This window comes from Nonomuraea sp. PA05 (genome assembly GCF_008086045.1).
Classification (GTDB): Bacteria; Actinomycetota; Actinomycetes; order Streptosporangiales; family Streptosporangiaceae; genus Nonomuraea; species Nonomuraea monospora.
In genome coordinates, this window is record NZ_VSEY01000009.1 from 230,687 (window position 1) to 285,976 (window position 55,290).

Sequence of the window (55,290 nt, forward strand, 5' to 3'; positions counted from 1 at the left end):
CTGATCGGCTCCACGACGGCCCCCGCCCCGCGCAGCCGCTCTGCGGTGGCCGTGAAGGCGTCGGCCCATCCGGGGTCCATGGCCGTCAGGTCGTCGGGGACGGCCACGCGCGGGGCGGCGGGTGCGGCCAGGGGCGCGTCCGGCGGCCAGGGGCGGGTGCCGGGGCCGCCCGCCATCGCGGCCATGGCGGCGTCGGCGGTGTCCAGGTCCCTGGCCATGATCGTGACCGCGTCGTACGAGCGGCACGCCGGGACGACGCCGTTCACGGAGACCGTGCCGAGGGTCGGCTTGATGCCGGTGATGCCCTGGAACGCGGCCGGCACCCGTCCGGAGCCCGCCGTGTCGGTGCCGATCGCGAGGTCGGCCAGGCCGAGTGCGACCGCGACCGCGGAGCCCGAGCTCGAGCCGCCGGACACGAACTCCGGGCGGCGCGCGTCACGCACGCCGCCGTACGGGGTGCGCTGGCCGACCAGGCCGGTCGCGAACTGGTCGAGGTTCGTCACGCCGACGACGGTCGCGCCGGCCGCTCGCAGGCGTGCCACGGCCTGCGCGTCGGCCTGCGCCGGTTCCGTGGCGTAGGCGGGGCAGGCGGCGGTCGTGGGGAAGCCCGCCACGTCCACGTTGTTCTTCACGGCCAGCCTGAGCCCGGCCAGCGGCCCGGTGGCCGCCGCCAGGCCGGCCGCGACGTCGGCCTCGTCACTACGGGAGATGAACACCTCCGGCCGCCCGTCCGCCGGAACGGGCGCCGTCTCACGGTGGCTCATGCGAGCGGCCCCATCACGACCAGGCAGTCCCCCGGCGCGACCTGGGTCCCCGCCGCCGCACGCACCTCGACCACCACCCCAGCCGCCGGCGCCGCCAGGTACGTCTCCATCTTCATGGCCTCCAACGCCACCACCGTCTGCCCCTCCCCGACCACGTCACCCACGGCGACCTCCACCTTCCACACGTTCGCCACGAACGGCGCGTCCACCCGCGCACCGCCCTCCGGCACCACGACCTCGGCGGGCGCGGCGATCTCGACGGCCGCCGCCTGCTCGGCGCGGGTGAACTCGCCCGCCTCCTCCCAGGCCCGCCGCTCCGCCTCGAACGCCGCCGCCTGCGTGGCCCGGAACGCGGCGATGGACGCGGCGTTCGCGGCGAGGAAGCGTTCGTGCTCGGCCAGCGAGAAGGATCCGTCGGCGGCGTCGATGGAGGTCCGCCCCGCGGCCAGGTCGGCCCGCAGGTCGAGCAGTTCCTCGGGCGAGACCGGGTACCAGCGGATCCGGTCGAAGAAGCGCAGCAGCCACGGGTCCTCGCCGGGCGCCGGGTGGGTGCGCCACACCTGCGTGGTGCGCCCCACGAACTGGTAGCCGCCGGGCCCTTCCATGCCGTAGACGCACAGGTACGCGCCGCCGATGCCGACGGAGTTCTCCGCCGTCCAGGTGCGGGCGGGGTTGTACTTCGTGGTGACCAGCCGGTGCCGCGGGTCGAGCGGCGTCGCCACGGGGGCACCGAGGTAGACGTCGCCCAGGCCGAGCACGAGATACTCGGCGTCGAACACGGTGCGGTAGACGTCGTCCACGCTGTCGAGCCCGTTGACGCGGCGGATGAACTCGATGTTCCACGGGCACCAGGGGGCGTCGTCGCGCACGCCGGCCATGTACCGCTCGATGGCCTCACGGGTGGCCGGGTCGTCCCAGCTCAGCGGCAGTCTCACGGTGCGGCTGGGGACGATCAGCTCGGCGGTGGGCGGCAGGGTGGTCTCCAGCTCGGCGAGCAGGCCGAGCAGGCGGGGCACCGGCAGGACCTGCGGGTCGACGTGCACCTGGAGGGAGCGGATGCCGGGGGTCAGGTCGAGCACGCCGGCGGGGGCGAGGCCGGCCAGCGCGGTGTGCAGGGCGTGGACGCGGGCGCGGAGCGCGAGGTCGAGCACGAGGTCGCCGTACTCGACGAGGACGCTGTCGTCGCCCTGCCGCCGGTACGTCACCCCCGGCCCGACGCCACCCTCCACCCTGCCCAGCACGCCGTCGTCGCCGTCGCCGCCCGCCACCAGCGCGGGCAGGTCGAGCGAGCGCGCAGGAACGGCTTCGGCGGCGCGGACCGGGACGAACGACACCGTGTCACCGGGCCGGAGCTGCCCCAGCTTCCACCGCTCCCCCGACACCACCGTGACGGGGCAGACGAACCCGCCGAGGCTGGGCCCGTCGGGTCCGAGCAGGATCGGGGTGTCGCCGGTGAAGTCGAGTGCGCCCACCGAGTAGGGCGTGTCGTGGATGTTGGACGGATGCAGCCCGGCCTCGCCCCCGTCACGCCTGGCCCAGGCGGGTTTGGGCCCGACCAGGCGGACGCCCGTGCGCGCGGAGTTGAAGTGCACCTCGTAGCGGGTGGCGTAGAGCTGGTCGATGTCGGCGCGGGTGAAGAACTCGGGCGCGGCGTGCGGCCCCTCGGTGACGCCGAGCTCCCAGTGCCGCTCGAAGCGGGGACGCCGCCCGGCGGGGACGGGACCGGTCGGGGCCGAGGACGGGGGCAAGGTGCGCAGGACGTCGCCGGGCCGCAGGGCGCGCCCGCCGTGGCCGCCGAACCGCCCCAGCGTGAAGGTGGCCGCACTGCCCAGATACAGGGGCACGTCCAGCCCTCCGGCGAAGGCGACGTACGTACGCAAGCCTGAGGCGCAGTCACCGACGTGCAGGGTGGACCCGGCGGGCACCCGCACCGGCTCCCACATCGGCACGGCCGCCCCGTCCACGGTGACGGGCGCGGGCGCGCCGGTGACGCAGACCAGCGTGTCGTGGCTGACCACGAGGGTGGGTCCGCCGGCGGTGCACTCCAGGCCCGGCGCGTTCTCGTCGTTGCCGAGCGCCAGGTTGGCCAGCCGCAGCGAGCGGTCGTCCATCGCCCCGCTGGGCGGCACGCCGACCTGCCAGTAGCCGACGCGCCCCTCGGCGTCCTGGACGGTGGTCATCATGCCGGAGCGCACGACGGTGACGCGCGGCTCCGGGTCGCCCACGCCGGCGAGGGTGCCGGTGCTGTGGGTGGCGGCCCTGAAGGCGGGGATCTCGACGGCGGCGCGCAGCAGGCCCAGGTTGACCTCGATGCCGTCGATCCGGGTCGTGGCGAGGGCCTGACCGAGGCGGTCGAGTGCCTCGTCCCGGCCGCCGCCGGTGGCGATCACCTTGGCGAGCATCGGGTCGTAGGCGGTGGACACCTCGGTGCCGGTCTCGGCCCAGCCGTCGATCCTGATGCCGTCCCCGGACGGGAGTTCCACCCGGGTGAGCACACCGGCGCTGGGGCGGAAGCCGGCGGCCGGGTCCTCGGCGTACACGCGGGCCTCGACGGCGTGCCCGGTCACCGGCACGTCGCCGGTGGCGAGGTACGGCGCGAGGAAGGAGGCGTCGCCGCCGGCCAGCCGCAGCATCCAGGCGACCAGGTCGACGCCGGTGACCTGCTCGGTAACCGGGTGTTCCACCTGGAGGCGGGCGTTGACCTCCAGGAAGGAGAGCTCCTCGCGTTCGGCGTCGTAGACGAACTCGACCGTGCCGGCCGAGCGGTAGCGGATGGACGCGGCCAGGTCGCGCGAGGTGCGGTGGAGCCGTTCGCGCACGTGGTCCGGCAGGGCGGGGGCGGGCGCCTCCTCGACGACCTTCTGGTTGCGCCGCTGCAGCGAGCAGTCGCGGTCGCCGAGGGTGACGACGCCGCCCATGCCGTCGCCGAAGAGCTGCACCTCGACGTGGCGGGCGCGCTCGACGTACCGCTCGGCGAAGACGCCGGCGGAGCCGAAGCTGCGCAGCGCGAGGCCGGTCACCCGGTCGTAGGCGGCGCGCAGCTCCTGCGGGGTGCGGCACACGGTCATGCCGATGCCGCCGCCACCGCCGGTGGCCTTGAGCATGACGGGGTAGCCGATGGCGGCCACCTCGGCGACGGCATGGCCGGCGTCGGTGAGCAGGCCCGTGCCGGGGAAGACCGGCACGCCGGCCGCCACCGCGACGGCGCGGGCGGTGTGCTTGTCGCCGAAGGTCCGCAGGTGGGCGGGCGTCGGGCCGACGAACGCCAGCCCGGCGCCCTCGACCTGCTCGGCGAAGCGGGCGTCCTCGGCCAGGAACCCGTAGCCCGGGTGGATGGCGTCGGCGCCGCTCTCCTTGGCGGCGCGCAGGACCGCCTCGGCGTTGAGGTAGGACTCGGCGGGCGCGGCGGGCCCCAGCAGGACGGCCTCGTCGGCGAGCCGGACGTGCGCGGCGGCCCGGTCGATCTCGGAGAACACCGCCACCGTACGCAGGCCCAGCTCGCGCGCGGTGCGGATGATCCGGCAGGCGATCTCGCCCCGATTGGCGATCAGTAGCGTGCCGGGCGAAGGCTCACGCACCGGCGTACACCGCCATCTGGGCGCGGCTGGGGTCGAAGCCGTTGCAGGGGTTGTTGATCTGGGGGCAGTTGGAGACGACGACGAGGGTGTCCTTCTCCGCGCGCAGCGCGACGGACAGGCCGGGTGCCGAGATGCCGTCCACGATGCCGAGCGCGCCGTCGGGGTCCACGGGCACGTTCATGAACCAGTTGACGTTGGAGACCTGGTCGCGTTTGCCCATGCCGTACTTCGACAGCTCGGCCAGGAAGTTGTCGGCGCAGGCGTGCTGGGCGTAGGTGTGGTGGCCGTAGCGCAGCGTGTTCGACTCGCGGGAGCAGGCGCCGCCGAGGGTGTCGTGCCGGCCGACCTCGTCGGCGACCACGGTCAGGAGCGGCTCGGACTCGTTGTCGCGCAGCACGCTGCCCGTCGTCAGGAAGATCGTCTCCTGCTCCTGCAGGGTCGCCTGGGCGCTGTAGGCGCGCCAGGAGCGGTGGGCGTCGTAGGCGAGGAAGTCGACGGCCTGGTTGCCGTCGAGGTCGGCGATGACGAGCACCTGCCCGCGCCGCAGCACCCACGACCAGGGGGCGCGGGGCGGGACGGTCTCCCGGTGCAGCTCGGCCCCGAACGCGTCGGTCATCACAGCGCCCTGCCCTTCCGGTGGTCGGCGGTGTTCTCGAAGGCGCGCCGGCCCTCGGGCGTGGCGCTCCACTGGGGGTCCTCCGGTGTCGTCACGCGGTCCCGCCAGGCGAGGATCTCCAGCGGGGTGACGGTGTAGCCGGGGCGCGGGTCGAGCGGGTGGGCCGCGTTCGCGAGGAGCACGACGACCGGCAGCTCGGTGCGCAGGGTGACGCCGGCGCCCGGGCCTGCCGAGCCCTGCCACTCGGGCCGCCCATCGGCGTCGATGCGGACGCCCTGGAAGAAGGAGATGGACGGGGGCAGGTCGCGCCGCTCCAGGCCGTTCTTCGCGCCGGCGAGGGCGAGCAGCTCCCGTCCGGCCGGGCTGGGGCCCTGGGGGGAGCCGTCGCCGTAGCGCCGCTCGTTCCTGGCTCTGGTGGAGGCGCCGTAGAGGGTGTCGTGCCGTCCCGAGCCGTCGTGCAGCACGGTGGCCAGGACCCTGGCCTGGTCGCTGAGCAGCAGGTACGACGCTCCCGCGTACACCTGCCACTGCACCTTGACCGTGTCGGCGACGTTGAGCCGCTCCCACGGCAGGCCCGCGTGGTGCAGCAGCAGCGACGCGCAGGCGTCGCCGTCGGGGTCGGTGAGCCGGATCGCGGTGCCGGGCGCGAGCACGCGGTGGGCGTAGCCGCCCGCGGGGATGCGGTCCGCCCAGACGACGTCGCCGGCGGCGACCCCCTCGGGCAGATCGGTCCAGCGCGAGGCCGGGACGGTCGGCGCGGTGTGGACCGCGGTGCCCTCCTGGGCGCGGGCATGGGCGCGCGCACCTGCGGTGGTGGCGGTCCCGTTCTGGAGTGTGGTCACGCGACGCTCCTCGTAATTTCTGTCGCTTGACAGAAATGCTGGGCGGCCTCGCGAACACCCATGGGTCGGGCCGGTAAATCCCGTGTTAAGCGGTGCTCACGGCGCTGATGCGGCTCAAGTGATCAGGCCGCGCGGTGAGTTTTGCGTTACGGCAGATGAACGCCGGCGTCACGAGGCGGAAACGCCGGGCCCGTACATATCGGTCAACCGACAGAAATTCGACCGCCCGGAGACCCGATGGACGTCACCGCCACTCCCCCGCCACCCACCGACGAATCCTCGCTGCGGACCTTCGGCTACCGCCAGGAGCTGCACCGCAGCATGGGCAGGTACGCCTCCTTCGCCGCGGGCTTCTCCTTCATCTCCGTCCTGACCACGGTCTTCCAGTTCTTCGCCATCGGCTACTCCTTCGGCGGCCCCGCGTTCTTCTGGACCTGGCCCGTCGTGCTGGGCGGGCAGCTCCTGGTCGCGCTCTGCTTCGCCGAGCTGGCCGCCCGCTACCCGATCTCCGGCTCCATCTACCAGTGGTCCACCCGGCTCAGCACGCCGACGTTCGGCTGGTTCGCGGGCTGGATCATGATCCTCGGGCAGATCGTGGTCATCGCCGCCGCGGCGCTCGCGCTGCAGGTGGTGCTGCCGTCCATCTGGCCGGGCTTCCAGCTCGTCGGCGGCGACCCCGCGCCGACCACCGCCACGGGCGCGGCCAACGCCGCGATACTCGGCCTGGTCCTGCTCGCGCTCACCACGGCCGTGAACGTCATCGACAACCGCGTCCTGGCCCGGATCAACAGCGTCGGCGTCACCACGGAGATCATCGGCGCGGTGCTCATCATCGTGCTGCTGTTCACCCACGCCGAGAACGGGCCCGGCATCACGTTCAGCACCGGCGGGCAGGGCGGGGCCATCGGCGCGCTGCTGGTCGGCTCGTTCACCGCCGCGTACGTGCTCATCGGCTTCGACAGCGCCGGCGAGCTGAGCGAGGAGACCCGCAACCCGCGCCGGGTCGCGCCCCGCACCATCCTGACCGCGCTCACGGCGGCCGGGCTGCTCGGCGGCCTCATCATCTTCGCCGGCCTGCTCGCCGCCCCCAGCCTGACCGACGGGCGGCTGGCCACCGAGGGCCTGTCCTACGTGCTCACCAGCAGCCTGGGAGACTGGGTGGGCAAGCTGCTGCTGGCCGACGTGGTGGTGGCGATCGCCGTGGCGACCATGGCCATCCAGACCGCCGCCACCAGGATGTTGTTCTCCATGGCGCGCGACGGCGTGGTGCCCTTCTCCGGCGCGCTGTCCCGGGTCTCCCCCCGCACCGGCATGCCGACCGGGCCCGCGCTGGTCACCGGGGCGCTCGCGGCGGCGATCCTGCTGCTCAACTTCGCCTCCCCCGAGGCGTTCCTGGCCATCGGCACCACCTGCATCGTGCTGCTCTACCTGGCGTACGCGATGGTGACCGGCCCGCTGCTGTGGCAGCGGCTGCGCGGCGGCTGGCGCGGCGGCGCGCCCGGCGGCGTCGCCGAGGACGGGACGCCGCTGTTCAGCATGGGACGGTGGGGGCTGCCGGTCAACGCGCTGGCCTTCTGCTACGGCATCGCGATGACGGTGAACCTGGCCTGGCCGAGGGCCGAGGTGTACGCCCCGATCACCGGCCACTGGTTCTTCCAGTGGTTCACCATCGTCTTCCTCGCGGCCGTGGTCGCCCTCGGCCTGGCCTACCGGCGGCTACGCCTCACCGGCGTCGCCGCCGGGCAGGTGCCGGTCGCGAACACCGGCCAGGCGTAGCGCCGCGTCGGCGGTGGCCGCCGCCAGCGTCTCGACGGCGGTGGCGGCCATCTCTCCCGGCGTGTCCCTGCGGATCAGGATGACACCCTCGATCAGCGCGAACAGCAGGTCGGTGCGCAGCGCCCCGTCCTCGGGGGACAGCGCCGCCCCGGCCGAGGTGGCCGCCAGCAGCTCGCCGTACACGGCCTTCAGCTCCTCGCGCATCCGCCGGAACCCGGCGAACCGCTCCGTGCGCACCTCGGGCAGCAGGTAGAGGGCGCCCAGGTTGTACGGCCCCGCGCACAGCAGCCTGGCGTCACGGTGGCACAGCTCCCGCAGCCGCTCCTCCGCCGTCGCGCCGGCCAGGGCGCGCGCCGCCTCCAGCGAGGGCCGCACCGTGCTCTCCAGCAGCTCGGCGAGGATGTCCTCCTTGCCGTCGAAGTAGTGGTAGATCGACGCCTGCCTGATCCCGGCCCGCCCGGCCAGCGCCCTCGTCGTGGTGGCGGCATAGCCGTGCACGGTGAACAGCTCCGCCGCCGCCGCCAGGATCTCCTCCCTCGGGCTCAGCTCGCTGCGCGGTCGCGCCACTGCTCGCGGCCTGCCTACTTTTCGCACGGTGGAAGAGGCACTCACCGCACGATCGTCGCACACCCCGGGTTCCGGGCCTGACGCCTCAGCGGCGTCCCGCCCGGTGCAAGGCCTCCTCAGCCTGTACGGCCATCGCGGCGACCAGGTCCTGCGCCGAGGGCAGGTCGTTGATCAGGTCCACGGCCTCGCCCGCCCACACCGGCAGCGGCGGGATCGCGCCACTCGCCACGTCGTCCTGGTACTCCCGCAGCGCCCGGTCGTCGGCGGCGAGCTCCGCCTCCCGTCCCCGCCAGCGATCCAGATAGGGGTGCCCGAGAGTGCGGGCCGGATACCTGGCAGGCCAGGCCGAGCCCCGCGCCACGTCCAGCACGGTGCTCCGCTCGGTGTCCTGGCCACGCCCCTCGACGATCGCCTTCGTGATCGAGGGATCGGCCAGGGCCTCGGTGGTGGCCTGGAAGCGGGTGCCGACGAGCGCCCCTGCGGCGCCCAGCACGAGGGCCGCCGCCACCCCACGCCCGTCGGCGATCCCGCCCGCCGCCAGCACCGGGACCGGCGCCACGAGGTCCACCACGGCGGGCACGAACGGCAGGGTGGAGCGCCCATGCGCGGCCCCGTGCCCGCCGCTCTCGGTGCCCTGGGCCACGATCACGTCGGCGCCCGTGTCCACGGCCTGCCTGGCCTCCTCCAGGTCGGTGACCTGAAGGATCAGCAGCGCCCCTGCCTGTCGGACCAGCTCGGCGTACGGTGCGGGGTCGCCGAACGACAACATCACGGCCTTCGGGCCGAGGCTCAGCCCCAGCTCCACAGCCGCACGATCGATCCCCCAGGTCAGGAACCCGACACCCCACGGCAGGCCGGTGGCCGCGACGATCGGCGCCTCGCGCGCCAGCCACTGCGGGTCGCCGAACGCGCCGCCCAGCAGGCCGAGCCCGCCGCCCCGGCAGACGGCCGCGGCCAGCGCGCCTCCGGCCGACCCGCCCATCGGGGCCAGCGCGATCGGGTGCCGTACGCCGAACATCTCGGTGAACGCCGTCGACAACGTCATACCCGCATCCTGCCGCCTCGTCCGGCAGGCCCGGTCACGCACCTCCGCCGCCTCGTCCGGCAGGCCCGGTCACGCACCTCCGCCGCCTCGTCCGATGGGCCCGGTCACGCGCCTCCGGCGCCGAACCAGCGCGGCAGCCGGTCGAGCAGCTCCCCCTGATCGTCGCCGGCCCACGCGACGTGACCGTCCGGCCGCAGCAGCACGGCGGGCACGTCCAGCTCCTCGGCGGCGTCCACGACGTGATCGACCCGATCCGCCCAGCCCGCGACCGACAGCCCGCCCGTCCGGTCGAGCAGCAGCCCACGCCCAGAACGCATCAGCTCGTACAGCCGCCGCCCCTGCTTGAGCCGCACGTCCCGCAGGCGCCGCCCGACCAGATCGGGCTCGTCGCCGCCGAAGTCGTACCGGACGCCGATCGCGGTGACCTTCCCGATGAGCAGCCTGCGCACCTCCTCGAAGTCCATCAGCTCGGCCACCAGCCGGCGCACGGCCTGCGGCCCCGGCTCGGGGGACATCAGCTCCATCTGCGCCCGGCTGTTGTCCAGCACGTCCGCGGCCACCGGGCGGCGCTCGGCGGCGTAGGTGTCCAGCAGCCCCTCCGGCGCCCACCCGGCCAGCTCGGCGGCCAGCTTCCAGCCGAGGTTGAACGCGTCCTGGACGCCCAGGTTGAGCCCCTGCCCGCCGGCCGGCGGATGCACGTGCGCCGCGTCCCCCGCCAGCAGCACCCGCCCGTCGCGGTAGCGTTCGGCCAGCCGGGTGGCGTCGCCGAAGCGGGACAGCCAGCGCGGCGAGCGCGCGCCCCAGTCGGTGCCGACGTAGGCCCGCAGCCGCCGCTGGAACTCCTCGATGGTCGGCGGGACGGCGCGGTCCTCGGCGACCTCCCCGGCCGGCACGAGGACGCGGTACACGCCGTCCCCGAGCGGCATGGCGCCGAACGTGAACAGCGTCTTGCGCACCTCGGCCCCCGCGGCGGCGATCGCCGCCGGGTCGTCGGTCAGCTCCATCTCGCCGAGCAGCATCTCGGTCCTGGCGGGCTCGCCGGGGAAGGCGACGCCGAGCGCCTTGCGCACCGTGCTGCGCCCGCCGTCGCAGCCGACGAGGTAGCGGGCGCGCAGCCGGGTGCCGTCGGCCAGCTCGGCGCTCACCCCGTCCTCGTCCTGGCTCACCCCCACCACCTCGCAGCCGCGCCGGATCTCGGCGCCCAGCTCCGCGGCGCGCTCGGCCAGCAGGCGGTCGGTGACGGGCTGCGGGATGCCGAGGGTGTAGGGGTGGGAGGTGTCCAGGTGGTCGAGCGGGGGCTTGTCGATGCCGGCGAAGTGACCGCGGATGGGGTATTTCGTGCCGTGCTCCAGGAACCGCTCCAGCACGCCCCGCTGGTCCATCACCTCGATGGTGCGGATGTGCAGGCCGAGCGAGCGGACGTGCTTGGCCGGCTCCGCGTCCTTCTCCAGCACGAGTACGCGCACGTCGCGCAGCCGCAGCTCGGCGGCCAGCATCGAGCCGGTCGGCCCGCCGCCGGCGATGATCACATCGAACATGGAATCGCCCGTCCAGTGAGGTTGCTGTTTCGGCCGGCCGCGCAGCCGCGTGCTTTCGTGCCCGCGAATCCGCAGGTCCTGGCCCCAGCCGTAGATTGTGCGGCACGACCCCGGTCTTGCCGCAAGACCCCCTGTGCGCTATAGCTTGAAAGTGACGGGGAATGCTGTCACGCCTTGCCCCGGCTGCCCGGTCAACGTCTCCAGAGCCCCGCTTGCTGACGCGGATTGCAAGGAGACGACACGTGTCCCAGCCCCTTCCCTTCGTCATCGATCCCGCCGGCGCCGACCGGCACGCCGAGTACCGGGCCCTGCGGGCGCGCGGCCCGGCCACGCCGGTGGACGTCCTCGGCCTGCGCGCCTGGGCGGTCTCCGACCCGGCCCTGCTCAAGACCCTGCTCACCAGCCCGGACGTGTCCAAGAACGGCCGCGTCCACTACCCGGACTTCCAGGAGACGATCCGCACGTGGCCGCTCGCCCTGTGGATCGAGGTGCAGAGCATGCTCACCGCGTACGGCGCCGACCATCGCAGGCTGCGGCGGATGATCGCCCCCGCGTTCAGCGCGCGCCGCATCGCCGAGCTGAAGCCGACCGTCCAGGCGCTGGTCGCCGAGCTGATGGACGAGCTGGCCGCGGTGCCCGGCGGTCAGGTGGTGGACCTGCGCGAGCGGCTGGCGTACCCGCTGCCCATCGCGGTGATCGGCCACCTGATGGGCGTGCCACGGGAGCAGCGCGACGACTTCCGGCAGATCGTCGACAACGTCTTCGACAGCACGCTCACCCCCCTGCAGGCCCAGGCGAACAACCTGCGCCTGTTCGAGCACATCGAGCAGCTGATCGCCACCAAGCGCGCCGAGCCGGGCGACGACATGACGTCCCTGCTCATCGCGGCCCGCGACGAGGAGTCCGGCGGCGCCGGCCTCTCCGGCGTCGAGCTGCGCGACACGATGATCCTGATGATCAGCGCCGGGTACGAGACCACCGTCAACGTCATCGACCAGGCCGTCTTCACGATGCTGTCCTCCCCGGGCCAGCTCGGCCTGGTCCGCGCCGGCAAGGCGAGCTGGGCGGACGTCGTGGAGGAGACGCTGCGCGCCGAGCCCGCCATCAAGTACCTGCCGCTGCGCTTCGCCGTCACCGACCTCAAGCTGCCCGACGGGCAGGTCATCACGGCGGGAGAGCCCATCCTGGCCGCCTACGGCGCCGCCAACCGCCACCCGGACTGGCACGGCGCGGACGCCGACACCTTCGACGTCACCCGCCAGGTGAAGGACCACCTGGCGTTCGGCTACGGCGTGCACTTCTGCCTCGGCGCCCCCCTGGCCCGCCTGGAGGTGGCCGAGGCCCTGCGCCAGCTCTTCGACCGCTTCCCCGATCTGTCCCTCGCGGCGCCCGCCGACACGCTGCGCCCCATACCCACCCTTATCAGCAACGGTCACCAGAAACTGCCCGTGCGGCTGCATCCCGCCGGATGACACGCCGCCAGGAGAGTTGTCACGCGCCGGGGGCGCTGTCTTGTCTGAGCTGTACACGGCCGGACCGAACCGGCCACCGATTCGCGGAGGACCGCTGATGAGCACCGATCACGCGCACGGCCACCACCTGGACAATCCCGACAAGAGCGGCCCGCCGCCCAAACTTGACGTGGTCGCCACCGTGCCGGGCGCACCGCCCGCACCGGCGGGCGCAGAGGCGATGACGATCCTGGTCACGCTGCCGCCCAACAGCCCCGGCGCGCCGCCGCACCGGCACTCGGGGCCCGCCTTCGGCTACGTGCTCAAGGGCGCGATCAACTTCGAGCTCGAAGGGGACCCGGTGCGGGTCCTGCGGGCCGGCGAGGCGTTCTGGGAGCCCGGCGGGGACGTCATCCACTACCAGGACGGGAACCATCTGGAGGATGAGGAGTCGGCGTTCGTGGTGACCATGTTCTGCGCGCCGGGGCAGCCGATGCTGGTGCCGGTCAGCGCGGAGGAGCTGGAAGCCCGCCGGGATCGGCGCGCGCCCGCGTCATGACCAAGGTGACGCTGACCGCGCTCGTCCGCGACCTGGTCGAGCGGGCCCGCCAAGCCGACAGCGGCCGCAGCGCCACCACCGTCCACGGCGGGCACGACCGCTCGCTGCGGCAGACCGTGATGGCGTTGCGGCAGGGCGAGCACATCCACGAGAGCGAGCATCCCGGCGAGGTGACGGTGCACGTCCTGCACGGGCGGGTCCGGCTGGTCGCCGGGGGCGACTCCTGGGACGCGCTGCCGGGTGATCTGCTGGTGATGCCCGATCGGCGGCATCGGGTGGAGGCTGTGCGGGATTGCGCGTTTCTGTTCAGCACGGCGCGCTGCAGGTGAGACAAGGCCACCGGCCACCCTCGGAGACGGGGGTGGCCGGTGGCCTTTTAATGTCTGGATGGAAGCAGACGAAGCGCAGATTCAGGATGCGGAACAGCGGTTGGGCGTCCGTTGCGGCCGGAGAGATTCAGACGCGGTTTCCCGGTGCGGTGGCGATCGCCGGGGGCCGTCACTCGATGAGCACAGGCCGCAACCGGGCCGAGACCGCGAACGCCGCAGCCAGCACCACCATCCCGATCCCCGCCCAAAGGTTGGCGTTGACGTCCCCGGTCTTGGCCCGATCCGCGGCCGTCTCCGCGAAGAGACCCATCACGATCAGCACAACGCCGTAGAACCCGATCAGCCCCCCGATGACGACGCGAATGTCGAACGCACGAGCCTTGTCGCCGTTCATGTGCCGGCTCCTCTCATCGGAAGATCACGTTCAGGGCGGTGACGAGCACCAGCGAGATGCCCGCCAGCTTGACCGGCGCCCGATACCAAGGCAGCCGGGCGGCGGCGGGGTCGGTGCGCTGAGACCTGGGCGTCTCGGAGTAGACGAGCCCGCCCAGCTCCGCCGCCGGCTTGGGCCGGGAGACGAGGCTGACCAGGACGCTCACGACGATGTCCACGGTGAATGCCACCCCCGCCGAGACGAAGGCCGCGCCCTGGCCGGGCAGGGTGATGGCGCCGGTCTCGTTGGCCAGCCAGACGGCGATCGCGCCGAGCGTGCCGGACACCAGCCCGATCCAGCCGGCCGCCGGGGTCATGCGTTTCCAGAAGATGCCGAGGATGAAGGTGGCGAACAGCGGCGCGTTGAAGAAGCCGAACAGCGTCTGCAGGTAGGTCATCAGGTTGCCGTAGCCGGCGGCGATGAACGCGGTGCCGATGGCCAGCAGGGTGGCGCCGACGGTGGCCCAGCGGCCGACCTTGAGGTAGTAGCCGTCGGAGCGGCCCTTGACCACGTACTGCTGCCACAGGTCGTAGCTGAAGACGGTGTTGAAGGCGGAGATGTTGGCCGCCATGCCGGCCATGAACGCGGCCAGCAGGCCCGTCAGGGCGATGCCGAGCAGGCCGGTGGGCAGGGTGTCGCGGATGAGCAGCAGGATCGCGTCGTTGTAGGTGACGCCGGCGGCCGGGTCGCCGGCCTTCAACCGGGCCACCTCGGGCACCAGCACGCCGGCGATCATGCCGGGGACGACGACGATGAACGGGATGAACATCTTCGGGAACGAGGCGATGATCGGGGTGCTGCGCGCGGCCGTCATCGAGCTGGTCGCCATGGCGCGCTGGACCTCGACGAAGTTGGTGGTCCAGTAGCCGAAGGAGAGCACGAAGCCCAGGCCGAAGACGATGCCGACGACGGACAGGATGGAGCTGTCGAACCCGGCCAGCGCGTTGCCCGGCCACGAGCGCAGCTCCTCGCTGTTCTGGATCCGGTCGATCAGCCCGCCGACGCCGCCGACGCGGTGCAGCCCGATGAGGGTGAGCGGCAGCAGCGCGGCGACGATGACGAAGAACTGCAGCACCTCGTTGTAGATGGCGGCCGACAGCCCGCCCAGGGTGATGTAGCTGAGCACGATCGCGGCGGCCAGGATCAGCGCCACCCACAGCGGCCAGCCGAGCAGGCTGTTGACCACGGTGGCCAGCAGGAACAGGTTGATCCCCGCGATCAGCACCTGGGCCAGGGCGAAGGTGATCGCGTTGACCAGGTGCGCGCCGGGGCCGAAGCGGCGGCGCATGAACTCCGGCACGCTGCGCACCTTGGAGCCGTAGTAGAACGGCATCATCACGACGCCCAGGAACAACATCGCGGGGACGGCGCCGATCCAGTAGTAGTGCATCGTCGGCATGCCGTACTCGGCGCCGTTGGCCGACATGCCGATCACCTCGACGGCGCCGAGGTTGGCCGAGATGAACGCCAGCCCGGTGATCCAGGCCGGCAGCGACCGTCCCGACAGCAGGAAGTCCAGGCTGCTGGAGATCCTGCGGCGGGCGGCGAACCCGACCAGCAGGACGACGGCGAAGTAGACGAGGATCAGCGCGTAGTCGACTGGTTCGGCGCCGATCCTCAGCGGGTTGTCCACGGAAAATCCTTCCTTCTCCGGACGCGGGACCGGGGCGCTACGCGCGTGACTGCGGCGGCACGTAGTCGAAGGTCGGCCCGGCCACGGTGCCGTCCTCGCCGGGCATCGCCATCAGGGCGACGGCCTGGCCCTTGAGCGCGTACATGGTGCCGACGGCGGCGCCGAGCAGCTTGGGGTCGCCGTCGAAGGCCTGTTCGAGCTGTTTGAGCAGGTTGCAGTAGGTGCGGTTGAACTCCTCCTGCGCGGTGCGGACGGCGCTGCCCGGCTCGTGGTCGGACAGCCGCGGGTCGGGCCGCATCGGCCGCACGGCGGCCAGGTCGACGAAGATCGGCTCGCCGGTGGGGCCGGAGCGCGGAGTGTCGCCGCGCTGGTAGCGCCGGCCGAGCTTGAGCTCCATGAGGCGGTAGTAGTGGGCGACCTCGTCCCGTTCCGGGTGGAAGACGTCCTGGTCGCCGTCCCAGACCTCGCCGCCGTCCCTTCCCTCGCCCTGCTCGACGATCTCCTCCAGCGCCCCCAGCGCCGACTCCAGGTCCCGCACCGCGAACAGCCAGCCCGAGGTGTGCCGGAAGTGGGTGCCCTCGACCTGGCGGGCGGGGTCGCCGGTGAAGACGGCCTGCTCGCCGAGCTGCTCGCACAGGTGGCGCAGCCCCTGCTCGACGGCGGTGTAGAACTGGCCGATCGTCTCGTAGCCGTCGCCTTCCGCCGGGGCGCCGGGCGGCGCCGGCCGTTCCAGGCGCAGGAACATCTCCAGCGCCTGCGGGCCGAACGGGAGCAGCGACAGCTCCAGGGAGCTGTGCGGCAGCCGCCTGGGGTAGGGCGGCAGCATCCCGGGCGTGTCGAGGCGGGGCCTGCCGCCGACGGCGTTGAGCAGGTTGGCGGCGAGCGCCAGGTGCAGCATCTCCTCGGCGAAGACGCTGCCGATCACCGCCACGGCCTCGGGGTTGCGCTCCGGGTCCAGGGAGTACAGGGCGCACAGGTACGGCGGCAGCGTCGCCTGCTCCAGCTCGATCGCCCACTGCAGGTGCTCGCGCAGGCTGTCGAGGGTGCCGATCGGCACGGGCACGGGAGCAGCGGTGAGGTTCTTCATCAACATCGTCTTTCTGAAGGTGTCGTAAGGGTCAGGCCGTGGCCATCCAGCGGAGGCGGCGGCGTTCCGCGGGCGTGGTGCCGCCCCACATGCCGTCCGGCTCGCCGGTGCGCAGGGCCCAGTCGAGGCAGATCGCCTTGACGGGGCAGCTCTGGCAGATGCGCCGGGCCGGCGCCTCGCTCTGGCCGGGGTGCTCGTCCCAGGTGATCGGGAAGAACAGGCCGGGGTCGGCGTCCTGGCAGGCGGCGTGCGCGGTCCAGCGCAGCGGGGATCGGGGCTTACGAGACGGCTGCGCGGTCATGGTCTCCGCCTCGTAAGGGTGAGTGACGCCGCCAGTGCTCCTCGAGGGCCGCCGCGACCTGCCCTGGACGCTGCAGCAGCGGCCAGTGGTTGCAGTCGGCGAGCTTGAGGACGCGTTCGGCCCCGATGGCCCGGCCCAGCTCGCCGGCGAACTCGACCGGGCAGGCCGGGTCGCGCGAGCCCCAGATGACCAGGGCGGGCGCGGTCAGCCCGGCCAGCTCCGGCTCCCACTCCGCGCCCATCCGCAGCGCGGAGCGGTAGAGCTTGAGAATGCTGTCCCGCATCGGCGCGTCCACGTGCCGGGCCATCTCCGCGGCCAGGTCCGCGGGCACTTCGAACCCCTTGACCAGGTCTTCCGCGAAGCCTTCCGGCTTCAGCTCGGCCATGAAGCGGTCGCCCTCGACCGGGTCCTGCCAGATCCTGGCCAGCGGGTGCCAGGCGTAGCGGGCGCTGATGGGGCCGTTGCCGCCCGCCCAGGTGCGTACCAGATCGGGGCGCAGCGACGCGACCCGCGCGGTGAGGATGCAGCCCCAGTCGTGGCCGACCAGGTCGACTGGCTGATCGACCTGCTCCAGCCGGTCGATCAGCCAGTCGGCGTACTCCTCCTTGGTGCTGCCGAAGCCGAGCGGGCGCGGGGTGCCGAAGCCCGGCAGGTCCCAGGCCTCCACGTCCGTACGCGTCAGGTGCCGGCGGACGCCCGCCCACACGCGGTGGGTGTCGGGGACGCCGTGGATGAGGATCGCGGGCACGGCCGCCTCACACCCGCGCGCCGTCGGCCGGGCGCAGCGCGGCCTTGAGCACCTCGATGGCCTGCGCGGTGGCGGCGCGCGCGGCCCGGGTGTCGCGCACCGGGTCGAGCATCATGAAGTCGTGCAGCGTGCCGTTGTAGCGGACGCTGGTGGTCGGCACGCCCGCCGCCGTGAGCTTGCGGGCGTAGGCCTCGCCCTCGTCGCGCAGCACGTCGTTCTCGTCCACGATGACGAACGCGGGCGGCAGCCCCGCCAGCTCCTCCGGGGTGGCACGCAGCGGGGAGGCGGTGATCTCGGCGCGCTGGGCGGGGTCGGTGGTGTAGGCGTCCCAGAACCAGGCCATCGCCTTGGCGGTCAGGTGGGGGCCGTCGGCGAACTCGCGGTAGCTGGCGGTGTCCTGGCCCGCGTCGGTGACCGGGTAGTACAGCGACTGGTGCACGAACCGCACGTCGCCGCGCTGCTTGGCCATGATGGTCAGGGCCGCGGTCATGTTCCCGCCGACGGAGTCGCCCGCCACGGCCAGCCTGCCGGCGTCCAGGTTCTCGGCCGCGCCGTCCTTGACGATCCACTGGGCGGTGGCGTACGCCTGCTCGATCGCCACCGGGTAGCGCGCCTCCGGCGAGCGGTCGTACTCCACGAACACCAGGGCGGCGCCCGCCCCGACGGACAGCTCCCGCACCAGCCGGTCGTGGGTGCCCGCGTTGCCCAGCACCCAGCCGCCGCCGTGCACGTACAGCACTACCGGCAGCACCCCCGTGGCGCCGGCGGGCCTGACGATCCGCACCCGCACGTCGCCGGCCCCGGCGGGCACGACGATCCACTTCTCGTCCACGCCGGGCTTGGCGACGGGGCCGGACTGCACGTCGTCCAGCAGCTTTCGGGCGCCTTCCGTGCCCAGCTCGTACAGGAGCGGGGGCTTGGCCGTCGCCTCGGCGAACTCCTGAGCCGCAGGCTCCAGAACGATGTCGTTCATTCATTTCCCTCTCACTCGCGCCTTCGCCCCTTGGACCGGGCGGCGCGCCCGGTTCGTGACACCGGGGAGGCGAGAGGGGGTGGAGCCGTCAGGCGGTGGCGGCTCCGGGCGGCGTGCTGCGCAGCTCCTTGCGGGAGGCGACGCCGAGCTTGACGAAGATCTTGCGCAGGTGCCATTCGACGGTGTGCGGGCTGATGTAGAGCTGCGCGCCGATCTCGGAGTTCGTCAGCCCGCCGGCGGCCAGGCGGGCGATCCGCGCCTCCTGCGAGGTCAGCCCGGTGGGCGTCTCGGCCGGGCGCCTGCGCACGCTCTCGCCGGTGGCCCGCAGCTCCCGCCCGGCGCGTTCGGCGAACGCCCCGGCCCCCATCAGTCCGAACAGGTCGTGGGCGAGGGTCAGCTGCTCGCGCGCGTCCACCCTGCGGTTCTCGCGGCGCAGCCACTCGCCGTAGAGCAGGCGGGCGCGGGCGAGCGCCATCCTGACCTTGGTACGGCCGAGCCGCTCGATCGCCTCCCGGTAGAGCGCGTCGGCGGCCGGGCCCGCGCTGACCTGGGCGCGGGCGCTCGCCGAGGTGCCGAGCGCCCAGTCGGTGCCGCTGGCCCGGGCCATCTCGTCGAGCCGGCGGGCGGCCTCGGCGGCGCGGGCCGGCCTGCCGCTCCTGGCCGCCGCCTCGACCAGCTCGATCGTGGACCAGGTGGACAGCCCGAGCTCCTGCGGGTGCTCGGCGCCCCGCTCCGCCGCGACGTACGCCTCCTCGTAGCGGCCGTGGCCGTTGTGCAGCACCGCGGCGGCCCACTGGGTGGCGGTGGTCACCTTGCCCTCCCCTTGCAACGCCACGTCGCGGGTGATCGCCTTGATGACCTGGCGGGTCGCGCTCTCCTGACCTCGCCACGGCTCCAGCACCAGGGCTCCGTACTGGGCCATGAAGCGGCTGCCCGTCACCTCGCCGATCGTCGTCGACTCGGCGACCAGCGCCTCGGCCTCGGCCAGCTCGCCGGCCAGCACCCGGGCCGACAGGAGCAGCAGCAGCGCCGGCGGCAGCACCGACAGCGCGCCCGTCTCGCGGGCCAGGCCGACCAGGCGGGCCGAGAGGGCCGCGTAGCTGTCGAAGTCCCACACGTTGTGGGCCATGCGGCAGGCGAGCGGCAGCCAGCCGAGGCCCTCCTCCCTGGACACCTCTCCGGTGCGGAACGCCTCCAGGGCCCGCAGCACCATCGGCGTGCCCGCCGCGTAGCCGTCGATGATCGCCGTCGCCGCGCCGTTCAGCAGCAGGTCGTGGCGTTCCGGGGGCGGTCCTGGCGGTGCGGCGAGTGCCGCCCTGGCGACGTCCGCCATCTGGGCTCCGCTCGCCAGGCGGCCGGCGGTGAGCGCCGCGTACAGGGCGTCGCGGTAGGTCTCGCGGGCCAGCCCGGAGTCCAGCGGCTCAAGGCGTCTGCCCGCCGTGAGCAGCAGCGGCAGGGCGGCGCCCGCGCTGGTGGAGGCGAACATGATCTGGCCGCGCAGCAGGCTGGCCTGGGCGAGCCTGCGGTCGTCCAGGGGGCTCAGCTCGGCGGCGTCGAGCAGTTCGAGCGCGGCGTCGTAGCCGCCGGCCCGGTACTTGTCGCGGGCCGCCGCGAGGGCCCGCGCGCCGCGCCGGGCCGCGTCGGGGGTCAGCTCGGCCGCCCTTTCGAGGAACGCGGCCGCCGCCGCGACGCCGCCACGGGCCTGGGCGCGGCTCGCTGAGCGCTCCAGCTCGGCGGCGACCGCCTCGTCCGGGCCGGGGGCGGCGTTGGCCAGGTGCCAGGCCCGCCGATCGGGGTCCGTCCCCGCGTCGGTGGCGTCGGCCAGGGCGCGGTGCACGGCCTGCCGTTCCTGCGGGGTGGCCACCCGGTAGGCCGCGGAACGCACCAGGGGATGGCGGAACCGCACCCGGGTGCCGATCGTGATCAGGCCCTCCACCTCGGCGGGCGCCGCGGCGGCCGCCTCGATGCCGAGCAGGTCCGCCGCCCGCGCCAGCAGGGTCACGTCACCCACCGGCTCGGCCGCCGCGACCAGCAGCAGCCGCTGCGTCCCGGCCGGGAGGGCTTGGACCCGCCGCAGGAAGCTCTGCTCGATCTGACTCGTCAGCAGCCGCGCGTCCGGACGGCCGAAACCGCCCGCCAGCTCGGCCGGGGTCAGCCCGCGGGGCAGCTCCAGCAGGGCCAGGGGGTTGCCCTGCGTCTCGGCCACGATCCTGTCCCTGACCCGCTCGTCCAGCCGTCCGGGGGTCGCCGAGTCGAGCAGGGCGCGGGCGTCGCCGTCGCTCAGCCGTCCCACGTCGAGCCGCGGCAGGCCCGCCAGCTCGGGGCCGAGGTGGTGGTCGCGGACCGCGATCACCAGCGCGATCCGTTCGGCCAGCAGGCGACGCGCGACGAACGCGAGCGTCTGCGCCGAGACCTGATCCAGCCACTGGGCGTCATCGATCAGGCAGACCAGCGGCTCCTGCCCGGCCGCGTCGGCCAGCAGGCTCAGCACCGCCAGCCCCACCAGGAACCGGTCCGGCGGCGTGCCCGCGCTCAGCCCGAACGCCGTCCCCAGCGCCGCACGCTGCGGCTCGGGCAGCTTCGCGAGATGATCGAGGAACGGCGCGCACAACTGGTGCAGGCCGCCGAACGCCAGCTCCATCTCGGACTCGACGCCCGCGGCCCTGGTCACCCGGCATCCCTGAGCGCCTTCCCGCGCGTACTCCAGCAGCGCCGTCTTGCCGATCCCCGCCGCACCGCGCAAGATGAGCACCGAGCTGTGGCCGCCCCGCACCGTGGCCACGAGCCGATCCAGCCGCTCGCACTCGATCCGCCGGCCCCGCAGCCTGCTTCCCACCCAGCCTCCGTCCTGCCGTCCCGGGGGTACCCCCTGGGGCCCTAGGGGACGCCCGGGGGCCCTGGCCAGGGTATCGACCACGGTGTCTCAGGGGCGCGACGGAGGGGCTCCAGCAACGACCGTGATCACAGCGGCATCCGCCGGATGCCGGCTGTGAACGGGGAGTTGAGACCGTGGGCATGAGTTTGCTGGAGTCGTACAGAGACAGCGCCACGCAGGTGGACGACCGGACGATCAGCGGCTGGGACGGGGCCGCCGCCACCTTCGTCGGCGCCGCCCCGCGCCTGTACGCCATCGGGCTGCGCGTCCTTCAGGACACGGGCGAGGCGGAGGACGTCGTGCAGGAGACGTGGCTGCGGTGGGCCCGCGCCAACCGGTCCGTCGTCGTCAGCCCGGCCGCGTTCCTGGCGCTGACCACCACGCGGCTGGCCATCAACGTCACCCAGTCGGCGCGCAAGCGGCGCGAGACCTCTGCCGGGCCGTGGCTGCCTGACACGCCTGATCAATCGGCCGGGCCTGAGGTGGCGGCTGAGCGGCATGAGGCGGTCGACGGGGCCGTTCGGATGTTGCTGGAGCGGCTGACCGCTGCTGAGCGGGGGGTTTATCTGCTGCGGATGGCTTTCGACTATCCGTACCGGCAGATCGGGGAGGTGCTCGGGTTGAGTGAGGAGCACACCCGGCAGCTTCTGCGGCGGGCGCGGCATCATCTGGCGGAGGGACGGGTTCGTCCGGTCAGCGGGGGCGCGCATCGGCGGCTGGTGCGGGCCTTTCTGGCTGCTGCCCGGAGTGGGGAGCTGGGCGGGCTGGAGAGCTTGCTCGCCGCCGAGGTCAACCGCTAGGCCGCGGGGCCGTCACCGGCCCCGCGCACGACCTGTCCCGCAACGCCGAGCGGCCCGTGGCGGAGTTCACGCCACGGGCCGCGATCCTGCCGGTCAGCCGGTCAGCCGGTGCCGCGAACGGCCTCGACGATGACGGCGGCGACAGCGTCAGGCGCGGAGACGGCAAGCGCGTGCGACGCCCCGGGAACCTCCGTGGTGCCACGAGCCCCGGCCCGCTCGGCCATGAACCGCAACGCGGCCGCCGGAATGTTGAGATCCCGCTCCCCGTGCACGAACCACGACGGAATCCCCCGCCACGCGGGCTCCGCCACCGTGATCTCGTCCCGCAGCGCCCGCTCGGTGACCGGCCGCTGAGTGGCGGCCATCAGCGCCGCCTCGCCGGCATCCACGTCGGCGCAGAACTGGTGGTGGAACTTGCCGGGGTCGATGCGGAACTCGTTGCCACCAGAGGCGACCGGGTAGGCGACCAGCGCGTCCCCCAGCGTGCTGCCCTCGAACTTGGCCGACAGCAGGAAAGCGCTCTCCCCCGCGTCGGGCGCGAACGCGCCGACGTAGACGAGCCCCTGCACGGCCGGGTCGCCGGTGGCCGCCTGGCTGATCACCATGCCGCCGTAGGAGTGCCCGGCGAGCACGACGGGCCGGCCGAGGCCGGCGATCACGTCGCGCACGTACGCGCCGTCCCCCTCGACGTCGCGCAGCGGGTTGGCCACCGCGACCGCCTGAAGCCCATGGCCGTGCAGGCGCTGGATGACCCGGTTCCAGGAGGCGGATTCGGCGAAGGCGCCGTGCACCAGCACGACGACGGGCTGTTCGGTCATGACGTCATTCCTCTTCTCGTGATGAGTTCGGATCTTCCTCGTGGAAGCCGATCTCGCGGTGGGTGCCGTCGCACAGGGGTTTGTTGCCGGAGTGGCCGCAACGGCAGAGCGTCATCCGGTTGCGGGTCTCCAGCGGCAGGCCGTCCGACCGGACGACCGGCACCCGGCCGGTGACCCACAGCGCACTGGCCAGCCCGTCCTCCTCCTCCAGGACGGAGATGGCCTGCGGGAGGTCGGGTTCGATCGTTTCGCCGCCGCGTTCGAGGGCGTAGCTGTAGGAGCCGGAGGGGCAGTGGTCGATGCGGCCCATGATGTCCGAGCGCACGTCGCTGTCGGCGGTGTCGGCGAGCATCGCGGCGATGGGCCTGGTGCGGCCGATGCAGAAGGCGGCGTGGACGCACAGCTCGCCCACGCGTTGCGCCGAGATGCCGGCCCCGTCGTGCACGTGCTGCAGCTCCCGGTACGGGCGCATGACCTCGGCCTCGGTGCCGTCGAAGCCGATGACGGCGTGCGTCCCGTCGCAGAACGGCTTGGCGCGCGAGTGGCCGCAGCGGCACAGCGCGTAGGTGTCCTCGGTCTCCAGGGGTTCGCCGGTCTTCCAGGTCAGCGCGTCGTTCCCGGAGGAGACGATCTTCCGCTTGCGGCGGAGCGGGACGCCGCCGTACACGAGGTACGGGCCGTCGCGCAGCACGACGACGCGCCGCTCGTCGCCGACGCTCCACCGGCGGCGCTCGGGCCTGACGTAGCGGAAGGCCGGGCCGGAGCCCTGCTCCATGAGGGCGAGGGCCTGGGCCTTGAGCGCGTACATGGTGCCGGTGGCGACCGCGAGGAGTCTCGGGTTGCCGTTGAACGCCCGCTCCAGCAGGTGCAGGACGGCGCAGTAGGTGTGGTCGAAGGCGTCCTGGGCCTTGCGGGCCGCGCTGCCGGGCTCGGCCGGGCGGGGGTTGGGCGGCATCGGGCGTACGCCGTCCGGATCGACCCGGACGGGCTCGCCGGTGGGGCCGGAGTCCGGGGTGTCGCCGCGCTGGTAGCGGCGGCCGAGTTTCAGCTCCTGGAAGCGGTAGTAGTGGGCGACCTCGTCGCGTTCGGGGTGCATGACGTCCTGGTCGCCGTCCCAGACCTGGCCGCCGTCCAGGCCCTCGCCCTGCTCGACGATCTCCTCCAGCGCGGCGAGCGCCGTCTTCAGGTCGTGCACGGCGACGAGCCGGCCGGCGGTGTGCCGGAAGTGACCGGCGTGCACCTGGCGGGACGGGTCGCCGGTGAAGACGGCCTGCTCGCCGAGCCGTTCGCACAGGTCGCGCAGGCCCTGCTCGATGGCGGCGTAGAACTGGCCGATCGTCTCGTAGTCGTCGCCCTCCGGCGCGGCCCCCGCGGGCGCCGGACGTTCCAGCCGCAGGAACATCTCCAGCGCCTGCTCGCCGAAGGGGACCAGCGACAGCTCCAGGGAGCCGTGGGGCAGCCGTCGCGGGTGGGGCGGCAGCATCCGGGGTGTGTCGAGGCGGGGCTTGCCGCCTACGGCGTTGAGCAGGTTGGCGGCGAGGGCCAGGTGCAGCATCTCCTCGGCGAAGACGCTGCGCACGATGGCGGCGGCTTCCGGGTTGCGTTCCTGGTCGAGCGAGTACAGGGCGCACAGGTAGGGCGGCAGTGTCGCGTGCTCCAGCTCGATCGCCCACTGCAGGTGCTCGCGCAGGCTCCCGATCGTGCCGATCCGCGCGGTCGGCGTCTCACGCGAGAGCGGCGCCTCACGGGAGACCGGCGCCTCACGGGAGACCGGCGCCTCACGGGAGACCGGCGCCTCACGGGAGACCGGCGCCTCACGCGACATGGTCGTCCGGTCGCGCGCCGTCCTCCAGCACCTCGACCGCGTCGAGCAGGCCGCGCAGGCCGATCTCCTCGCGTTCCGCGTCCGTGGGGTCGAACAGCCAGTCGGTGATCGGCAGCTCGGCGACCTCCCCGGGACGGCTGGCCTCGACCAGGCTCACCTCCGCCTCGACCTCCACCTCCAGCTCGTGCAGGAAGCCGTCCTGGTCCCTCGGAGCGCTCATCATTCCTCCATCTGTGACTTGCGTGGATGCCCGGCTGACCGCGTGCAGCAGCCGCACGCCGATCTGGCCGGACGCGAACAGGTGCGTGAACCGCTCCCCCTGGTGGGCCGCCAGCGCGTAGGCCGGGTGGGCCCGGTGCCGGGTCGCGACGACGGCCGCCACCTGCTCGGCGCGTCGCGACCACGACCGCGGCGGCGGCCCTGGCGGGCCGACCTGGTCGAGAAGCTCGAAGCCCGCCCCGGCGAGCAGCGCGCGCAGCTCCGCCTCGGTGGGGAAGTGGTTGCCGTCCGGGACGGGCAGCGTCTGCGGCCCCCTGGCGACGACCACCAGCAGCCCCAGCGAGGCGCCGGGCTTCAGCACCCGGTGGATCTCCGCGAGCACCGCCGCCTTGTCGCGGACGGTGCACAGCACGCCCAGGCACCAGGCGGCGTCCACCGACCCGGTGCGCAGCGGGATGCGCCGGCCGTCCGCCGCGATGACCGGCAGGCCGAACAGCCGGGCGGCGGCGCGGCCCGCGGCCGGCATCGGCTCCAGCAGGATCGGCCGGACCCCGAACCGCTCTGCCGCCCAGGCCGCCGGGCCGCCCGCTCCTGCCCCCACGTCCAGGAGCGTGCTGCCGGCGGCCAGCTCGCACGCCTCCGCCAGCCAGGCCAGCGCGGCCGGGCTGGCGCTGCCGCGGCAGGTGGCCGGGATGGCGTGCCGCTGTCCGAGCTGCTCGACGGCCTCGGCGGTCCAGCCGGCGACGTCGTCGAACTCGGCGACCATCGCCGCCGATGCCGTCATGGACCTACTTGCCCGAGCCGTCGAGCCAGTCGCGGTAGGTGATGGTGCCCAGGACGGCCTTGTCGTCGAGCGGCACCAGCGACCGCTCGACCAGCTCGCTGCCGAAGTAGCGGGCGTGCGGGTCGGTGACCACCTCGCGCGGGTCGCCCCAGGCGGCCAGCGCCTTGCGGAAGAACTCGTCCATCCGGTACTGCTGCGGCCCGGCGATCTCGACCCTGCCGTTCAGCGGCTCCCCCACCGCCGTGCGGCCGAGCGTCTTCGCCACGTCGTCGCCCGCGATCGGCTGGAAGAGCACCGGCGCGACGTGCACCTGGCCGTCCCTGGTGGCCTCGTCGGCGATGCCGCGGGCGAACTCGAAGAACTGGGTGGAGTGCACCAGCGAGAACGGGACGCCCGCCTTCTCGATGAGCTGCTCCTGGGCGATCTTCGCGGCGAAGTAGCCGTTGTCGGGCATGCGCTCGGTGCCCACGATCGACACCGCCACGTGGTGGCCCACCCCGGCCTCCTTCTCGGCCGCCAGCAGGTTGCCCGTGGAGGTCTGGAAGAACTTCAGCACCGCCTCCCGTTCGAACGACGGCGAGTTCGACACGTCCACCACGACCTGCGCGCCCTTGAGCACCTCGGCCAGGCCCTCGCCGGTGAGGGTGTTCACGCCGGTGTTCGGCGCGGCCGCCACCGCCTCATGACCGTGCTCGCCCAGCTTGGCCACCAGCTTCGACCCGATCAGGCCGGTCCCGCCGATCACCACGATCTTCATGCGGATTCCTCTCTCGTTCGCCGGGCGGCCCCTTCGCCACCCGGTCACCAGCTATGACCGGGCAGCCCCTCGGGCTCGTGACGACTGCCGCGAGATTTTTCACGGAGCGGTCCTGACGATGGCCACCGGGCAGGTGGCGTGGTGCAGGACGTGCTGGCTGACCGAGCCGTGCCACAGCGCGCTGAGCTCGTGATGGTGGTGGCTGCCGACGACGAGCAGGGACGCGCTCGACGCGGCGTCCGTCAGCGCCTTGCCCGGACGCCCGGTCAGCGTCTCCTGGTCGATCGTGACCGTGGGGAAGCGCTTGCGCCAGCGGGCCAGGTCGGGCTCGGGCAGCGGCGGGCGGGCGTGGCCGTCCGGTCCGGCCGCGCCGGCGTGCGCCAGCATCAGGGGCTGCCCGGTGCGGGCGGCGTGCGCGCAGGCGAAGGCGAGGACGGCCTCGCTGTCACCGGGGCCCGCGACGCCCGCAACGACCGGCATGACGGGCCCGCCTGGACGGGCGTCGGCGGTGCCCCCTGCGACGGGCTCGTCCGGCTTGGCGGAGCCGCGGACGACGACGACCGGGCAGGCGGCCTCGATGGCGAGCCTGGCGCCCACCGAGCTGAGCAGCAGGCCGCCGACCTCGCCCAGCCCGCGGCTGCCCACGACGAGCAGCTCCGCGTGCCGCGAGTGACGCACCAGCGCGACGAAGGGCTCGCCCTCCGGCATCTCGGTCGTCACCTCGGCCTCGGGCGCGGCGGCCCGCGCGCGGGCGGCCGCGTTGTCCAGGACGCGTTCCGCGGCGTGCCGGAGGCCGCCCTCCGGCGGTGCGCCCGGCGCGGGGCCCAGGGGCACGTTCAGCATGGGCCAGATGAAGGCGTGCACGATCAGCAGCGGCCGGCCGCGGCGCACGGCCTCGGCGGCGGCCCACTCCACGGCCCGCAGGCTGTCCTCGGAGTCGTCCACGCCTACGGTTACAGGATTCATCCTCGTCCTTTCAGAAGCGGTCACCGGCTACTCGACGAGCTTGCCGTCGGTCGGCACGTCGCGCATGAGGGCCGCGATGCCGGCCGGGATCGGCGCGATGGCCTCATGTTCCACCCGACCGGGCCCGGACCACACCAGGTTGACGCGCAATGCCGGATCTGTGTGCGGGTGGTCGGAGCGGTTGTGGCAGCCGCGCGTCTCGCGGCGTTCCAGCGCGGCCTCCATCGTCGCCCGCGCGGCGAGCGCCGCGGACTTCAGGTCGAACGCGTGCGCCAGGTCCTGGAACCCGGCCAGATCGGGGTGGACGCCGACGTCGCCGATCCGCGTCTCCAGGGCGGCCAGCTCGTCCAGGCCCTTGCGCAGGCCGCTCTCGTCGCGCACCACGCCGGCGTGCTCGGTCATGATGTCGCGCAGGACGCGTTGCAGCGCCCGCACGTTCTCGGGGCCGTCGGCGGCGAGCAGCTCGTCCACCTCCGCCCGCGCCTGCGCCGTCACGTCGGCCGAACGGAGCTGAGCCTCCAGGCCCGCGGAGTACTCGGCCGCCGCCTGCCCGGTGACGCGGCCGTAGACGAGCAGCTCGATGAGCGAGTTGCCGCCCAGCCGGTTGGCGCCGTGCAGGCCACTGGCCGCCTCCCCGATCGCGTACAGGCCGTCCACATCGGTGCCGTGGTCCCCGGGGCGCACCCGGACGCCGCCCATCGAGTAGTGCGCGGTCGGCGCGATCTCGATCGGCTCCCTGGTGATGTCGAGCATCTGCAGCTCCAGCAGCGTCTGGTAGACGCGCGGCAACCGCGTCATGATCGTCTCGCGGGGCAGGTGCGACACGTCCAGCCAGACGCCGCCGGCCGGCGTCCCGCGCCCCTCCTTGATCTCCGTGTACGCGGCCAGCGCGACCCGGTCCCGGGTGGACAGCTCCATCCGCTCCGGGTCGTAACGCGTCATGAACCGCTCCCCCGCCGCGTTGCGCAGGATCCCGCCCTCGCCCCTGGCCGCCTCGGAGACGAGCGTGCCGGCCGCGCTCTCCGGCGCGATCAGCCCGGACGGGTGGAACTGCACCAGCTCGGGATCGCGGATCCGGCACCCGGCCAGCACCGCCAGGCGGAAGGAGTCGCCGGTGTTCTCGTCGCGCCGCGAGGAGGTGCGCCGCCAGATCCTGGTGTGCCCCCCGGTGGCCAGGATGACGGCGTCGGCGTGGATGACGTACCGGCTGCCGTCGGCCAGGTCGAACCCGTACGCGCCGAACACCGCGTTGTCGCGGACGAGGAGCCGGGTGATGTGGACGGTGTCCAGGATGGGGACGCCGAGCTGCACCGCGCGGCCGATCAGGGTGCGCTGGATCTCCAGCCCGGTGTAGTCGCCGGCGTAGGCGGTGCGCCGGTAGGTGTGCGCGCCGAAGAACCGCAGCGAGATCCGCCCGTCCCGCTCGCGCGCGAACGGCATCCCGTACCGCTCCAGGTCCTCGATGCCGCGCGCCGCGCCCTCCGCGACGATGCGCACCGTCTCGGGGTCGGCCAGCAGGTAGCTCTCCTTGAGGGTGTCGGCCGCGTGCTGCTGCCAGGAGTCCTCGGGGTCCATGGTGGCCAGCGCGGCGTTGATGCCGCCCGCCGCCAGCGTGGTGTGCGCGTCGGCCTTCGGCCGCTTGCCCACCGCCAGGACGCCGGTCCCGCGCTCGGCCAGCTCGATGGCGGCCCGCAGCCCGGCCCCTCCCGTCCCGATGACCAGGACCGAGGTGGCGATCCGTCTCTCCAGCGCGTGCATGGTGCTCCTTTGACCCCGTCGGCGAAGGCACGTCGCAACCAGGACCGGGCTGGAGTGCCATTCGTGACAGCCGCACGCCTCGCGGGGGCGCTATTCCTTGGTCAACTGCAGCGAGGTCGCCAGCCCCGACCAGGTCGGATGGCAAGAAGTGACGATGACATGACCTGTGCCGAGAGGGATACACGGCACCAGACGGTCGCGATCTCCGGCGTTGTCGAAGATCAGCAGCCACTTCGAGGACGGATCGCCACGCCGCAACGCCTCTCGGGTATTTCGAGCCGTCTCTGTGGTGGCGCTGGCTTTCGGCAGTTTGAGCTGGTCGGCGAGCTGGGCGAACAGTATCGCGGTGAACGCCGGGTCTTCAGCAGGTATCAGCCAGATGATGTCGTAATCGGCCATGAAGCGGTGGGCGTACTCCACAGCGACCGCGGTCTTACCGGTTCCGCTTCGACCGCACAACACCTGCGGCATGGCTTCGGGAATGGAACGCAGAAGTCGGTCACGCATGGTCTCAAGTATCGTGTCGCGGCCCCGGAAACCCGGATTGCGCCCAGGGATGTTGTAGACCTGCGGTTCGGTGCCGGGAAAACGTAAAGCGGACCGGATCACCTCGGCGGTGTCCTGAATCGGCTCTCCTAAGGCGTGCAGGATCGCCTCGCTCGCTTCGCGCGGGCTCAGTCCGTGCACATTCACCGGCGGACAGTCCGCGAATGGCCCGGCGAGCCGCAGGCTCTGCGGTAGTTGCACACCTGTGAGTCGCGGCACCTGAGGCAGGATGTCACGTCCGGCCGAGCGCGCCGCGGCCTCGTAGGTCTGCAGATATGCCTCGGACAGCACGCTGACAATACTCGTCACATCCCCGCTCGCGGAAATTCTCTCCGGGCCGGTCGCCGACAGCGCTTCCAGTGCGACACGATATCCGGCGGATCCGAGAAGGGAGGCGATCCATTCGGCCCACATACGATCCGTAGGGGCGTAGCTCAGCAGGACCTGCTGAGCTACGGCGGATTCTGTCCGGAAGAACGACTGCAGCCACCGCTGTCGTGTCGCCTCCTCCATTACGGGCAGCGACCGCACCGCTTCGGAAGTGATGAGCGCTGTCAATCGCTCGAAAGAGGCAAGCAACGAGGCCGGCCTGCCGGGAGCGTCACCGAACACCGCCAGGGTCTCCTCGAAGGCGTAGAAACTCCTGTATGGGATCTCGGCCTTGGACCAGTATGCCTCGCGCTCTTCGGAGGACATCCAGGCGAGATGCTCGTCGAACTTGGAACGTACATAACGACGACCGCTGTCGACTTTCGCCTTCTCCCCCTCGTCCACACGCATGGAGACGGGAAACACCCTGCGATCGCGGTCCGCGCGCCCGCTGATCGATCGGGTGACTGTAGCGGCACCGTCGATGCTCTGACCGCTCATCGTGAAGCAATTGACCAGAATGTCCGGCATTTCTATCGTGCAGATGTCCGCGATCTCACTCAAGCCGGTGCGGCTGTCGATCAGACAGTAGTCATAGTTTCGCTTGATGTCGCCACGCAGAGCTTCCAGAAAAAGGCCTCCGGCGAACCTTCCGTAGAAGACATCCCAATCGAAGCTGGCCGCCAGGGCGGAATACCCGGGAACCTGCTGGCCGGTCGATACGAAGTCCAAGGCGCCGCGCCCCGGAAAGGCCCAATCCAACGACACCGCATGTTCTGACACGCTGGCATACCTCAAGTACCAATCATCGCCCCGCTCATCCTCCTCCATGGCCGCCCACCGATAGTTGTCCACGATGTTGATCACACCGGTGGTCGCACTCAGGACATCTTCCTCCAGGAAAGGACGGAAGAAGCGATGCAGCCCAGGGGATTCCAGATCCCAATCCATCGTCAGCACACGCATGCCGTTACTGGCCAGCACCCAGGCAACGTTGGCCAACGCCATGGTTCGCCCGACGCCTCCCTTGTAGGAGTAGAAGGTGATGATCTGGCCTTCAACTTCTCCACTACTCGAATTCATTAGGCGCCAACAATCTAGGTCTCTTGACGACGGGGCCTGACGGCGGATGGGCAGGCGTTCTCCGCAAATAGCGCTCGAACGTGCGCGCCAAGTTTCTCGGTAGATTTTCCTGCAGTTCCTTCACGGAAGCTATGTCATGCGCGAACAATCGGACCGGCCCGGCGCCCAGAAACGCGCTAAGAGAGTCACGCAATCGAACTTCTGCGTTCACCGTCTGCTTATCCGCATGGTTCCACAGCACCAAGAAGAGGAGCGAACTCGCGGCCGTATCGCTCAAGGAGCGTAGCGCTCCGAGCACGTCCGGCACCTCCACCGCCCAGGGATCCACCAAGATCAGAGCCGGATGCTCCGCGGCCAAGACCGGCCGAATCTGCTCGCCGAGATCCGAATGGATGCCCTGAGCACGGAGGAGACTCGCCACCCGCGAGGCGATCGGCTCATGGTCACCCTTGTTCCGAAAAGGGTTCCATTCGACCGACGTACGACCATAGTAGTACGGATCCCGATCTCGGGGGAGGTTTTGCAGGTCAGGTGCCGCTGCGAAGACTTCCATGGTTCGTGCGGCTCGATAGTCAGCGAATGCGTTGTCAAAAGAGCTGTAATCAGGCAGGCTCGCAGCCTCGCACAACGGCGACAGCTCCGCCGCCTGTATGATTCGCCTGGCAAGCTCCAATACCGTACGGCGATAGGCTTGGCGACGAGAGGAGATTTTTATCAACGAATAGAGGCCCTCGCCTTGCAACCGAGTCCCCAACCTTGAGTCGGCGTACTGGATCTCATGCACTTGAGGGGGCATGCGAGAAGACTCCACCGGGTACCATATGACTGGCAGTATCACTGGTGGAGGGTCTCTGTGGTGCGCGCGAAGCCTGGCTTGGATCACCGACCACTCTTTTCCGCAGGATTCACTCTCGAAATAGCGCGGAGAAAAGAGCGGCACGAAAACTTTACAGGTTGCCAGAGCTCGCGACACCTCCGCCGACCATGAATGACCCCCCTGCAAGCGCTGATCGAGAAAGCCGACTTCCGACACCCTCCGCAGCGCAGTCATCTCCAGGATGTCCCGGCATAGTTCATCGAAGAAGCGATACACCCATTTGTTCGGATTACCCACGGACGACTCACCGCCGGGCGTGTGCGCGTAACTGAGAAAGAAATACGGCGCTTGCCGACCTTCAGAAGGACTCGACATCACGGGGTGGACCTCGCTTCCGGCTCCTGCCCGTGCCCGCCGTTCAGCACAATGTCAAGAGCCTCCTCCAGTTGCGAGCGGAAGGAAGCAGCCATGCGCGCGCGCAGATCAGGGTCCTGCAACAGCATGAACAGGACCATGATGTCGACGGGATCCCCTCTTGGGGTGAACCCGCGTTTGACACATTCACGGCGCACTGCGGTAAGCCGGGTCCGCTCGCTCTCGACGTTGCTCATCTCGTTCGCCAGCTCTCCCATGGTCCGGTAGCCGGCGACGGTGGCCAACGAGACCAGTTTGCTCAGCGAACGGCGCAGGTCGAGACTGCTGGTGTCACGGAAGTCGTACGGCCCGAACCCTGCCTTCACGGCGACCCGCTTGACTTCGGCCAACGGCATCCGGGTCCAGCTCGCCAGGGTTGAATCGAGGTTCAGCGGCAGCTCCCGCCACTCTTGCCCGGTCGCCTGATCCTTGTAGCGATTGCGCAGACCTTCGATCTCGGTGCGGAAGGTACCGAACAGTTCGTCCCCCGTCTCAAGCAGGGCGGCCACCCGAAACAGCTTGCGCCTGACTTCGGCGGGGACCTCGTCCTCCGTCTTGTAGTCGAGGGCATGGCTGATGACCCCCCAGGCATGCTGGAGGACCGTGCGCACCTGGAACTCGATGACGAAGTCGGCGAAATCCCGATACTCCGGGAGCGATCGCCGCTGCTTGTTCAGCCGTCCCACCAGATGCAGGCTCTGGTAACCGAACGCCTCGGGCAGCGGAGCCCTGCGGTCTTCTTCCTTCAGCACCTCGAATTGATCCCGAATCAGGTTCCGAACCAGCGGGATATCCGACAGATAGAACGTGATGATCCGGACCCCGCATAGGTCCTCGCAATCGGAGAGCAGTTCATATTCGGGATGCCGCTTGAATTTGTCGACAAGACTGTTGACATCTTTGGCCCGGCCTTCGATCGCCTGAACTTTGATTTTCCGGTCCACGCAAAGCTTACCAAGGAGCGACTTCAGTTCCGTCACGAATTGATTCAGCACGGGAAAGGCGTTTCCATAGACATGCTCTACTTGGTTGCGCGTTATGTTGCCACCATATACGGTTCTGCGAATCGGCCCCTGTTTCGGGGATCTATCCGTCATGAGCCGAGGTCCTTCCGGAAGATCTCAATGAGAGGCCCCAGAGGCATGGGGAGAGCGGCCCTAAGCTCGGCGGAAACCGTCCTCCGCCTCATCTCGTCCTCTAGATCCAATGCTGCTTTCACCGCTACTGGAGAGCCGATCAGACGGAGCTCGGCATTCAGCTCGGACAAGCGATCCAACTCTGCCGATAATTGTTCTTGAAGACTCTTGTCATTTTTCATGCTCAGCTCCTTAAGAATACGCTGAACACGCCTGGCCTGGCTTATCATCCGACCATATAGCTCCCGTCGGTCTATCTGGCTCTGTTTTCTGTCCTCACGACGACGGTTCAGCGTTGCGACGCTAAGCGAGATTGCCTGTTGCAAGGTTACTCCTGCCAGCGCGAAGGCACCTGCGAGTATGGAATCGACGGCAGCCATGCAGGCAGTATGACCCGCATGTGCAACTTGCACCATCCCGCTGAACCGTTTTCCGCCTATTTTCGGATGACCAATGCGATACTTTCGGGCCGCCAGTTGTATCACTGGCGTCGTGAGGCAGTCGTTGAAAGAAGGCGATTCGCATGTCAGCGCAGGCCTACGCGGCCCGGCTCATCGTGCAGGCTCTGGAGGCCGAGGGCGTCGAATACATCTTCGGCAGACCGGGCGAGGAGAACATCCATTTCGTCGACGCGCTCAGGGACTCCCCAATCCAGTACGTGCTCGTCCGTTACCGGCGAGAAGATCCGCCGCATGCTGCGGGAGGAGCTGGAGGAGGGGCGGGTTCCCGCTGTCGCCTCGGCGCGTGGTGGCCGACATCCGCGCCGCCATGGGACGCGAGGACATCGTCCTGGCCGACACCGGCGCGGTGAAGATGTGGATGGCCCGCATGTACCCGACGTACGAGCCGAACACCATGCTGGTCTCCAACGGGCTGTCGTCGATGGGGTTCTCCGTGCCGGGCGCGCTGGCCGCCAAGCTCGCCTGCCCGCGGCGGCGGGTGCTGGCGGCGACCGGTGACGGGGCTTTCCTGATGAACTCGCAGGAGCTGGAGACGGCCGTGCGGGAGCGGGTCCCGTTCGTGGTGCCAGTACGCCGAGAGCTTCGGGGCGCGCGGCTACCGGATCAGCAGCGCAGGCGAGCTGCTGCCCACGTTGCGCGAGGCGCTGGCCGACGACGTGGTGTCGGTGATCGCGGTGCCCGTCGACTACTCCGCGAACCTGCAACTGACGGACAAGCTGGGCGAGCTGACCGGGCCTTTCTGAGCATCGGCCGGTCCGGCCTTCTAAGATCGTTCGGGTGAGCCTGCCTGCCGTCCCCGCGCCGGGTGCGCTGCCGGTCGAGCCGGCGCGCGACCCGTACCACGTCTACCTCGACTCCCTGACCAGCCCCGAGTCGCGGCGCACGATGCGCGGCTGCCTCGACCGGCTGGCCCGCCTGCTGACCGGCGACGAGAACGCCACGGGGGCGGGCCAGCCGTGGCACCTGCTCCGCTACGAGCACACCGTGCGCATCCGCACGATGCTCACCGACCAGGGCTGGTCGGCGGCGTACGTGAACAAGCACCTGGTGGCGCTGCGGCGGGTGCTGAAGGAGGCGTGGCGGCTCGGCCAGACCAGCGCCGAGGACCTCGCCCGCGCCTCCGACCTCGCCCCGGTACGGCAGAGCCGCCTGCCCGCCGGCCACCACGTCCCGCCCGAAGTGGTCGGCGCGGCCCTGTCGGCGTGCGACGACTCGCCCGCCGGGGTGCGCGACGCGGCGCTGATCGCCGTCCTGTACTCGACCGGGTGCCGCCGCGCCGAGCTCGGCGGGCTCACGCTGGGCGACTACGATCCGGGGTCGCGGTCGCTGCGGGTGCGCGGCAAGCGCGACAAGGAGCGGCTCGTCTACCTGACGACGGACGCGATCGGGCTGGTGGAGCGGTGGCTCGCGGTGCGCGGGCCGGGGGCCGGGGCGTTGTTCAGCCCGATCAGCAAGGCGGGGCGGCTGCGTACGCGTGACGGGCGGCCGGTGGGGCTGACGGGGCAGGGCATCGCCGACATCCTGACCCGGCGGTTCGGGGAGGCGGGGGCGGCCCGGCGGACCGCGCACGACTTCCGGCGCACGTTCATCGGCGAGCTGCTGGACGCTGGGGTGGACCTGGCCACGGCTCAGGCGCTGGTGGGGCACTCCTCGCCCGCCACCACGGCGCGGTACGACCGGCGGCCGGAGCGCACGCGCCGCGAGGCCGTCGACCGCCTCCACCTCCCGGCCGCCCGGCCCCTGGCCTGACCGCCTCGTCGCGCCGCCACGGGGCGGGCGCGCGGGCGGCGGGGGTGCCGCTCCGACGCGGCCAGGGTGCGCCGGTCGGAGCGGTCGAAAAGCCCGGTCGGAGCGCTCGAAAAGCCAGGTCGGAGCGGCCGAAGAGGCAGGTCAGCCCGCCAGCCGCGGCACGATCCCAGAGCTGTGCAGCCGCTCACGAGCCGCCTCGATGGCCCCATCGGTGGTGGCGAACACCTGCCCGGCCTCGTCCAGCCGCCCGATCACCCCGATCACCTGCAGAGCCTGATGGTGCCCATCGGGGATCCCTGACACGTACACCATGATCCCGCGCCGTTCCAGCCGCGTGATGGTGTCGGCGAGCACCATCGCCCCGCTGGCGTCGATGCTGGTGACCAGGCGCATGCGCAGCACCACCACGGACACCCCGGTCATCTCCGACAGGTCGGCGCGCAGCCGGTGGGCGGCGGCGAAGAACAGCGGCCCGTCGAGCCGGTAGGTGACGATGTGCTCGGCGAGCAGCGCGTGCTCGTCCTCGGTGTGCTGCGGTTGCAGGTCGTGGCGGAGCGGCTCCCGGTAGAAGCGCACGTTCCGCGCGATCGTCCGCAGTGCCAGCGCGCCCGCGACGACCAGGCCGAGGATGACGGCCAGCACGGTGTCGAGCGTCAGGGTGGCGACGGCGGTGAGCACGAGCACCGCCGCGTCGCTCCTGGTGGAGCGCCACATGGCGCGTACGGAGTCGCGTTCGACCATGCGTACGGAGGTGGCCAGCAGCACCCCGGCGAGCGCGGCGAGCGGGATCTTGGCGACGAGCCCTGCGGCGGTGTAGACGATGGCGCCGAGGATGAGCGCGTGGGACAGCGCCGCGAGCCGGGAGGTCGCCCCGGAGCGTACGTTGACGGCTGTCCTGACGATGGCACCGGTGCCGGGCATGCCCCCGAACAGCGGGGTGATGAGGTTGGCGATGCCCTGGCCGAACAGCTCCCTGTCGGGGTCGTGCCGGTGCCGCCCTGTCATGTTGTCGGCCACGGCGGCCGACAGCAGCGATTCCAGCGAGGCCAGTGCGGCCACGGCGATGGCCGGGGCGATGAGGGCGGGCAGCATCGCGGGGTCGAGGAAGCCCAGCGACGGCGCGGGCAGCCCCTGCGGCAGGTGGCCGATGGTGGCGAGGGGCAGCCCGGCCAGTTCGGCGACGGCGGTAGCGACGACGACGGCGAGCAGCGAGAACGGCACGCTGGGCCGGATGCTCGCGCCCACCAGCAGCACCGCGGCCACGACCAGGGTGACGGACATGGCCCACCAGTGCGGCCTGGCGAGGAAGTCCATGACGGCGTGCCAGGCGACGACGGCGACCTTGTCGCTGTCGTGGGCGGGGACGCCGAGGGCGTGCGGGATCTGCTGCAGGCCGATCACGCAGGCCATGCCGACGGTGAAGCCGGCGACGACGGGCGCGGGGACGAGGGACATATAACGTCCGGCCCGCGCGAGGGCCATGACGACGAGCAGCATCCCGGCCATCAGCCCGACGGTGAGCACCCCGGTGGCGCCGTGGTCGCTCATGATGGGCATGAGCACGACGGTCATGGCGCCGCTGGTGCCCGAGACCTGGAGTGCCGAGCCGCCGAACAGGGCGGCCAGCGATCCGGCGACCACCGCGGTGGCCAGGCCGGCGGCGGCGCCGAGGCCGGAGGAGACGCCGAATCCGAGCGCGAGCGGCAGCGCGACGATCGCCACGGTGAGCCCGGCCAGCAGGTTGTTGCGGGGCTGGTGCCGCATGGCGGCCAGCGCGGCCCGTTCGGGCAGCACGGATCGCAGGCGCCCCCAGCTCGCGGCGAGCACGCCGCTCACGTCGTGTCACCGATCGAGTCGGTACGGTGACCGCGCATGCACATGAAAGGTCCGTCCACCATCACTCCCTTTGAGGTAAAGACAACCCCGTCTTGTCCTGAATTGCATATTTTTGCAATTCGTTAAGAGGTTGTCAGGATAACAATTTCACCCCCTCCTACCTGCTTAAACTCTCTCGATCTTGCGATATTCGCCAGGCGTGAAATGGCGGGATTGTTTGAACAGGACGGTGGAATCAGGCAAACAGCATCGCGAAGCCCTGACCGGCCGCGCGCACCGCCTCGGGCTCGACCTCCGCCATCGGCCGGCCGTCCGCCAGCAACTGCCAGTTACGGCGGGCCAGCACCCGCTGCGTGGCCACCACCTGCGCCGCCAGCAGCCGTGCCGCCAACTCGTCGGCCGTCTCGGCGAGCGCCTCGGCCAGGGCCTCCTCGTCGCGCGCCATGTGCTGGTGGAGCCGCCCCAGCAGGCTGGGCGCCTCGGAGAAGACCATGCGGTGGTAGGCCATCACCTCGGGGTCGTCGTTGAGCCCGGTGATCGGATCGTGCCGGGACAGCCCGTCGAGGAAGTGGCGGCACAGCGCCTCCACCGGCCGCTCCCCCTCGGCCCGCCCCCGCACCACCCGGGCCGACTCGCCGAGGTGGTTGCAGATGCGGTGCAGGACGAGGTCCTCCTTGGTGGCGAAGTACTTGAACAGTGTCGGCTTCGACACCCCCGCCGCCGCCGCGATCTCCGCCACGGACACCTCGTCGAAGCCGCGCTCCAGGAAGAGCGTGATGGCCGCCGTCGAGAGGGCCTCGTGCACGCGCCGCCGCTGCAACTCCCGCAGTCCTGTCATGAGCACAGCCTAGCAAAGTGTTAACCTGGTCAATATCTTAACCGAGTTAACACTTTGGGAGGTGTGATGGCGACGCTCGACGAGGAGCGTGACCACGTCGAACGCTGCAAGGTCGGCCTGCGCAGGATGCTGGAGGGCGCGCGCGACAACGTCATCGTCGGCGAGAGCGTGGCCGGCGACCGCTACAGCGCCGAACGCCTGGGCCGGCACCTGAAGAGCCTGGCCAAGGAGCTGAGCGAGGAGCCGGAGGGGCCGCCGTTCTTCGGCCGGCTCGACTTCGGGCCCGGCTCCGCCGAGCACGGCGGGCGGGCGTACCACATCGGCCGCCGGCACATCACGGGCGAGCACGGCGGCCCGCCCGTGGTGATCGACTGGCGCGCGCCGGTCTCGCGCGCCTTCTACCGGGCCAGTGCCCGCGACCCGCAGGGCGTGGACGTGCGCCGCCGCTTCGGCTGGTCGGGCACCACCCTCACCGGCTTCGAGGACGAGCGGCTCTCGCGCGGCGAGCAGGGCGAGAGCAGGATCCTCGCGGCCGAGATCGAACGGCCCCGCGTCGGCCCGATGCGCGACATCGTCGCCACCATCCAGCCCGAGCAGGACGACCTCGTCCGCGCCGGCCTCGACCTGTCGATCTGCGTGCAGGGCGCGCCCGGCACCGGCAAGACCGCGGTCGGCCTGCACCGGGCCGCCTACCTGCTCTACGCCCACCGCCGGCGCCTCGAACGCGCGGGCGTGCTCGTCCTCGGCCCCAACCGGGCCTTCCTCGGCTACATCTCGGCGGTGCTGCCGGCGCTCGGCGAGATGGACGTCGAGCAGACGACGCTGGAGCGGCTGCTGGCCACCGTCCCCGTCACGGCGGCGGACGACGAGGCGACCGCCATGGTCAAGCACGACGCCCGCATGGCGCGGGTGCTGCGCACAGCCCTGTACGGGCGCATCGCCAAGCCGGTCGAACCGGTCACGGTGCCCGACGGCTCCTTCCGCTGGCGGGTGCCGGAGGACGAGCTGCGCCGCATCGTGGACGACACCAGGCGCGAGTCCCTCCCGTACGGCACCGGCCGCGAACGGGTCAGGGCCCGGATCGTGGAGTCCATCCGCCGCCAGGCCGAGTCCCGCGGACGGGCGGCCGGCGCGCCCTGGCTGCGCAAGATCGGCCGCGGCGTCACCCCGTGGATCGACCAGGTGTGGCCCGCCGCCAAGCCGGAGGAGGTCCTGTACGAGCTGCTGCGCGGCCCCGCCCGGGACGGCCGCGACCCGGCCGACGGCGTGCTGACCGACGCCGAACGCGCCGCCCTGACCTGGCGGAAGCCACCGCGCGGCGTCAAGGACGCGCGCTGGTCCGCGGCCGACCTGGTGCTGCTCGACGAGCTGGCCGCGCTGATCGAACGCCCGCGCGGCTACGGCCACGTGATCGTGGACGAGGCCCAGGACCTGTCGCCGATGGAGTGCCGGGCGGTCGCCAGGCGCAGCGAGCACGGCTCGCTGACCGTGCTGGGCGACCTGGCGCAGGGCACCACGCCGTGGGCGGCCACGTCCTGGCCGGAACGGCTGGAGCTGCTCGGCAAGCCCGGCGGCGAGGTCGTCGCGCTCACCACCGGGTTCCGCGTGCCCGCCGCCGTGGTCGAGCTGGCCAACACGCTGCTGGCGGCGCTGGATGCCGACGTGCCCGCGACCCGCTCGTACCGCTCCGACGGGCGGCTGCGGGTGACCCAGGTGGCCGAACTGGACAAGGGGGTGGTGGCGGCGGTGCGCGAGGCGCACACGTTCGAGGGGTCGATCGGGGTGATCGCGGCGGACGCGGACGTGGAGGCGATCACCGCCGCGCTGTGGAACGAGGGCCTGGACCTGAACGGGCGGCTCAGCGTGATGCCCGCCTCGCTGTGCAAGGGCCTGGAGTACGACCACGTCGTCGTGGCGGAGCCGGCCGCCATCGCCGAGGCGGAGCGGCGCGGGCTCAACCGCCTGTACGTCGCCCTCACCCGCGCCGTCTCCCGCCTCGACGTCGTGCACGCCCGGCCCCTTCCGCCACAGCTCGACAGGCGCGTTCCGTCCGGTGTGTGATGGACGCACGCCGAGAGGAGACGCACGTGTCCGCACCGCCCGAACCACCGGACGCGGCAGGGCAGCCCGCGCGGCGGCCTCCCCGGGTGCTGGACCAGGTCCCGTCGGTCATCGGGCTCGTCTGCGGCGCGGTGGCCGTGTTGTACCTGCCGGTGCTGTTCGGGCTGGCGGGGGTCGTGCTGGGCGTCGTGGGTCACGCCCGCGGCGAGCCCCTGGGACGGTGGGCCGCCATCGCCGGGGGCGCGGGGATGCTGCTGGGCACGCTGCTCAGCATCCTCCTCACCCCACGCTAGGAAGAGCGCTCAGGTGGCGGTGAGCGCCACGCGTAGCCTCAGGTGGCGGTGAGCGCCACGCGTATCCTCAGGTGGCGGTGAGCGCCACGCGTATCCTCAGGTGGCGGTGAGGGCCACGGTGGGTGACAGGCGGGCGGCGCGGACGGCCGGGTAGATGCCCGCCACCGTGCCGATCACCAGCGTCGCGACGACCGCGCCGCCCAGCGCCCACGGCGGCACCACGGCCGGCCAGCCCCGCGAAACGGCGTACCCGGTGGTGGCCAGCGCGCCCAGCACGGCGCCCGCCACCCCGCCCAGCGCCGACAGCAGCAGCGACTCCGCCAGGAACTGCACGCGCACCTGCCCCCGCGTGGCCCCCAGCGAGCGCCGCAGCCCGATCTCGCGGCGGCGCTCCAGCACCGAGATCACCATGGTGTTGGCCACGCCCACCCCGCCCACGAGCAGCGCGACGGCGCCCAGCCCGAGCAGCAGGTTCGTGAAGGCGCCCGCCGCGGCGGCCTTGGCCGCCAGCGCGTCCGACGGCCTGCTCACCGTGACCTCGTCCGGGTTCTCCGGGTTCACGGTACGCGGCAGCGCCGCACGCACCTCCTCCACCGTCGCGTCGGACGAGCGCTCGTAGATGCTCGTCGGACAGCCGTCGAAGCCGAGCAGCTCCCGCGCCGCCGGGAAGCCGACCAGGGCCGAGCGCTCGATCTCGGGAGCCAGCGGCATCGGCCCGAGAATCCCGACGACCGTGAACCACCGCCCGCCCATCCACACCTGGACCCCTGTCCTGGCCAGGCCGAGCCGTTCGGCCGCCGCCGAGCCGAGCACGACGGCGGGCTGCGCGGCCGTGGCGTCGTTCAGCCAGGCGCCCTTGGCGACCGCGCCCTCCAGCGTGGTCAGCAGGCCGGTGCTGGCCGCCTGGACCGAGATGCCTCCCGTGACGGACTCGGAGATGCGGTCGTTGCGGCGCACGGTGGCCTCGACGGCGCCGGTGGCGGCGGCCGTGCGGACCGGGCGGATGCGCTGCACCATGGCCAGCGCGCCGGTCGGCAGCTTGGCGTCCGCGCCGAACATGGTCCGTCCGGGGGTGACGGTGAGCAGGTTCGTGCCCAGCTTGTCGAGCTGGCGCAGGAGCTGCTCGCGCGAGGACGACGAGATGCCGATCACGGCGATCATCGTCGCGATGCCGATCGCGATGCCGAGCGCGGACAGCACCACCCGCGTGGGCCGCGCCCGCAGCCCGGCCGCCCCGACCCGCAACACGTCGGCGAGCCCGAGCCGCCCGGGCGTCAGACGCTCCGTTTCCGTCATCGCGGGGCTCCTCTCAGGAGGGCCACGGGGCTGAGGTGCTCGCCCTCGTGCCCGTCCACGATCGCCCCGTCCCGCAGCCGCACCCGCCGCCGGCACCAGCCCGCGATCTCCGCGTCATGCGTGATGATCACCACGGTGGTGCCGGACTCGTGCAGCCCGGCCAGCACCCGCAGCACATCCGCCCCGGCCGCCGAGTCGAGGTTGCCGGTCGGCTCGTCGGCCAGCAGCAGCGGCGGGTCCCCGGCCACGGCGCGGGCCACGGCCACCCGCTGCTGCTCGCCGCCCGACAGCTCGGCGGGCCGGTGCCGCAGCCGGTGCCCGAGCCCGACCCGTTCCAGCGCGGCGGCGGCCCGATCGCGCCTGGCCCGGCGGCCGAGGCCGGTGTAGAGCAGGCCGTCGGCCACGTTGTCCAGCGCGCTGACGCCGGGCGCCAGATGGAACTGCTGGAAGACGAAGCCCAGGTGGCGTGAGCGCAGCGCGGACAGCCGCCGGTCCGGCAGCCGCGCGACGTCGTGCCCGGCGACCCGGACGGTGCCCGCGGTGGGGCGGTCGAGCGTGCCGATCATGTGGAGCATGGTGGACTTGCCCGACCCCGACGGGCCGACGATGGCCAGCAGGTCGCCGCGTTCGATGGCCAGGTCCACCCCGCGCAGCGCGTGCACGCCGCCGGGGTAGGTCTTGCTCACCTCCAGCAGCTCGACGATCACCTTCATGTGGCCGGCACCCCGACCTTCATGCCCTCGGCCAGCCCCTGGCCCTCGACCTCGACCAGGCCGCCGCCGAACGACCCCGTCTCCACGGCGACGATCCGTGAGCCGCCGCCCTCGACGACCTCGACGCCGTAGCCGCCCTCGCGCAGCGCGAGCAGCGCCTCCACCGGCACGGCCAGCACGTTCTCGTGCCGCTCGCTCTGCATCTCGACCTCGACCGGCGCCTGGTCCAGCTTGCTCCTGGGCGGCTTGGCCAGGGTGATGTCCACGTCGATGGTGGTGCTGGTGTCCTGCTCGTCGCCGGAGCTCTCGGCGACCGTGCCGACGGAGGTGATCGTGCCCTTGGCGTGCTCGCCGCCGGGCAGCGTCACGGTGACCGCCGCCCCCTTGCGCGCCAGCGCCTGATCGCCGGTGTCCAGGTCCACGTGCACGAGCCGGCGCATGCCGCTGACGGTGAGCGCCTGCGTTCCCGGCGCGCTCCTGGCGCCGACCTCGGCCTTGACGCCGGTCACACGAACGGCGGCGGGCTGGAAGACGACCTGGGACGCGTCCACCCGCCCGCTCTCCGCCAGCCCGCGGTCGTCCTGCCACTCCTCGACGGCCTGCGCGGTGGCGTGGCTGAAGTGGTCGTCCACGGTCAGGTGGTCGCCGTAGCCGAGCGCCTTGAGGTTGCGTTCGAGCTGCTCGACGTCGGGGCCGTCGGACACGCCCTGCTCCAGGGTCCGGTACAGCGGCAGCCCGCCGTACATGAGCACCAGCGGCTTCCTGTCCACCTTCAGCAGCGGGCGGCCCCGGCGGATCACCGCGCCCTGGGCGGGCGTCCAGGTGACGGTGCCGGTGGCGCCCGAGGCGATCTGCCGCTCCCCCGCGTACGTCAGCGAGCCGGCCACCGTCTTGGTCTCCACCAGGTCCTGCCTGGTGACGTCGGCGGTGGCGGGGACCGGCGACCTGGGCGGCGCGGCGGCGCCGGTGCCGCCGTCGTTCAGCGCGGCGACCGCCGTCCACGTGGCGGCCACGGCCAGGACGGTGCCGCCGCCGAGCAGGAGCCCCTTCCTCATGGGGTCTCCTTCTTGGGACGGCCGGGGGCGAACTCCTGGCAGGCCTTCTGCGCGGCTTCCATCTTCTGCTTCGGCACGCCCCTGAAGTCCAGCCGGAGCGGCTGGCCGGGTTTCGGGTCGGCCATGTCGATGCCCTGGTCGCGCATGCACTGCGCGAACTTGACCATCTGGTCGTACCCGGCCGCGTCCTGGCCTTCGCCCTCGGGGACGGCGGCGTCCATGATGGGCTGGCACGCCTGGTGCGCCTCCTCGACCTTCTTCTGGTCCGCCCCCTTGGGGATCTTGAGCTGGATGCGGCCCTCCTTGGGGTCGGGCATGTCGACCCCGTGCTCGCGCATGCACTGCGCGAACCTCAGCGCCGCCTCGTCCGGGTCGATCGACGCCGACGGGCTGGCGGCGGGCTTGGCGGAGGCCGTTCCGCCGCCCGCGCTGACCACGCCGTCGTCCTGCGCCGCCGGGGCTCCGCACCCGGCCAGCGCCAGCGCGGCCGCGCCCAGCAGTAGCCGTACCTTCATGGCTCTCGCTCCTTCTGTCCGAGGTGCGGCCCACTTCAGACCATGGGGTGCTAGAAGCGGATAAGCCCTTATCCGCGGCTAACACCGGATCCGCCACTCTCGGGGGCATGCGAGTGCTGGTCGTCGAGGACGAAGAGCGGTTGGCGGACGCGGTCGCGCACGGGCTGAGGCTGCACGCGATCGCCGTGGACGTCGCCTACGACGGGCAGGAGGCGCTGGAGATGGCGTCGTACGTGGACTACGACGTCGTGGTGCTGGACCGCGACCTGCCGGGCGTGCACGGCGACGACGTGTGCCGGCGGCTGCGCGCGGGCGGCGAGGGCAGGCGGGTGCTCATGCTGACCGCCGCGGGCCAGCTCCGCGACAAGGTGGACGGGCTGGCGCTGGGCGCGGACGACTACCTGGTCAAGCCGTTCGCGTTCGCGGAGCTGGTGGCGCGGGTCAGGGCGCTGGCCCGGCGGTCCGCGCGCGCGGCGGCGCCCCTGCTCGAACGGGGCGGCATCGCCCTCGACCCGGCCCGCCGCACCGTCGCCAGGGACGGGCGTCCTGTCTCGCTCAACCGCAAGGAGTTCGACGTGCTGCGGGTGCTGCTCAGCGCGGACGGCGCGCTGGTCACCTCCGGCGAGCTGCGCAGGAGCGTGTGGGACGAGCACGCCGAGCCCGGCACGGGCGCGTTACGCGTCACGATCACCTCGCTGCGCAAGAAGCTCGGCCTGCCCGCGGCGATCATGAACGTGCCAGGCAAGGGATACCGGCTTTGACCGCCGCCCCGTCGCGGACGCGGCCCTGGCGGAGCGGCATGCGGCCCTGGTGGAGCAGCAGGCGGCTGCGGCTCCGGCTGACCGTGCTCTACGGCGGGCTCTTCTTCGCCGCGGGCTCGATCCTGCTCGGGCTCACCTACCTGATCACCGCGCGCGCCCTGGAACAGCAGTTCGTCACCGGGCCCGTGAAGATCACCGCCGGGGCGGCGCCCGGCCCGGTGCCCATGCCGCACCAGATCAGCGGCGACGTCAGCGGCGACGTGGTCTTCCGCCGCGAGATCCAGACCCGGGCCGACGGCGTGCTCAACGAGGTGCTGACCTGGTCGCTGCTGGTGCTGATCCTGGTCGGGATCATCGCGCTGCTGCTCGGGTACGTGCTCGCCGACCGGGCGCTGCGCCCGCTGGACCGGGTGACGGAGACGGCGCAGCGGCTGTCGGAGAGCACGCTGCACGAGCGGATCGGGCTGCGCGGCCCGGCCGACGAGGTCAAGCGGCTGGCCGACACGTTCGACGCGATGCTCGACCGGCTGCGCCGGGTGTTCGACGCGCAGCGCCGCTTCATCGCCAACGCCTCCCACGAGCTGCGCACGCCGCTGGCCGTCAACCGTACGGTGCTGGAGGTGTCGCTGGAGGAGCCGGCGGCGTCGGCGGACCTCAAGGCGCTGGCCAGGGCGCTGCTGGGCACCAACGCCCGTTACGAGCGGCTGATCGAGGGGCTGCTGCTGCTCGCGCAGTCCGAGCAGGAGCTCACCGTGCGCAAGCCGGTGGACGTGGAGCAGGTCGCGCGCACCGTGCTGGAGCAGCTCGACCCGGGCTCGCGCAAGCGGCCCGTCACCCTGCACCAGGACCTGCGGCCCGCGCTGGTGCGGGGCGATCCGCTGTTCCTGGAGCGGTGCGTGTTCAACCTGCTGGAGAACGCGATCAAGTACAACGTGCGTGGCGGGCACATCTGGCTCACCGTGGCGGGGGAGCCTTCCGGCGCGTCGGTCGTGGTGGAGAACACCGGGCCGCTGGTGCCCGCGTACGAGGTGGAGGATCTGTTCGAGCCGTTCAGCCGGTTGCAGGGCGACCGCGTGCGTTCGGCGCGCGGGGCGGGGCTGGGGTTGTCGATCGTGCGGGCCATCGTGGCGGCGCACGGCGGGAGCGTGACGGCGCTGGCGCGGCCCGAGGGCGGGCTACGGGTGGAGGTCCGGCTGCCGCGTACGGCGGCGTAGGCCGCGAGGTCCGGTTGCCGCGTACGGCGGCGTGAGATCCTGGAGGGATGCTGACGCCGATCGACACGCTGCGCGAGCAGGTCACCGCCCGGCTGGCCGCCTTCGAGCGCAGGCAGGTCCCGCCGGCGGGCGGGGTGCGCAGGGCCGGCGTCACCGTGTGCGTGCTGGAGGACGCCGCGGGCGGCCCGTACGTCGTGGTGATCAGGCGGGCCGCCCGGGGCCGCAACCCTGGCCAGTGGGCGCTGCCCGGCGGCCGGGCCGACGACGGGGAGCGGCCGGAGCAGGCGGCGCTGCGCGAGCTGGCCGAGGAGACCGGCATCACCGGGGTCGAGGTGGCCGGGCTGCTCGACGACTTCGTCACCGACTCGGGGTTCGTGATCACGCCGGTGGTGGCGTTCGGCGGCCGTCAGCAGCCGGTGCCCGACCCGCGCGAGGTGGCCTCCGTGCACGCGGTGCCGCTGGAGCGGTTCCTGGCGCCGGGGGTGCCGCGGTGGCGGGGCGAGCTGCTCCAGATGCCGCTGGGGCCGTCCATCGTGATCCACGCGCCGACGGGGGCAATCCTGTGGCAGTTCGCCGAGGTGGCGCTGCGGGGGCGGGAGCAACGCGTCTTCGACGTGGCACAACCGCACTGGACCAGGACCTAGACCTGGGAACGGCGGCCCATGGGGAAGGGGCGATTACCTTCAGGGGCGGACGGTGTGCTTAACTCAAGATTGCCGATGTGGTTAGTGTCCCCCGGGCCGCAAATTACCGCCTTCACGGAATACCGTTCGGCTGGAGCCGTGTTGTGCACCTCGCCGAGGAGGCGACCGCCACATCGGCCTAAAGCTTTTCCCAGGCGTCCCGCCGCACCGGCGGGGCGCCTGATCTATGGTGGGGTGGCCGCCGGCCCGACGATCAGGAGAGCTCGTTGCTGTACGAAGTGGTCAAGTTCGCCGCCGCTCCGCTCGCCCACGCGATGTGCAGGCCGCACATCTCGGGCGCGGCCCACGTGCCGAGGAGCGGGCCCGCGATCCTGGCCGCCAACCACCTGTCGGTGCTCGACTCGTTCCTGCTGCCGGCGCTGCTGCCCAGGCACGTGACGTTCACCGCCAAGAACGAGTACTTCGACGGCAACCCGGTCTCCGGCTTCTTCATGCGGCTGGGCGGCAGCCTGCCGATCGACCGGGAGAGCGCGCACGCCGCGCAGGCCATGCTCGACGACGCCGCCGCGCTGCTGGAGCGGGGCGAGCTGTTCGGCATCCACCCCGAGGGCACCCGCTCCCCCGACGGCCGCCTCTACCGGGGCAAGATCGGCGTGGCCTGGCTGGCGCTGAAGACCGGCGCCCCCGTGCTGCCGGTGGCGCTCAGCGGCACCGAGAAGGTCCTGCCGTACGGGGTGAAGGTGCCCAGGCCCGCGAAGATCGGCATCGCCATCGGGGCGCCGATGCGGTTCGAGGGCGACCACGCGAACGCGCGTGACCGGCGGCGGGTCACCGACGAGATCATGGCGGCCATCCAGAAGCTGTCCGGCCAGGAGTACGTGCCGACCTACGCCACCAGTTACAAGGCTTCGAATGGAATGCCCTGAATCGGACGCTAGGCTCGGACACCTGTCGTCGAGATGCAGGGGGCTGATCAGTGGCGCGGGGTCGTACGATCGCGATCGTGTCCGGAGCCACCGTGCTCGTGGTGGGGGCCGCGGCCGGTGGGGCGTACTACGTACTGCACACCAGGGGCACGCCGGCGGAGACGGCGCAGCGCTTCGCGGCGGCCTGGCAGGCGGGTGACAAGGGCGCGATGACGGCCGAGCTGGCCACGCCGCAGCAGCTCACCGCCTACGACCAGCAGCGCACCGCGCTCGCCGTCGAGTCGACCGCCGTCAAGCTGGGCCGGGTCACCGAGGGTGACGGCCGCGCCAGCGTCCCCTACACCGCGACGCTCGGCCTGAAGAACATCGGCGAGTGGACCTACCAGGGCACGATCGACCTGGTGGTGGCCGACCGCACGTGGAAGGTCGACTGGAAGCCCGCCACGCTGCACCCGTCGCTGACCGGCGGGGCCGCGTTCTCGCTCACCACCAAGTGGCCGCAGCGCGCCGAGATCACCGACGCCGACGGCGACCGCATCGACACCGGCACGGTCGGCGGCTCGGTGCAGCAGCTCGTCGGCTACCTCAGCAAGGCCACCAAGAAGGACGTCGCAACGCTGGGCTCCTCCTACAAGGTGGGGCAGGCCATCGGGTTCCACGGGCTGCAGAAGACGTTCCAGGAGCAACTCGCCGGCACCCCCGCGACCGAGATCAAGCTCGGCGACAAGACGCTGGAGACCATCGAGGGCACCGAGGGCAAGCCCATCCAGACCTCGCTCGACCCGCGGGCGCAGGCCGCCGCGGTGACCGCGGTCAAGGAGATGAAGAAGCCCACCTCCCTGGTCGCCATCAAGGCTTCGACGGGCGAGATCCTGGCCGTGGTGAACAACGTGGGCGGGTTCAACCGGGCGCTGGACGGCCGCTACCCGCCCGGCTCGACGTTCAAGGCGGTCACCGCCATCGGGCTGCTGGACGCCGGGGTCGCCCCGCAGGACACCGTGACCTGTCCGAAGAACGTCAACGTCGGCGGGCTGTCGATCCGCAACTCCGACGAGGAGTCGTTCGGGTCGATCTCCTTCCTCGACTCCTTCGCCCACTCGTGCAACACGACGTTCGCGCCGCTGGCGAAGTCCAAGCTGGGCGCCGAGAAGCTGCTCGACGTGGCCGAGGAGGTGGGCTTCAACCAGCCGCTGAACATCGGGGTGCCGGCCACCAAGGCCAGCTTCCCCAAGGCCACCTCCGACGCGGAGCTGGCCGCCGAGTCGTTCGGCCAGGCCAGGATCACCGCCAGCCCGCTGTCCATCGCCTCGGTGGCCGCCGCCATCGCCGACGGCACGTGGCGGCCCCCGACGCTGGTACCGTCCATCAAGCAGAAGGCCAAGGAGCGCAAGCTGCCCGAGGAGGTCACCTCCGGGCTGCACACCATGATGTCGGCCGTGGTCACCAAGGGCACCGCCAAGTCGGCGGGGCTTCCGGCGGGCACGCACGGCAAGACCGGCACCGCCGAGTACGGCACGGGCGAGAAGCTGGACTCCCACGCCTGGTTCATGGGCTTCAAGGGCGACGTGGCGTTCGCCGTGGTCGTCGAGGGCGGGGGCGGCGGCGGCGCGGTGGCCGCGCCGGTCGCGGCCACGTTTCTCAAGAACCTGTAGGGGGCTTCTCGCGGCGCTTGAGTCCCCAGCGGGTGGAAGGTGCGGGCCGCCAGCCTGAGTGACGGGCTCTACGGGGATCGCCGTGCCCCGGCTCGGCCCGGTGAGCATGCTGCCCTCGCGCGCCCGCACCCCGCCCGCACCCGCCCGCGGCGTCGGCTGCTGGGGTGTGCGCGATAGCGTGCGAGAGGAAGGACCGGCGTCGGCCGGTGGAGCGAGGCACAGCGAGGGACGGCCCACATGAGCCGCGAGCACAACTACCAGACCGTCGTGACCTGGACCGGGAACAAGGGCACCGGCACCAGCGGCTACCGGGACTTCGGCCGCGAGCACGAGCTGTCCGCCGAGGGGCCGCCGCTCATCCCGGCCAGCTCCGACCCCGCCTTCCGCGGCGACCCGGCCCGCTGGAACCCCGAGCAGCTCCTGGTCGGTTCCCTGTCGCAGTGCCACATGCTGTGGTACCTGCACAAGTGCGCGATGGCGGGCGTCGTCGTCACCGAGTACACCGACACCGCGACCGGCACCATGGCCGAGACGGCGGACGGCGGCCACTTCACCGAGGTGGTGCTGCACCCGGCGGTCACCGTCGCCGCCCAGGAAATGGCAGAGACGGCGCTCGCCCTGCATGCCGACGCGCACAAGTCGTGCTTCATCGCCGCCTCGGTCAACTTCCCCGTCCGGCACGAACCGACCGTCCGCGTGGCCGGCTGACCCGGCCGGAAGAGCCGCCCGGCCGGAAGAGCCCGCCCGGCCGGGACAGGCGGCGCGGCCGCGACAGGCGGCGCGAGACAGGCGGCGGGCCGGGACGGGTGGCGGGCCGGGTCAGCCTGCCGTGGCCGGGGCTTCGTAGTCGAGACCGAGCTTGGGCGCGATCTCGCGCAGGCACTCCTCGAACACCGGCTCCATGTCCGAGTAGACGAAGTCGAGCTGGTTCAGCACCTCCATGCAGAGCAGGCCGTACAGCCTGATCCAGCACGACATGAACACGTGGACCGCCTCCACGGGCAGCCCCATCCCGCCGGCGGACGCGTACGCCCGTAGTTGCTCCCCGACCGACGGGTCCAGCTCCTCGGGGGCGGGCACCGGGAAGCGGCGGCTTCGCCACAGCTCGGCGACCTCCTCCAGGAAGACCTGTTCGAAGTCGCGCCCGGCCAGCTCGCGCGGCGAGTCGGGCCGCCGCTCGGCCGTGATCGGGCTGGCGAACACCCAGCCGAACTCCGCCCGGTGTGTGACGGCCCAGCGCCGCATCGCCCGGCAGGCCGCCAGCAGCCGCCGCGCGTGCTCGCCCGGCGGGCAGGCGTCGCGGGCGGTCTCCATCGCCTCGGTCAGCTCGCGGAAGAAGTCGGCCGTCACCGCGCCGACCAGCTCGTCGTGCCCGGCGAAGTAGTGGTATAGGGCCGGGCCGCTCATGCCCATCTCCCTGGCCACCGCGTTGATGGTGACGGCCTGCGAGCCCTGCTCGATCAGCAGCCTGCGGGCCGCCGCCCGGATCTCCGCCAGCGTCGCCTGCCGTACTCGTTCGCGTCTGCTGACGCCCTGCGCGGTCACCCGCTCACCCGCCCTTCGGTTCCGTTGACATCCTAGGGCATCTATGTTTCCTTAATGCCTCTAAGGAATTTTACCCTCCCTAAGGAGCCGTCGTGGCACGCAACCCGTTGGCGAGCGCCTTCGCCAAGTACGTCATGGAGGCCCGCGTCAGCGACGCCGGCCTCGTCACCCCGACGATGCGCCGCATCCGCCTGGCGACCGAGGAGCCGATCGCGTTCCCCTACCGGCCCGGCCAGCACATCCGCGTCCAGCTCAACGACCCGCTGTCCGTCTACGGCATCCTGCGGCCGGCCGAGACGCTCCGGACGTACACGATCTGGGACCTCGACCCCGACCGGCGCGCGCTGGAGCTGCGCGCGCACCTCTACGGCGGGGACGGGATCGGGCTGCGCTGGGCGCGGGAGGCGGCGCCGGGGGACGCGGTGACGTTCTGGTGGCCGCAGGGCGACTTCTTCACCCACGACGACGCGCCGTTCCACCTGTTCGCGGGGGACGAGACGGCGAGCGCCGCGTTCGGCCCGATGTTGCGCGGGCTCGGGGATGACGCGCGGGTGCACGGGGTGCTGGAGAGCGAGTCCGCCGAGCACGACATGCCCATGCCCGGCCCGCACGAGCTGCGCCGCGCGCACCGCCGCGGCGCGCCCGCCGCGTCCTCGCGGACCCTGCTCGCCGCGGTGGCGGGCCTGGAGCTGCCCGGCAACACCGGCGCCGCCTACCTGGCGGGAGAGGCGCGCACCTGCCAGATGATCCGCGACTACCTGGTACGCGAGCGCAACTGGCCGCGCAAGGCCATCAAGGTCAAGCCGTTCTGGACGCCGGGCAAGCGCGGCCTCCACTGAAAGTATTCCTTGACACGAATATTCTTCATGGCGAATACTTATGGCCATGGAGGAACTCCTCACCGCGCTGGCCGACCCGGCCCGCTGGCGGCTCGTGGGCCTGCTGGCCGAGCGGCCCCGTCCGGTCGGCGTCCTCGCGCAGCTCGCCGGGGCACGCCAGCCGCAGACGACCAAGCACCTGCAAGCCCTGGAGCGCGCCGGTCTCGTCACCTCCCAGCGCACCGGGCAGCGCCGGATCTACGCGCTGCGGCCCGAGCCGCTGCGCGACCTGGCGGCGGCGCTCACCCGGCTCGCCGACACCGCCGGTCAGGCCGGTGGCTCGCGGGAGACGTTCGACCTCTACGGGGTCAGCCTTGAGGCTGCGCGGGCGGAGGCGGAGGGGCCGGGGTGGGCCGACGGCCGGACGTTCACGTTCCGGCGGTCGCCGGCCGGGAGCCCCGAGCTGGTCTGGCGGCACCTGACCGAAACCTCGCTGCTCGCCGAGTGGTGGACGCCCGACGACCTGCGCGTCTCGCGACTCGTCTTCGATGCGCGGCCGGGCGGGCGGATCGTCCACGAGTACCGCGACGCCGACGACATCGACGGCTCCGACCAGGTCGCCGGGTACGCGGAAGGGATCGTCGACGACGTGCGTCCCGGGGAGCACCTGTCCTACCGGCTCTCGCCGCTGCTCCCCGGCGGCGAACCGGCCTTCACCTCCCACGTCGAGTTCGCTCTCCGTCCCGCCGGCACGGGCACGGACCTCGAGGTGACCTTCCGGATCACCGGCAGCACCGTCGGCTCCGCCGACTTCATCGCAGGCATCGAGCTCGGCTTCGGCCAGAGCCTCGACAAACTCGCGGCCACCGTCGCCGCCTACGACACCGACAGCAGGAGCACGAAATGACGCAGCACAACGGCCGCAGGGTCGTCACCAACATCGCCCTCTCCCTCGACGGCCGCTACGCCCAGCCCGGCAACCCCGTGGACATGGGCTGGGTGATGCCGTACGCCGTCAGCGACGTCGCCCGCGACCACCTGACCAGCCTCTGGGAACCCGCGACGACGGCCCTGCTCGGGCGGGTCAACGCCGAGGGCTTCCTCGGGTTCTGGCCGACCGTCATCGGCATGGAGGGGGCCGACCCGCGCGACGAGGGGTTCGCCAAGTGGCTGGTGGACGCCGACAAGGTGGCGCTCTCCTCCACCCTGCGTGAGGCGCCGTGGGAGCGTACGGCGGTGCTCGACAGGCCGGCCGCCGAGGTGGCCGGGGAGCTGAGGGGGACGGCGGGCGGCGACATCCTCGTGCTGTCCAGCGCGAGCGTCATCAAGGCGCTGCTCGCGGCCGACCAGGTCGACCGGCTGGCGATCACGGTGTTCCCCGTCTTCCTCGGCGGCGGGCCGCGCCTGTTCGACGACGGCCTGCCCGCGGGGCGGTGGGCGCTCGCCCGGCAGGCCGCGGGCGAGGACGGGACGCTGTCCCTGGTCTACGACCGGGCGCGCTGACCTCATCGCGGCCGGACGTTGTGGTTGCGGGCGAACAGGTTGCCGGGGTCGAACTCGCGCTTGACCGCCGCGAGCCGCTCGTACGTCCTGGCCGGGTAGACGGCGGCGACGTCCGCCTCGGTGGCGGAGCCGAGGAAGTTCGCGTACGCGCCGGTGACGTGCGGCGCGAGCCTCCCCCACAGCGCGTCCATGGCGGGACGGGCGGCCTCCACGACCGGCCCGGGGCCCGCCGTGGTGGTCACGATCATCAGCTCCGCCCTGCGGTGCGCGTAGGCCGTGGCCTCCTCGGGGACGCGCGACACCGCGCCGCCGAGGCTGCGCACGGAGATGAGCGGCGCCCCCTGCGCCGCCCCCGCCTCGGCGAGGATGCCCAGCACCGCCGCCGCCGACTCCTCGCCGGCGAACCCGCTCCTGGGGGCGAACCGGATGCCGGGCGGCGGGATCACACCCTCCACCAGGACGTCCCCGTACGGCCGCAGCGACACGTCGTCGTCGATCACCGCGCCGAGGCCGCGGATCGGGCCGATCGCCTCGGCGGCGAGCCGCGGGTCGTCGCCGTCGAAGGTGACGAGCACCTCGACCGGCGCGTCGGGGCCGCCCGCGAAGGGGTTGGCGAAGTTCACGATCGAGGTCAGCTCCTCCGGCGCGGTGCGCAGGTGGTCCGCCCAGCCCTGGAGCACGGTGGCCGCCTGCCGCGCCGGGAAGGTGATCCTGCCGTGGAAGACGTCCGTCGTCGGGTGCGCGGCGAACTCGAAGGCGGTCACCACGCCGAAGTTCCCGCCGCCGCCGCGCAGCGCCCAGAACAGCTCCTGATTCTCCTCCGCGCTCGCCCGCACCACCGCGCCGGCCGCCGTGACCAGCTCGGCGGCGACGAGCTGGTCCAGGGCCAGGCCGTGCTTGCGCACCTTCCAGCCGATGCCGCCGCTCAGCGTCAGGCCGCCGACGCCGACGCTTCTCGTGTCGCCCGAGGAGATCGCCAGGCCGTGCGTGGCCAGGGCGGTCGCGACCTGGCCCCAGGTGGCGCCGCCGCCGATCCTGACCAGGTGGTTCTCCTTGTCGATGAGGTCCACCGCGGAGAGCGCGGAGAGGTCGATCACGATGCCGCCGTCGTTGGTGCCGAAACCGGCGAAGGCGTGGCCGCCGCCGCGCACGGACAACGGGGGCGTCGCAGTCGATCGGGCGGCGGCGAAGGCGACCGCCGCTCGCACGTCCGCGACGCTCTCGGGCCGCAGGACGCAGGCGGGGCTGCCCACGGCCAGAACCGAACGGCTGACCGACTCGTACGCGTCCGCGCCCGGCTCGATGATCGCGCCGCCGAAGTCGCGGCGCAGGTTGTTCAGCGCTGAAGTGCCCATCACGTTCCCATCTCGACTGGCCGGCCGGTGCCGGACGACCAGGAGATGCCGCCGGCCCGAGCCTTGTGACAGCGCACCGGACGTGATGTACGCCACACCGCCTCAAGCGGGCAACATGGTCACAAAACTCCACACACCGACATCTGGTGCACGTGACAGTCGAAAGCGAACTGGAGTCGTCCATGCCTGACCTGCCGGAGCGCCGTGCGCCCGAAGACCTCGAAGGGAGCACGAACCGTCCGGACCCCGCCACCGGCACCTTCGTCACCCACCGCAACCTCCTGTTCACCGTCGCCTACGAGCTGCTCGGCTCCGCCGCCGACGCCGAGGACGTCCTCCAGGAGACCTGGCTGAAGTGGGTCGGCGTCGACCTCGCCGAGGTGCGCGACCAGCGCGCCTACCTGGTGCGGATCGCCACCCGCCAGGCCCTGGCCAGGCTGCGGACGCTCGGCCGGCGCAAGGAGTCCTACATCGGCCCCTGGCTGCCCGAGCCCCTGCTCACCACGCCCGACGTGGCAGAGGACGTCGAGCTGGCCGAGAGCGTGTCGATGGCGATGATGCTGGTGCTGGAGACGCTCGCGCCGACCGAGCGGGCCGTGTTCGTGCTGCGCGAGGTGTTCGGGCTGGACTACGAGGAGATCGCCGAGG

52 protein-coding genes and 1 pseudogene (2 of these 53 only partly in view) are annotated in these 55,290 nt (G+C 72.1%); 20 read left to right on the forward strand and 33 right to left on the reverse strand.

Annotation, left to right across the window (positions count from 1 at the left end; translation table 11 throughout):
• The 4 genes in view from atzF to FXF51_RS16810 are tightly spaced (each overlapping or abutting the next) and all read right to left on the reverse strand, a layout consistent with a single transcriptional unit that may run on beyond the window.
• On the reverse strand, positions 1–764 hold the start of the coding sequence (atzF, locus tag FXF51_RS16795; protein WP_148435392.1) for an allophanate hydrolase. 955 nt of this gene lie to the left of the window's left edge; the window shows 764 of its 1,719 coding nt (coding positions 1–764); its start codon is at positions 762–764; the stop codon falls past the left edge of the window.
• Positions 761–4,342 carry an urea carboxylase gene (uca, locus tag FXF51_RS16800; protein WP_148435393.1) on the reverse strand — a complete coding sequence of 1,194 codons (3,582 nt, stop codon included), beginning with the start codon at positions 4,340–4,342 and terminating at the stop codon, positions 761–763. The genes atzF and uca overlap by 4 nt, the downstream gene beginning before the upstream one ends.
• Positions 4,335–4,958 (reverse strand): urea amidolyase associated protein UAAP2, encoded by a 624-nt coding sequence (locus FXF51_RS16805; RefSeq protein WP_148435394.1) that lies wholly within the window; start codon positions 4,956–4,958, stop codon positions 4,335–4,337. The genes uca and FXF51_RS16805 overlap by 8 nt, the downstream gene beginning before the upstream one ends.
• Positions 4,958–5,800 carry an urea amidolyase associated protein UAAP1 gene (locus FXF51_RS16810; RefSeq protein ID WP_148435395.1) on the reverse strand — a complete coding sequence of 281 codons (843 nt, stop codon included), beginning with the start codon at positions 5,798–5,800 and terminating at the stop codon, positions 4,958–4,960. Before FXF51_RS16810 ends, FXF51_RS16805 begins: the two co-directional genes overlap by 1 nt.
• 237 nt (positions 5,801–6,037) lie before the next feature.
• Here FXF51_RS16810 and FXF51_RS16815 point away from each other — a divergent pair, with 237 nt between their 5' ends.
• Positions 6,038–7,576, forward strand: a complete 1,539-nt coding sequence (locus FXF51_RS16815) for an amino acid permease (protein ID WP_148435396.1) — start codon at positions 6,038–6,040, stop codon at positions 7,574–7,576.
• Here the strand turns inward: FXF51_RS16815 and FXF51_RS16820 are convergent.
• From FXF51_RS16820 to rox, 3 genes are all read right to left on the reverse strand, one after another.
• Entirely contained in the window at positions 7,517–8,143 is a 627-nt protein-coding gene (locus FXF51_RS16820) for a TetR/AcrR family transcriptional regulator (RefSeq protein ID WP_222871317.1), read from the reverse strand. The two genes, FXF51_RS16815 and FXF51_RS16820, sit on opposite strands and share 60 nt — an antisense overlap.
• Before the next feature lie 85 nt (positions 8,144–8,228).
• Complete coding sequence (locus FXF51_RS16825; RefSeq protein WP_148435398.1) at positions 8,229–9,188, reverse strand: NAD(P)H-dependent flavin oxidoreductase; 960 nt, start codon at positions 9,186–9,188, stop codon at positions 8,229–8,231.
• 104 nt (positions 9,189–9,292) lie between these two features.
• The gene (gene rox / locus FXF51_RS16830; protein ID WP_148435399.1) at positions 9,293–10,726 is read right to left on the reverse strand and encodes a rifampin monooxygenase; all 1,434 of its coding nucleotides are present in this window, start codon (positions 10,724–10,726) and stop codon (positions 9,293–9,295) included.
• Positions 10,727–10,968: 242 nt separating this feature from the next.
• Here rox and FXF51_RS16835 point away from each other — a divergent pair, with 242 nt between their 5' ends.
• From FXF51_RS16835 to FXF51_RS16845, 3 genes are all read left to right on the forward strand, one after another.
• Complete coding sequence (locus FXF51_RS16835; RefSeq protein WP_222871318.1) at positions 10,969–12,198, forward strand: cytochrome P450 family protein; 1,230 nt, start codon at positions 10,969–10,971, stop codon at positions 12,196–12,198.
• A 97-nt stretch (positions 12,199–12,295) separates the two neighbouring features.
• On the forward strand, positions 12,296–12,736 hold the full coding sequence (locus FXF51_RS16840) for a cupin domain-containing protein (RefSeq protein ID WP_148435401.1): 441 nt from the start codon (positions 12,296–12,298) through the stop codon (positions 12,734–12,736).
• Positions 12,733–13,065: a LuxR family transcriptional regulator gene (locus FXF51_RS16845; protein ID WP_148435402.1), complete on the forward strand. Its 333-nt coding sequence runs from the start codon at positions 12,733–12,735 to the stop codon at positions 13,063–13,065. Before FXF51_RS16840 ends, FXF51_RS16845 begins: the two co-directional genes overlap by 4 nt.
• Before the next feature lie 169 nt (positions 13,066–13,234).
• Here FXF51_RS16845 and FXF51_RS16850 read toward each other — a convergent pair whose 3' ends face one another.
• From FXF51_RS16850 to FXF51_RS16880, 7 genes are all read right to left on the reverse strand, one after another.
• Positions 13,235–13,459 (reverse strand): hypothetical protein, encoded by a 225-nt coding sequence (locus tag FXF51_RS16850; RefSeq protein ID WP_148435403.1) that lies wholly within the window; start codon positions 13,457–13,459, stop codon positions 13,235–13,237.
• Between the two features lie 13 nt (positions 13,460–13,472).
• Complete coding sequence (locus tag FXF51_RS16855) at positions 13,473–15,131, reverse strand: sodium:solute symporter family protein (RefSeq protein WP_148435404.1); 1,659 nt, start codon at positions 15,129–15,131, stop codon at positions 13,473–13,475.
• 37 nt (positions 15,132–15,168) lie between these two features.
• Positions 15,169–16,218 (reverse strand): ferritin-like domain-containing protein, encoded by a 1,050-nt coding sequence (locus FXF51_RS16860; protein ID WP_222871319.1) that lies wholly within the window; start codon positions 16,216–16,218, stop codon positions 15,169–15,171.
• A gap of 31 nt (positions 16,219–16,249) precedes the next feature.
• The gene (locus FXF51_RS16865) at positions 16,250–16,519 is read right to left on the reverse strand and encodes a WhiB family transcriptional regulator (RefSeq protein ID WP_148435406.1); all 270 of its coding nucleotides are present in this window, start codon (positions 16,517–16,519) and stop codon (positions 16,250–16,252) included.
• Entirely contained in the window at positions 16,497–17,267 is a 771-nt protein-coding gene (locus tag FXF51_RS16870; RefSeq protein WP_148435407.1) for an alpha/beta fold hydrolase, read from the reverse strand. The genes FXF51_RS16865 and FXF51_RS16870 overlap by 23 nt, the downstream gene beginning before the upstream one ends.
• A gap of 7 nt (positions 17,268–17,274) precedes the next feature.
• Entirely contained in the window at positions 17,275–18,240 is a 966-nt protein-coding gene (locus FXF51_RS16875; protein ID WP_148435408.1) for an alpha/beta hydrolase, read from the reverse strand.
• An 88-nt stretch (positions 18,241–18,328) separates the two neighbouring features.
• A complete protein-coding gene (locus tag FXF51_RS16880; protein WP_148435409.1) occupies positions 18,329–21,076 on the reverse strand; it encodes a helix-turn-helix transcriptional regulator in 2,748 nt (915 codons plus the stop codon).
• Between the two features lie 179 nt (positions 21,077–21,255).
• Here FXF51_RS16880 and FXF51_RS16885 point away from each other — a divergent pair, with 179 nt between their 5' ends.
• On the forward strand, positions 21,256–21,915 hold the full coding sequence (locus FXF51_RS16885) for a sigma-70 family RNA polymerase sigma factor (RefSeq protein ID WP_148435410.1): 660 nt from the start codon (positions 21,256–21,258) through the stop codon (positions 21,913–21,915).
• Positions 21,916–22,016: 101 nt separating this feature from the next.
• Here FXF51_RS16885 and FXF51_RS16890 read toward each other — a convergent pair whose 3' ends face one another.
• The 10 genes from FXF51_RS16890 to FXF51_RS16935 all read right to left on the reverse strand — a co-directional run bounded on the left by FXF51_RS16890 (position 22,017) and on the right by FXF51_RS16935 (position 33,787).
• Positions 22,017–22,733, reverse strand: coding sequence for an alpha/beta fold hydrolase (locus FXF51_RS16890; RefSeq protein WP_148435411.1), 717 nt, complete (start codon positions 22,731–22,733; stop codon positions 22,017–22,019).
• A gap of 4 nt (positions 22,734–22,737) precedes the next feature.
• Positions 22,738–24,558, reverse strand: coding sequence for a ferritin-like domain-containing protein (locus FXF51_RS62605; RefSeq protein WP_148435412.1), 1,821 nt, complete (start codon positions 24,556–24,558; stop codon positions 22,738–22,740).
• Positions 24,548–25,561, reverse strand: a complete 1,014-nt coding sequence (locus tag FXF51_RS16900; RefSeq protein WP_148435413.1) for a class I SAM-dependent methyltransferase — start codon at positions 25,559–25,561, stop codon at positions 24,548–24,550. Before FXF51_RS16900 ends, FXF51_RS62605 begins: the two co-directional genes overlap by 11 nt.
• A gap of 4 nt (positions 25,562–25,565) precedes the next feature.
• A complete protein-coding gene (locus tag FXF51_RS16905) occupies positions 25,566–26,318 on the reverse strand; it encodes an SDR family oxidoreductase (RefSeq protein WP_148435414.1) in 753 nt (250 codons plus the stop codon).
• Between the two features lie 99 nt (positions 26,319–26,417).
• The gene (locus FXF51_RS16910; protein ID WP_148435415.1) at positions 26,418–27,284 is read right to left on the reverse strand and encodes a universal stress protein; all 867 of its coding nucleotides are present in this window, start codon (positions 27,282–27,284) and stop codon (positions 26,418–26,420) included.
• Between the two features lie 27 nt (positions 27,285–27,311).
• Positions 27,312–29,042, reverse strand: a complete 1,731-nt coding sequence (locus FXF51_RS16915) for an L-aspartate oxidase (protein ID WP_148435416.1) — start codon at positions 29,040–29,042, stop codon at positions 27,312–27,314.
• Between the two features lie 90 nt (positions 29,043–29,132).
• Positions 29,133–31,040 carry a KGGVGR-motif variant AAA ATPase gene (locus tag FXF51_RS16920; protein WP_148435417.1) on the reverse strand — a complete coding sequence of 636 codons (1,908 nt, stop codon included), beginning with the start codon at positions 31,038–31,040 and terminating at the stop codon, positions 29,133–29,135.
• Complete coding sequence (locus FXF51_RS16925) at positions 31,027–32,232, reverse strand: TIR-like protein FxsC (protein ID WP_262379589.1); 1,206 nt, start codon at positions 32,230–32,232, stop codon at positions 31,027–31,029. The genes FXF51_RS16920 and FXF51_RS16925 overlap by 14 nt, the downstream gene beginning before the upstream one ends.
• A complete protein-coding gene (locus tag FXF51_RS16930) occupies positions 32,232–33,251 on the reverse strand; it encodes a hypothetical protein (protein ID WP_187414410.1) in 1,020 nt (339 codons plus the stop codon). Before FXF51_RS16930 ends, FXF51_RS16925 begins: the two co-directional genes overlap by 1 nt.
• Before the next feature lie 113 nt (positions 33,252–33,364).
• Positions 33,365–33,787, reverse strand: coding sequence for a hypothetical protein (locus FXF51_RS16935; protein WP_148435420.1), 423 nt, complete (start codon positions 33,785–33,787; stop codon positions 33,365–33,367).
• Between the two features lie 143 nt (positions 33,788–33,930).
• On the opposite strand from FXF51_RS16935, the pseudogene FXF51_RS63770 reads away from it, so the two are divergent.
• Positions 33,931–34,017, forward strand: a pseudogene (locus FXF51_RS63770) (hypothetical protein); the annotation flags it as partial.
• Between the two features lie 25 nt (positions 34,018–34,042).
• On the opposite strand, the gene FXF51_RS62610 reads toward FXF51_RS63770, so the two are convergent.
• Positions 34,043–34,324, reverse strand: coding sequence for a hypothetical protein (locus tag FXF51_RS62610; RefSeq protein ID WP_262379591.1), 282 nt, complete (start codon positions 34,322–34,324; stop codon positions 34,043–34,045).
• On the opposite strand from FXF51_RS62610, the gene FXF51_RS16945 reads away from it, so the two are divergent.
• On the forward strand, positions 34,263–34,649 hold the full coding sequence (locus FXF51_RS16945) for a thiamine pyrophosphate-dependent enzyme (RefSeq protein ID WP_262379590.1): 387 nt from the start codon (positions 34,263–34,265) through the stop codon (positions 34,647–34,649). The two genes, FXF51_RS62610 and FXF51_RS16945, sit on opposite strands and share 62 nt — an antisense overlap.
• Positions 34,646–35,617: a tyrosine-type recombinase/integrase gene (locus FXF51_RS16950; RefSeq protein WP_148435421.1), complete on the forward strand. Its 972-nt coding sequence runs from the start codon at positions 34,646–34,648 to the stop codon at positions 35,615–35,617. Before FXF51_RS16945 ends, FXF51_RS16950 begins: the two co-directional genes overlap by 4 nt.
• A gap of 141 nt (positions 35,618–35,758) precedes the next feature.
• On the opposite strand, the gene FXF51_RS16955 is transcribed toward FXF51_RS16950, so the two are convergent.
• Positions 35,759–37,453: a SulP family inorganic anion transporter gene (locus FXF51_RS16955; protein ID WP_187414411.1), complete on the reverse strand. Its 1,695-nt coding sequence runs from the start codon at positions 37,451–37,453 to the stop codon at positions 35,759–35,761.
• Positions 37,454–37,688: 235 nt separating this feature from the next.
• Positions 37,689–38,291 (reverse strand): TetR/AcrR family transcriptional regulator, encoded by a 603-nt coding sequence (locus tag FXF51_RS16960; RefSeq protein WP_148435422.1) that lies wholly within the window; start codon positions 38,289–38,291, stop codon positions 37,689–37,691.
• A gap of 66 nt (positions 38,292–38,357) precedes the next feature.
• On the opposite strand from FXF51_RS16960, the gene FXF51_RS16965 reads away from it, so the two are divergent.
• Positions 38,358–40,352: a HelD family protein gene (locus FXF51_RS16965; protein ID WP_148435423.1), complete on the forward strand. Its 1,995-nt coding sequence runs from the start codon at positions 38,358–38,360 to the stop codon at positions 40,350–40,352.
• A gap of 26 nt (positions 40,353–40,378) precedes the next feature.
• The gene (locus tag FXF51_RS16970) at positions 40,379–40,645 is read left to right on the forward strand and encodes a hypothetical protein (RefSeq protein WP_148435424.1); all 267 of its coding nucleotides are present in this window, start codon (positions 40,379–40,381) and stop codon (positions 40,643–40,645) included.
• A gap of 96 nt (positions 40,646–40,741) precedes the next feature.
• Here the strand turns inward: FXF51_RS16970 and FXF51_RS16975 are convergent, their stop codons facing one another.
• Genes FXF51_RS16975 through FXF51_RS16990 form a run of 4 tightly spaced genes read right to left on the reverse strand, consistent with a single transcriptional unit; the run spans position 40,742 to position 44,224 of the window.
• Positions 40,742–41,941: an ABC transporter permease gene (locus FXF51_RS16975; protein WP_148435425.1), complete on the reverse strand. Its 1,200-nt coding sequence runs from the start codon at positions 41,939–41,941 to the stop codon at positions 40,742–40,744.
• Complete coding sequence (locus tag FXF51_RS16980) at positions 41,938–42,654, reverse strand: ABC transporter ATP-binding protein (RefSeq protein WP_148435426.1); 717 nt, start codon at positions 42,652–42,654, stop codon at positions 41,938–41,940. The genes FXF51_RS16975 and FXF51_RS16980 overlap by 4 nt, the downstream gene beginning before the upstream one ends.
• Entirely contained in the window at positions 42,651–43,709 is a 1,059-nt protein-coding gene (locus FXF51_RS16985) for an efflux RND transporter periplasmic adaptor subunit (protein WP_148435427.1), read from the reverse strand. The genes FXF51_RS16980 and FXF51_RS16985 overlap by 4 nt, the downstream gene beginning before the upstream one ends.
• Positions 43,706–44,224, reverse strand: a complete 519-nt coding sequence (locus tag FXF51_RS16990) for a hypothetical protein (RefSeq protein WP_148435428.1) — start codon at positions 44,222–44,224, stop codon at positions 43,706–43,708. Before FXF51_RS16990 ends, FXF51_RS16985 begins: the two co-directional genes overlap by 4 nt.
• Before the next feature lie 107 nt (positions 44,225–44,331).
• Here FXF51_RS16990 and FXF51_RS16995 point away from each other — a divergent pair, with 107 nt between their 5' ends.
• The 6 genes from FXF51_RS16995 to FXF51_RS17020 all read left to right on the forward strand — a co-directional run bounded on the left by FXF51_RS16995 (position 44,332) and on the right by FXF51_RS17020 (position 50,129).
• Positions 44,332–44,985 carry a response regulator transcription factor gene (locus FXF51_RS16995; protein WP_148435429.1) on the forward strand — a complete coding sequence of 218 codons (654 nt, stop codon included), beginning with the start codon at positions 44,332–44,334 and terminating at the stop codon, positions 44,983–44,985.
• Positions 44,986–45,023: 38 nt separating this feature from the next.
• On the forward strand, positions 45,024–46,199 hold the full coding sequence (locus tag FXF51_RS17000; protein ID WP_148435430.1) for a sensor histidine kinase: 1,176 nt from the start codon (positions 45,024–45,026) through the stop codon (positions 46,197–46,199).
• A 47-nt stretch (positions 46,200–46,246) separates the two neighbouring features.
• A complete protein-coding gene (locus tag FXF51_RS17005) occupies positions 46,247–46,843 on the forward strand; it encodes an NUDIX hydrolase (RefSeq protein ID WP_148435431.1) in 597 nt (198 codons plus the stop codon).
• 266 nt (positions 46,844–47,109) lie between these two features.
• A complete protein-coding gene (locus tag FXF51_RS17010; RefSeq protein ID WP_262379575.1) occupies positions 47,110–47,769 on the forward strand; it encodes a lysophospholipid acyltransferase family protein in 660 nt (219 codons plus the stop codon).
• A 77-nt stretch (positions 47,770–47,846) separates the two neighbouring features.
• Entirely contained in the window at positions 47,847–49,421 is a 1,575-nt protein-coding gene (locus tag FXF51_RS17015; protein ID WP_262379576.1) for a penicillin-binding transpeptidase domain-containing protein, read from the forward strand.
• A 237-nt stretch (positions 49,422–49,658) separates the two neighbouring features.
• Positions 49,659–50,129: an OsmC family protein gene (locus FXF51_RS17020; RefSeq protein WP_148435433.1), complete on the forward strand. Its 471-nt coding sequence runs from the start codon at positions 49,659–49,661 to the stop codon at positions 50,127–50,129.
• Positions 50,130–50,240: 111 nt separating this feature from the next.
• Here FXF51_RS17020 and FXF51_RS17025 read toward each other — a convergent pair whose 3' ends face one another.
• Positions 50,241–50,966 carry a TetR/AcrR family transcriptional regulator gene (locus tag FXF51_RS17025; RefSeq protein WP_148435434.1) on the reverse strand — a complete coding sequence of 242 codons (726 nt, stop codon included), beginning with the start codon at positions 50,964–50,966 and terminating at the stop codon, positions 50,241–50,243.
• Between the two features lie 92 nt (positions 50,967–51,058).
• Here FXF51_RS17025 and FXF51_RS17030 point away from each other — a divergent pair, with 92 nt between their 5' ends.
• The 3 genes from FXF51_RS17030 to FXF51_RS17040 are packed head-to-tail and all read left to right on the forward strand — an operon-like array spanning position 51,059 to position 53,287.
• Positions 51,059–51,805, forward strand: coding sequence for a siderophore-interacting protein (locus FXF51_RS17030; protein WP_262379579.1), 747 nt, complete (start codon positions 51,059–51,061; stop codon positions 51,803–51,805).
• Positions 51,806–51,851: 46 nt separating this feature from the next.
• A complete protein-coding gene (locus FXF51_RS17035; protein WP_148435435.1) occupies positions 51,852–52,691 on the forward strand; it encodes a metalloregulator ArsR/SmtB family transcription factor in 840 nt (279 codons plus the stop codon).
• Positions 52,688–53,287 carry a dihydrofolate reductase family protein gene (locus FXF51_RS17040; RefSeq protein WP_148435436.1) on the forward strand — a complete coding sequence of 200 codons (600 nt, stop codon included), beginning with the start codon at positions 52,688–52,690 and terminating at the stop codon, positions 53,285–53,287. Before FXF51_RS17035 ends, FXF51_RS17040 begins: the two co-directional genes overlap by 4 nt.
• Positions 53,288–53,289: 2 nt before the next feature.
• On the opposite strand, the gene FXF51_RS17045 is transcribed toward FXF51_RS17040, so the two are convergent.
• Positions 53,290–54,642 carry an FAD-binding oxidoreductase gene (locus FXF51_RS17045; protein ID WP_148435498.1) on the reverse strand — a complete coding sequence of 451 codons (1,353 nt, stop codon included), beginning with the start codon at positions 54,640–54,642 and terminating at the stop codon, positions 53,290–53,292.
• Positions 54,643–54,824: 182 nt separating this feature from the next.
• On the opposite strand from FXF51_RS17045, the gene FXF51_RS17050 reads away from it, so the two are divergent.
• Positions 54,825–55,290, forward strand: the 5' portion of a protein-coding gene (locus FXF51_RS17050) for an RNA polymerase sigma-70 factor (RefSeq protein WP_148435437.1). It continues 458 nt past the right edge of the window; the window shows 466 of its 924 coding nt (coding positions 1–466); its start codon is at positions 54,825–54,827; its stop codon lies off the right edge, out of view.

Bases quoted from the DNA above. Each gene is read 5' to 3' on its own strand.
- FXF51_RS16805 (WP_148435394.1), bottom strand. From the start codon at position 4,958: ATGACCGACGCGTTCGGGGCCGAGCTGCACCGGGAGACCGTCCCGCCC.
- FXF51_RS16815 (WP_148435396.1), top strand. From the start codon at position 6,038: ATGGACGTCACCGCCACTCCCCCGCCACCCACCGACGAATCCTCGCTG.
- FXF51_RS16825 (WP_148435398.1), bottom strand. From the start codon at position 9,188: ATGACGTTGTCGACGGCGTTCACCGAGATGTTCGGCGTACGGCACCCG.
- rox (WP_148435399.1), bottom strand. From the start codon at position 10,726: ATGTTCGATGTGATCATCGCCGGCGGCGGGCCGACCGGCTCGATGCTG.
- FXF51_RS16840 (WP_148435401.1), top strand. From the start codon at position 12,296: ATGAGCACCGATCACGCGCACGGCCACCACCTGGACAATCCCGACAAG.
- FXF51_RS16845 (WP_148435402.1), top strand. From the start codon at position 12,733: ATGACCAAGGTGACGCTGACCGCGCTCGTCCGCGACCTGGTCGAGCGG.
- FXF51_RS16850 (WP_148435403.1), bottom strand. From the start codon at position 13,459: ATGAACGGCGACAAGGCTCGTGCGTTCGACATTCGCGTCGTCATCGGG.
- FXF51_RS16860 (WP_222871319.1), bottom strand. From the start codon at position 16,218: ATGAAGAACCTCACCGCTGCTCCCGTGCCCGTGCCGATCGGCACCCTC.
- FXF51_RS16865 (WP_148435406.1), bottom strand. From the start codon at position 16,519: ATGACCGCGCAGCCGTCTCGTAAGCCCCGATCCCCGCTGCGCTGGACC.
- FXF51_RS16875 (WP_148435408.1), bottom strand. From the start codon at position 18,240: ATGAACGACATCGTTCTGGAGCCTGCGGCTCAGGAGTTCGCCGAGGCG.
- FXF51_RS16885 (WP_148435410.1), top strand. From the start codon at position 21,256: ATGAGTTTGCTGGAGTCGTACAGAGACAGCGCCACGCAGGTGGACGAC.
- FXF51_RS16890 (WP_148435411.1), bottom strand. From the start codon at position 22,733: ATGACCGAACAGCCCGTCGTCGTGCTGGTGCACGGCGCCTTCGCCGAA.
- FXF51_RS62605 (WP_148435412.1), bottom strand. From the start codon at position 24,558: ATGTCGCGTGAGGCGCCGGTCTCCCGTGAGGCGCCGGTCTCCCGTGAG.
- FXF51_RS16900 (WP_148435413.1), bottom strand. From the start codon at position 25,561: ATGACGGCATCGGCGGCGATGGTCGCCGAGTTCGACGACGTCGCCGGC.
- FXF51_RS16905 (WP_148435414.1), bottom strand. From the start codon at position 26,318: ATGAAGATCGTGGTGATCGGCGGGACCGGCCTGATCGGGTCGAAGCTG.
- FXF51_RS16910 (WP_148435415.1), bottom strand. From the start codon at position 27,284: ATGAATCCTGTAACCGTAGGCGTGGACGACTCCGAGGACAGCCTGCGG.
- FXF51_RS16915 (WP_148435416.1), bottom strand. From the start codon at position 29,042: ATGCACGCGCTGGAGAGACGGATCGCCACCTCGGTCCTGGTCATCGGG.
- FXF51_RS16920 (WP_148435417.1), bottom strand. From the start codon at position 31,040: ATGAATTCGAGTAGTGGAGAAGTTGAAGGCCAGATCATCACCTTCTAC.
- FXF51_RS16925 (WP_262379589.1), bottom strand. From the start codon at position 32,232: ATGTCGAGTCCTTCTGAAGGTCGGCAAGCGCCGTATTTCTTTCTCAGT.
- FXF51_RS16935 (WP_148435420.1), bottom strand. From the start codon at position 33,787: ATGGCTGCCGTCGATTCCATACTCGCAGGTGCCTTCGCGCTGGCAGGA.
- FXF51_RS16945 (WP_262379590.1), top strand. From the start codon at position 34,263: ATGCTGGTCTCCAACGGGCTGTCGTCGATGGGGTTCTCCGTGCCGGGC.
- FXF51_RS16960 (WP_148435422.1), bottom strand. From the start codon at position 38,291: ATGACAGGACTGCGGGAGTTGCAGCGGCGGCGCGTGCACGAGGCCCTC.
- FXF51_RS16965 (WP_148435423.1), top strand. From the start codon at position 38,358: ATGGCGACGCTCGACGAGGAGCGTGACCACGTCGAACGCTGCAAGGTC.
- FXF51_RS16975 (WP_148435425.1), bottom strand. From the start codon at position 41,941: ATGACGGAAACGGAGCGTCTGACGCCCGGGCGGCTCGGGCTCGCCGAC.
- FXF51_RS16980 (WP_148435426.1), bottom strand. From the start codon at position 42,654: ATGAAGGTGATCGTCGAGCTGCTGGAGGTGAGCAAGACCTACCCCGGC.
- FXF51_RS16985 (WP_148435427.1), bottom strand. From the start codon at position 43,709: ATGAGGAAGGGGCTCCTGCTCGGCGGCGGCACCGTCCTGGCCGTGGCC.
- FXF51_RS16990 (WP_148435428.1), bottom strand. From the start codon at position 44,224: ATGAAGGTACGGCTACTGCTGGGCGCGGCCGCGCTGGCGCTGGCCGGG.
- FXF51_RS16995 (WP_148435429.1), top strand. From the start codon at position 44,332: ATGCGAGTGCTGGTCGTCGAGGACGAAGAGCGGTTGGCGGACGCGGTC.
- FXF51_RS17000 (WP_148435430.1), top strand. From the start codon at position 45,024: ATGCGGCCCTGGTGGAGCAGCAGGCGGCTGCGGCTCCGGCTGACCGTG.
- FXF51_RS17005 (WP_148435431.1), top strand. From the start codon at position 46,247: ATGCTGACGCCGATCGACACGCTGCGCGAGCAGGTCACCGCCCGGCTG.
- FXF51_RS17020 (WP_148435433.1), top strand. From the start codon at position 49,659: ATGAGCCGCGAGCACAACTACCAGACCGTCGTGACCTGGACCGGGAAC.
- FXF51_RS17035 (WP_148435435.1), top strand. From the start codon at position 51,852: ATGGAGGAACTCCTCACCGCGCTGGCCGACCCGGCCCGCTGGCGGCTC.
- FXF51_RS17040 (WP_148435436.1), top strand. From the start codon at position 52,688: ATGACGCAGCACAACGGCCGCAGGGTCGTCACCAACATCGCCCTCTCC.
- FXF51_RS17045 (WP_148435498.1), bottom strand. From the start codon at position 54,642: ATGGGCACTTCAGCGCTGAACAACCTGCGCCGCGACTTCGGCGGCGCG.